The 56,332-nt window shown below is 64.8% G+C and carries 54 protein-coding genes (2 of these 54 running past the window's edge); 30 read left to right on the plus strand and 24 right to left on the minus strand.

Features of this window, described 5'->3' with window-relative positions:
• A protein-coding gene (locus LB536_RS00800; protein ID WP_224589744.1) for a glutamine synthetase family protein crosses the window boundary here: on the plus strand, positions 1 to 290 show its final stretch. Its footprint begins 1,066 nt before the window's first position; only the last 290 of its 1,356 coding nucleotides appear in the window; its start codon lies beyond the left edge, outside the window; it ends in the stop codon at positions 288 to 290.
• A 5-nt stretch (positions 291 to 295) separates the two neighbouring features.
• On the opposite strand, the gene LB536_RS00805 is transcribed toward LB536_RS00800, so the two are convergent.
• Positions 296 to 1,156, minus strand: coding sequence for a MurR/RpiR family transcriptional regulator (locus LB536_RS00805; RefSeq protein WP_224589745.1), 861 nt, complete (start codon positions 1,154 to 1,156; stop codon positions 296 to 298).
• Between the two features lie 171 nt (positions 1,157 to 1,327).
• Here LB536_RS00805 and murA point away from each other — a divergent pair, with 171 nt between their 5' ends.
• From murA to LB536_RS00850, 9 genes are all read left to right on the plus strand, one after another.
• The gene (murA, locus tag LB536_RS00810) at positions 1,328 to 2,584 is read left to right on the plus strand and encodes a UDP-N-acetylglucosamine 1-carboxyvinyltransferase (protein ID WP_224589746.1); all 1,257 of its coding nucleotides are present in this window, start codon (positions 1,328 to 1,330) and stop codon (positions 2,582 to 2,584) included.
• Positions 2,581 to 3,462 carry an N-acetylglucosamine kinase gene (locus tag LB536_RS00815; protein ID WP_224589747.1) on the plus strand — a complete coding sequence of 294 codons (882 nt, stop codon included), beginning with the start codon at positions 2,581 to 2,583 and terminating at the stop codon, positions 3,460 to 3,462. Before murA ends, LB536_RS00815 begins: the two co-directional genes overlap by 4 nt.
• 166 nt (positions 3,463 to 3,628) lie before the next feature.
• The gene (murQ, locus tag LB536_RS00820; RefSeq protein ID WP_224589748.1) at positions 3,629 to 4,552 is read left to right on the plus strand and encodes an N-acetylmuramic acid 6-phosphate etherase; all 924 of its coding nucleotides are present in this window, start codon (positions 3,629 to 3,631) and stop codon (positions 4,550 to 4,552) included.
• A 146-nt stretch (positions 4,553 to 4,698) separates the two neighbouring features.
• Positions 4,699 to 6,213, plus strand: coding sequence for an ABC transporter substrate-binding protein (locus LB536_RS00825; protein WP_224589749.1), 1,515 nt, complete (start codon positions 4,699 to 4,701; stop codon positions 6,211 to 6,213).
• Between the two features lie 37 nt (positions 6,214 to 6,250).
• The gene (locus LB536_RS00830; RefSeq protein ID WP_224589750.1) at positions 6,251 to 7,210 is read left to right on the plus strand and encodes an ABC transporter permease; all 960 of its coding nucleotides are present in this window, start codon (positions 6,251 to 6,253) and stop codon (positions 7,208 to 7,210) included.
• Entirely contained in the window at positions 7,210 to 8,049 is an 840-nt protein-coding gene (locus LB536_RS00835) for an ABC transporter permease (RefSeq protein ID WP_140757699.1), read from the plus strand. Before LB536_RS00830 ends, LB536_RS00835 begins: the two co-directional genes overlap by 1 nt.
• The gene (locus LB536_RS00840; protein ID WP_224589751.1) at positions 8,046 to 9,794 is read left to right on the plus strand and encodes an ABC transporter ATP-binding protein; all 1,749 of its coding nucleotides are present in this window, start codon (positions 8,046 to 8,048) and stop codon (positions 9,792 to 9,794) included. Before LB536_RS00835 ends, LB536_RS00840 begins: the two co-directional genes overlap by 4 nt.
• Positions 9,795 to 10,038: 244 nt before the next feature.
• Entirely contained in the window at positions 10,039 to 11,043 is a 1,005-nt protein-coding gene (locus tag LB536_RS00845) for a serine hydrolase domain-containing protein (protein ID WP_224589752.1), read from the plus strand.
• Positions 11,044 to 11,052: 9 nt separating this feature from the next.
• Positions 11,053 to 12,168: an anhydro-N-acetylmuramic acid kinase gene (locus LB536_RS00850; protein ID WP_224589753.1), complete on the plus strand. Its 1,116-nt coding sequence runs from the start codon at positions 11,053 to 11,055 to the stop codon at positions 12,166 to 12,168.
• Position 12,169: 1 nt separating this feature from the next.
• On the opposite strand, the gene LB536_RS00855 is transcribed toward LB536_RS00850, so the two are convergent.
• The 3 genes from LB536_RS00855 to LB536_RS00865 are packed head-to-tail and all read right to left on the minus strand — an operon-like array spanning position 12,170 to position 15,802.
• Complete coding sequence (locus LB536_RS00855; protein WP_224589754.1) at positions 12,170 to 12,598, minus strand: GNAT family N-acetyltransferase; 429 nt, start codon at positions 12,596 to 12,598, stop codon at positions 12,170 to 12,172.
• A 31-nt stretch (positions 12,599 to 12,629) separates the two neighbouring features.
• Positions 12,630 to 13,985, minus strand: coding sequence for a sigma-54-dependent transcriptional regulator (locus LB536_RS00860; RefSeq protein ID WP_224589755.1), 1,356 nt, complete (start codon positions 13,983 to 13,985; stop codon positions 12,630 to 12,632).
• Positions 13,982 to 15,802 carry a sensor histidine kinase gene (locus tag LB536_RS00865; RefSeq protein WP_224590069.1) on the minus strand — a complete coding sequence of 607 codons (1,821 nt, stop codon included), beginning with the start codon at positions 15,800 to 15,802 and terminating at the stop codon, positions 13,982 to 13,984. Before LB536_RS00865 ends, LB536_RS00860 begins: the two co-directional genes overlap by 4 nt.
• A gap of 303 nt (positions 15,803 to 16,105) precedes the next feature.
• Between LB536_RS00865 and LB536_RS00870 the strand changes: the two genes are divergently transcribed.
• Positions 16,106 to 17,434 carry a dicarboxylate/amino acid:cation symporter gene (locus LB536_RS00870; protein ID WP_224589756.1) on the plus strand — a complete coding sequence of 443 codons (1,329 nt, stop codon included), beginning with the start codon at positions 16,106 to 16,108 and terminating at the stop codon, positions 17,432 to 17,434.
• Between the two features lie 172 nt (positions 17,435 to 17,606).
• Here the strand turns inward: LB536_RS00870 and LB536_RS00875 are convergent, their stop codons facing one another.
• The 12 genes from LB536_RS00875 to LB536_RS00930 all read right to left on the minus strand — a co-directional run bounded on the left by LB536_RS00875 (position 17,607) and on the right by LB536_RS00930 (position 29,189).
• Positions 17,607 to 18,629, minus strand: coding sequence for an ROK family protein (locus tag LB536_RS00875; protein WP_224589757.1), 1,023 nt, complete (start codon positions 18,627 to 18,629; stop codon positions 17,607 to 17,609).
• On the minus strand, positions 18,626 to 19,348 hold the full coding sequence (locus tag LB536_RS00880) for a ribulose-phosphate 3-epimerase (protein ID WP_224589758.1): 723 nt from the start codon (positions 19,346 to 19,348) through the stop codon (positions 18,626 to 18,628). The genes LB536_RS00875 and LB536_RS00880 overlap by 4 nt, the downstream gene beginning before the upstream one ends.
• Positions 19,345 to 20,175 (minus strand): alpha/beta fold hydrolase, encoded by an 831-nt coding sequence (locus LB536_RS00885; protein WP_224589759.1) that lies wholly within the window; start codon positions 20,173 to 20,175, stop codon positions 19,345 to 19,347. Before LB536_RS00885 ends, LB536_RS00880 begins: the two co-directional genes overlap by 4 nt.
• Complete coding sequence (locus tag LB536_RS00890) at positions 20,175 to 20,993, minus strand: sugar phosphate isomerase/epimerase family protein (protein ID WP_224589760.1); 819 nt, start codon at positions 20,991 to 20,993, stop codon at positions 20,175 to 20,177. The genes LB536_RS00885 and LB536_RS00890 overlap by 1 nt, the downstream gene beginning before the upstream one ends.
• Positions 20,993 to 22,069, minus strand: a complete 1,077-nt coding sequence (locus LB536_RS00895; protein WP_224589761.1) for a Gfo/Idh/MocA family protein — start codon at positions 22,067 to 22,069, stop codon at positions 20,993 to 20,995. The genes LB536_RS00890 and LB536_RS00895 overlap by 1 nt, the downstream gene beginning before the upstream one ends.
• A gap of 4 nt (positions 22,070 to 22,073) precedes the next feature.
• A complete protein-coding gene (locus LB536_RS00900) occupies positions 22,074 to 22,895 on the minus strand; it encodes a sugar phosphate isomerase/epimerase family protein (RefSeq protein WP_224589762.1) in 822 nt (273 codons plus the stop codon).
• Between the two features lie 79 nt (positions 22,896 to 22,974).
• Positions 22,975 to 23,817, minus strand: a complete 843-nt coding sequence (locus tag LB536_RS00905) for a carbohydrate ABC transporter permease (RefSeq protein WP_140807901.1) — start codon at positions 23,815 to 23,817, stop codon at positions 22,975 to 22,977.
• Between the two features lie 6 nt (positions 23,818 to 23,823).
• Positions 23,824 to 24,720: a carbohydrate ABC transporter permease gene (locus tag LB536_RS00910; protein WP_140757714.1), complete on the minus strand. Its 897-nt coding sequence runs from the start codon at positions 24,718 to 24,720 to the stop codon at positions 23,824 to 23,826.
• A 120-nt stretch (positions 24,721 to 24,840) separates the two neighbouring features.
• Positions 24,841 to 26,088 (minus strand): ABC transporter substrate-binding protein, encoded by a 1,248-nt coding sequence (locus LB536_RS00915; RefSeq protein WP_140757715.1) that lies wholly within the window; start codon positions 26,086 to 26,088, stop codon positions 24,841 to 24,843.
• Positions 26,089 to 26,199: 111 nt separating this feature from the next.
• Positions 26,200 to 27,345 carry an ABC transporter ATP-binding protein gene (locus LB536_RS00920; protein ID WP_224589763.1) on the minus strand — a complete coding sequence of 382 codons (1,146 nt, stop codon included), beginning with the start codon at positions 27,343 to 27,345 and terminating at the stop codon, positions 26,200 to 26,202.
• An 89-nt stretch (positions 27,346 to 27,434) separates the two neighbouring features.
• Positions 27,435 to 28,385: a PfkB family carbohydrate kinase gene (locus LB536_RS00925; protein WP_224589764.1), complete on the minus strand. Its 951-nt coding sequence runs from the start codon at positions 28,383 to 28,385 to the stop codon at positions 27,435 to 27,437.
• 3 nt (positions 28,386 to 28,388) lie between these two features.
• Complete coding sequence (locus LB536_RS00930) at positions 28,389 to 29,189, minus strand: class I fructose-bisphosphate aldolase (RefSeq protein WP_224590070.1); 801 nt, start codon at positions 29,187 to 29,189, stop codon at positions 28,389 to 28,391.
• 162 nt (positions 29,190 to 29,351) lie between these two features.
• Here LB536_RS00930 and LB536_RS00935 point away from each other — a divergent pair, with 162 nt between their 5' ends.
• The 3 genes from LB536_RS00935 to LB536_RS00945 all read left to right on the plus strand — a co-directional run bounded on the left by LB536_RS00935 (position 29,352) and on the right by LB536_RS00945 (position 32,491).
• On the plus strand, positions 29,352 to 30,113 hold the full coding sequence (locus LB536_RS00935) for a DeoR/GlpR family DNA-binding transcription regulator (protein WP_224589765.1): 762 nt from the start codon (positions 29,352 to 29,354) through the stop codon (positions 30,111 to 30,113).
• Positions 30,114 to 30,374: 261 nt separating this feature from the next.
• A complete protein-coding gene (locus LB536_RS00940) occupies positions 30,375 to 31,523 on the plus strand; it encodes a Gfo/Idh/MocA family protein (RefSeq protein WP_224589766.1) in 1,149 nt (382 codons plus the stop codon).
• Between the two features lie 17 nt (positions 31,524 to 31,540).
• Positions 31,541 to 32,491: an alpha/beta hydrolase gene (locus tag LB536_RS00945; protein WP_224589767.1), complete on the plus strand. Its 951-nt coding sequence runs from the start codon at positions 31,541 to 31,543 to the stop codon at positions 32,489 to 32,491.
• Here LB536_RS00945 and LB536_RS00950 read toward each other — a convergent pair.
• A complete protein-coding gene (locus LB536_RS00950; RefSeq protein WP_224589768.1) occupies positions 32,479 to 33,513 on the minus strand; it encodes a LacI family DNA-binding transcriptional regulator in 1,035 nt (344 codons plus the stop codon). The genes LB536_RS00945 and LB536_RS00950 overlap by 13 nt on opposite strands.
• A 249-nt stretch (positions 33,514 to 33,762) precedes the next feature.
• Here LB536_RS00950 and LB536_RS00955 point away from each other — a divergent pair, with 249 nt between their 5' ends.
• Together LB536_RS00955 and LB536_RS00960 are read left to right on the plus strand one after the other, a co-directional pair.
• Entirely contained in the window at positions 33,763 to 34,716 is a 954-nt protein-coding gene (locus tag LB536_RS00955; protein WP_224589769.1) for a sugar kinase, read from the plus strand.
• On the plus strand, positions 34,713 to 35,996 hold the full coding sequence (locus tag LB536_RS00960) for a D-tagatose-bisphosphate aldolase, class II, non-catalytic subunit (RefSeq protein WP_224589770.1): 1,284 nt from the start codon (positions 34,713 to 34,715) through the stop codon (positions 35,994 to 35,996). The genes LB536_RS00955 and LB536_RS00960 overlap by 4 nt, the downstream gene beginning before the upstream one ends.
• A gap of 66 nt (positions 35,997 to 36,062) precedes the next feature.
• Here the strand turns inward: LB536_RS00960 and pobA are convergent, their stop codons facing one another.
• From pobA to pcaD, 6 genes are read right to left on the minus strand one after another with little or no spacing between them, the layout of a single operon-like run.
• Positions 36,063 to 37,235 (minus strand): 4-hydroxybenzoate 3-monooxygenase, encoded by a 1,173-nt coding sequence (gene pobA / locus LB536_RS00965; RefSeq protein WP_224589771.1) that lies wholly within the window; start codon positions 37,233 to 37,235, stop codon positions 36,063 to 36,065.
• The gene (locus LB536_RS00970; RefSeq protein WP_224589772.1) at positions 37,235 to 38,287 is read right to left on the minus strand and encodes a 3-carboxy-cis,cis-muconate cycloisomerase; all 1,053 of its coding nucleotides are present in this window, start codon (positions 38,285 to 38,287) and stop codon (positions 37,235 to 37,237) included. The genes pobA and LB536_RS00970 overlap by 1 nt, the downstream gene beginning before the upstream one ends.
• Before the next feature lie 19 nt (positions 38,288 to 38,306).
• On the minus strand, positions 38,307 to 38,921 hold the full coding sequence (pcaG, locus tag LB536_RS00975; RefSeq protein WP_140757727.1) for a protocatechuate 3,4-dioxygenase subunit alpha: 615 nt from the start codon (positions 38,919 to 38,921) through the stop codon (positions 38,307 to 38,309).
• Positions 38,921 to 39,673: a protocatechuate 3,4-dioxygenase subunit beta gene (pcaH, locus tag LB536_RS00980; protein WP_224589773.1), complete on the minus strand. Its 753-nt coding sequence runs from the start codon at positions 39,671 to 39,673 to the stop codon at positions 38,921 to 38,923. The genes pcaG and pcaH overlap by 1 nt, the downstream gene beginning before the upstream one ends.
• The gene (pcaC, locus tag LB536_RS00985; protein WP_224589774.1) at positions 39,666 to 40,076 is read right to left on the minus strand and encodes a 4-carboxymuconolactone decarboxylase; all 411 of its coding nucleotides are present in this window, start codon (positions 40,074 to 40,076) and stop codon (positions 39,666 to 39,668) included. Before pcaC ends, pcaH begins: the two co-directional genes overlap by 8 nt.
• Positions 40,069 to 40,881, minus strand: a complete 813-nt coding sequence (gene pcaD, locus LB536_RS00990) for a 3-oxoadipate enol-lactonase (protein WP_224589775.1) — start codon at positions 40,879 to 40,881, stop codon at positions 40,069 to 40,071. The genes pcaC and pcaD overlap by 8 nt, the downstream gene beginning before the upstream one ends.
• 93 nt (positions 40,882 to 40,974) lie before the next feature.
• Here pcaD and pcaQ point away from each other — a divergent pair, with 93 nt between their 5' ends.
• The 8 genes from pcaQ (at position 40,975) to LB536_RS01030 (ending at position 49,068) form a co-directional block, all read left to right on the plus strand.
• A complete protein-coding gene (pcaQ, locus tag LB536_RS00995; RefSeq protein ID WP_224589776.1) occupies positions 40,975 to 41,892 on the plus strand; it encodes a pca operon transcription factor PcaQ in 918 nt (305 codons plus the stop codon).
• A 139-nt stretch (positions 41,893 to 42,031) separates the two neighbouring features.
• Entirely contained in the window at positions 42,032 to 43,348 is a 1,317-nt protein-coding gene (locus LB536_RS01000; RefSeq protein WP_224589777.1) for an ABC transporter substrate-binding protein, read from the plus strand.
• A gap of 21 nt (positions 43,349 to 43,369) precedes the next feature.
• Positions 43,370 to 44,113, plus strand: coding sequence for an ABC transporter ATP-binding protein (locus LB536_RS01005; RefSeq protein WP_224590071.1), 744 nt, complete (start codon positions 43,370 to 43,372; stop codon positions 44,111 to 44,113).
• Positions 44,110 to 44,838 carry an ABC transporter ATP-binding protein gene (locus tag LB536_RS01010; RefSeq protein ID WP_224589778.1) on the plus strand — a complete coding sequence of 243 codons (729 nt, stop codon included), beginning with the start codon at positions 44,110 to 44,112 and terminating at the stop codon, positions 44,836 to 44,838. Before LB536_RS01005 ends, LB536_RS01010 begins: the two co-directional genes overlap by 4 nt.
• Positions 44,835 to 45,731 (plus strand): branched-chain amino acid ABC transporter permease, encoded by an 897-nt coding sequence (locus LB536_RS01015; protein ID WP_224589779.1) that lies wholly within the window; start codon positions 44,835 to 44,837, stop codon positions 45,729 to 45,731. Before LB536_RS01010 ends, LB536_RS01015 begins: the two co-directional genes overlap by 4 nt.
• Positions 45,728 to 46,795, plus strand: coding sequence for a branched-chain amino acid ABC transporter permease (locus LB536_RS01020; RefSeq protein ID WP_224589780.1), 1,068 nt, complete (start codon positions 45,728 to 45,730; stop codon positions 46,793 to 46,795). Before LB536_RS01015 ends, LB536_RS01020 begins: the two co-directional genes overlap by 4 nt.
• Before the next feature lie 2 nt (positions 46,796 to 46,797).
• On the plus strand, positions 46,798 to 47,583 hold the full coding sequence (locus tag LB536_RS01025; RefSeq protein ID WP_224590072.1) for a coniferyl-alcohol dehydrogenase: 786 nt from the start codon (positions 46,798 to 46,800) through the stop codon (positions 47,581 to 47,583).
• Between the two features lie 39 nt (positions 47,584 to 47,622).
• Entirely contained in the window at positions 47,623 to 49,068 is a 1,446-nt protein-coding gene (locus tag LB536_RS01030; RefSeq protein WP_224589781.1) for an aldehyde dehydrogenase, read from the plus strand.
• A 33-nt stretch (positions 49,069 to 49,101) separates the two neighbouring features.
• On the opposite strand, the gene LB536_RS01035 is transcribed toward LB536_RS01030, so the two are convergent.
• A complete protein-coding gene (locus LB536_RS01035) occupies positions 49,102 to 50,031 on the minus strand; it encodes an aldose 1-epimerase (RefSeq protein WP_224589782.1) in 930 nt (309 codons plus the stop codon).
• Between the two features lie 61 nt (positions 50,032 to 50,092).
• Here LB536_RS01035 and LB536_RS01040 point away from each other — a divergent pair, with 61 nt between their 5' ends.
• The 6 genes from LB536_RS01040 to LB536_RS01065 all read left to right on the plus strand — a co-directional run.
• Positions 50,093 to 50,884 (plus strand): FadR/GntR family transcriptional regulator, encoded by a 792-nt coding sequence (locus tag LB536_RS01040; protein WP_224589783.1) that lies wholly within the window; start codon positions 50,093 to 50,095, stop codon positions 50,882 to 50,884.
• On the plus strand, positions 50,881 to 52,608 hold the full coding sequence (locus LB536_RS01045) for an IlvD/Edd family dehydratase (protein WP_224589784.1): 1,728 nt from the start codon (positions 50,881 to 50,883) through the stop codon (positions 52,606 to 52,608). Before LB536_RS01040 ends, LB536_RS01045 begins: the two co-directional genes overlap by 4 nt.
• Positions 52,609 to 52,619: 11 nt before the next feature.
• Positions 52,620 to 53,399, plus strand: a complete 780-nt coding sequence (locus LB536_RS01050; protein ID WP_224589785.1) for an SDR family NAD(P)-dependent oxidoreductase — start codon at positions 52,620 to 52,622, stop codon at positions 53,397 to 53,399.
• 32 nt (positions 53,400 to 53,431) lie between these two features.
• Positions 53,432 to 54,430 carry an AraD1 family protein gene (gene araD1, locus LB536_RS01055; RefSeq protein ID WP_224589786.1) on the plus strand — a complete coding sequence of 333 codons (999 nt, stop codon included), beginning with the start codon at positions 53,432 to 53,434 and terminating at the stop codon, positions 54,428 to 54,430.
• A 53-nt stretch (positions 54,431 to 54,483) separates the two neighbouring features.
• Positions 54,484 to 55,509 carry an ABC transporter substrate-binding protein gene (locus LB536_RS01060; RefSeq protein WP_224589787.1) on the plus strand — a complete coding sequence of 342 codons (1,026 nt, stop codon included), beginning with the start codon at positions 54,484 to 54,486 and terminating at the stop codon, positions 55,507 to 55,509.
• Between the two features lie 76 nt (positions 55,510 to 55,585).
• Positions 55,586 to 56,332 carry the 5' portion of an ABC transporter ATP-binding protein gene (locus LB536_RS01065; protein ID WP_224589788.1) on the plus strand. Its footprint extends 357 nt past the window's final position, so the window shows 747 of its 1,104 coding nt (coding positions 1-747); the start codon lies at positions 55,586 to 55,588; the stop codon falls past the right edge of the window.

Consider the following 56,332-nt stretch of genomic DNA (forward strand, 5'->3'; position numbering starts at 1 on the left):
CCAACCCTTATCTCGTGCTTGCCGCCATACTGGGCGCGGCACTGATCGGCATCGAGAAGCAGATGTCGCCGGGCGACCCGGCGGGGAATGACGGACAAGGCGTTGTGCCTGCCAAGCTGCCGCCGGACTGGGCGTCGGCGATCGCGACCTTCGAAGTCGGGACGCATGTGGCGGAGATCTTCCCGGCAATCCTGCGCGACTCCTTCGTCGCCTGCAAACGCCAGGAATTGAATACGTTTGCCCTCAACGTCAGCGACTTCGAGATCGAAACCTATCTCGAAAGCGTCTGAGACTTTTACGTCGAGCGCTCGGCCTTCAGCACCGTGACCGCCGCTTCGCTGTTGTGAACATAGTCGTTGGCGTCCGGCTGCTTCTGCACCAGCAGGATGAACAGAAGGTCGGTCAGCGTCAGTTGCGCGTCGCGCGCGGTGATGGAGGAGGAGCGCGCGCGTTCCTCGTCGGCGATGGTGTAGAGGCGAATGTCGGCGACCCGGCTCAGCGGATTATCGTGCAGGCCGGTGACGGCGATCACCGTCGTGCCGCGCTTGGCTGCAAGCTCGGCGATGCGCAAGGTTTCGATGCTGGCGCCGGAATAGGAGAGCGCGAACAGCACATCGCCAGGCCCGAGCGTCGAGGCGTTGGCCATCTGGATGTGGCTGTCGCTGTCATGCAGCACATTGCGGCCGAGCTTCATCAGCTTGTAGGAGAAATCGCGCGCCACCAGCGAGGAGGCGCCGACGCCGACCAGATGGATGCGCCGCGCGCCATCCAGCAGCTCCAGCGTCCTGGAGATGACGCGCTCGCTGTTGGCGGCGACGGTCCGCTGCATCGACAGCAGCTTGCTGCCGATCAGCTTCTTCAGGATGACCGGAAAGCCATCGCCGACCTCGATCGAGCCGTGGATGACGCCGGCCGGCACCTGCCAATCCTGCGCCTTGGCCTCGCTGACGGCGAGCTTGAGTTCCTGATAGCTGGCATAGCCGAGTTTCTGGCTGAACTTGACGACGCTCGACTGGCTGCGGCCGATCTCGGCCGCGAGTGCGGCCGTCGACAGCCGCAGCATCTGGTCGGGATTGTCGACGATATAACGGCCGATCTCGCGATCGCTGGGCGCCATGCCGTCGAGCTTGGCATTGATCCTGCTTAAGACGGACACGGAATCCCTCGCTGTTCAGACTTGCCAGACGAGGAATAAATTATTCCAATTTCGATTGACAGCCAAGAACGCAGAATTAATTCTCAAACCTGACCCGGGTCACCGCTCGGGATTTGGAGCAGCTTTCCCAGGCAGGTTGCCGGTGTGAGCCTCATCGTCAAGGTATCAGCCATGGACAGATTGCGGATCGTCGGCGGACAGAGACTGCAAGGCGCGGTCACCATATCGGGCGCCAAGAATGCCGCCTTGCCGCAGATCGCGGCCGCACTGCTCAGCCCCTACCCGCTCGAACTGACCAACCTGCCCGATGTGACCGACGTCGAAAACATGCTCGGCGTGGCAAGGCTTCACGGTGCCGAAGTGACAAGGTCCGCCCATGCCGCGACCATCGACACAAGTGCCGCCGTTTCCAAGGAAACGTCCTACGACACGGTGCGGAAGATGCGGGCGACAGTGCTGGTCCTGGCGCCGTTGCTGGCGCGGTTCGGCCACGCCCGGGTTTCGCTGCCGGGCGGTTGCGCGATCGGCGCGCGGCCGGTCGACATGCATGTCGCCGCACTCGCCGCACTCGGCGCCAGGATCGCCATCGAGAACGGCCTGATCGTCGCTTCGGTGCCGAACGGATTGACCGGCACCCGCATCGTGCTCCCCTCACCATCGGTCGGGGCGACGGAAACCGCCATGATGGCGGCGACCGCGGCCAAGGGCGAAACCGAGATCCTCAACGCCGCGCGCGAACCGGAGGTGGCCGATCTCGCCGCTTGCCTCAACGCCATGGGTGCGCGCATCGAGGGCGCCGGCACGCATCGCATCCTGATCGCGGGCGACACCAACTGGCACGCCGCCAGGCACGACATCATCCCCGACCGCATCGAGGCCGGCACCTATGCCATCGCGGCTGCCATCACCGGCGGCCAGCTCGAACTGACGCACGCCCGGCTCGAACACATGGCTTCGGTGGTGCAACTGTTGGAGGCGACCGGCGTCAGCGTCTGGCCGGGCGACCGTGGCCTCATCGTGTCGCGCGACCGGCCGCTCAAGGCAGCCGACCTCACCACGGAACCCTATCCAGGGTTCCCGACCGACCTGCAGGCGCAGTTCATGGCGCTGATGTGCTGCGCGCAGGGCGCCTCGCTGCTGCGCGAAACCATCTTCGAGAACCGCTTCATGCATGTGCCCGAACTGATGCGGCTCGGCGCCAACATCAAGCTGCAAGGCACCATGGCCCTGGTGCGCGGCGGCGAGAAGCTGCATGGCGCGCAAGTGATGGCCACCGATTTGCGCGCTTCGGTGTCGCTGGTGCTGGCGGCGCTGGTCTGTGAAGGCGAGACCATCATCAACCGCGTCTATCACCTCGACCGCGGCTACGAGCAACTGGACCGCAAGCTGCGCCTCTGCGGCGCCGACATCGAGCGGCTGGGCGCATGAGCGGCGGCGCGATTTATTTTCTCGGCGTCGATGGCGGCGGCACCGGTTGCCGCGCCCGGATCGAGGACGCGCAAGGCATGGTGCTGGGACAAGGCCTGTCGGGTCCGGCGACGACGCGGCTCGGCATCGAGGCAGCCTGGGCCTCCATTGCGAAAGCCTTCGGCGCGGCGATCGAGGAAGCAGGTTTCGCGCCGGCCGAGACCGCCCGGATCCATGCCGGAATCGGTCTTGCCGGCATCGGCCGCAAAGGCGCGCTGGAGGCGTTGCGGGCAATAGCGCACCCCTTTGCCAGCATCGACTTCGTCAGCGACGGCGTCGGCGCCTGCCTTGGCGCACATTCGGGTCAGGACGGCGCCATCGTCATCGCCGGGACAGGCTCGATCGGCCTTGGCTTTGTCGGGGGCCGCGACCTGCGCGCCGGCGGCTATGGATTTCCGATCTCCGACGAGGGCAGTGGCGCAGACCTCGGACTGAAAGCCGTGCAGCTGGCGCTGCGCGCCCATGACGGCCGCCACGAACGGACGGCGCTGCTGGCGGAGGTCATGCAACGCTTCGCGGGCGACCCTATGGAGGCCGTCGCCTGGATGGACCGCGCCAGCGCCACGGACTATGCCGCGCTTGCACCCATGGTGATGCGCCATGCCGACCAGGGCGACCCCGCCGGACGCCGCATCGTCCAAAGTGCCGCCGAGCAGATCGACACGCTGGTTCGGGTGCTGTTCGAAAAAGGCGCGCCGCGCGTGACCTTGCTGGGCGGTCTAGCCAGCCCGCTCGAGCCCTGGCTCTCCCCCGATGTGCGCCGCCGCCTGAAGCCCGCTGACGGCGACGCCGTGTCCGGCGCGATCATTCTTGCGAAGAGGTCGGTCTGCAAGGGATAGCTGGCAGAGCAGGAATAAAATATTCCAAATCTCTGTTGACGATGCGAATATCAAATTCTAAAAAGTTAACAAAGGTAAGCTGCTGTGGCGGACCGAGGGTCCGTTTGCACTGGTTGCCCGTCGGGCCATGCCGAACGCCGTACAGCAGCATTTTGAAAGCACTGGGATGACCGAGCAAGGGTTGATGTCTGAGCTGGACCGACTGGTTTCCGAAGGCCGGAACCCGGGGACCGTCGACATCGACCTGCTGCCGACCATCGACGTGCTGCGCCGGATTAACGACGAGGACAAGCTTGTCCCTGTGGCCGTCGAAAAGGTGCTGCCGGAAATTGCCGCCGCGGTTGACCGCATCGTGCTTGCCTTCCAAAAAGGCGCGCGGCTCGTCTATATCGGCGCCGGCACCAGCGGCCGGCTCGGGGTTCTCGACGCTTCGGAATGTCCGCCGACCTTCGGCGTGCCCGAAGGCATGGTGGTCGGCCTGATCGCCGGTGGGTCCGACGCGCTGGTGCGCTCGCTCGAAGGCGCCGAGGATGACCCGAAGATGGGCGTCAGGGCCTTGCAGGACATCACGCTCACAGCTGACGACGTGGTGGTCGGTATCGCGGTCAGCGGGCGCACGCCCTATGTGATCGGCGGGCTGACCTATGCCAGGCAGATCGGCGCGACGACCGTCGCGCTGTCCTGCAATCCGGCATCGACCATTGCAGGCATCGCCGACATCGCCATCTCACCCGTCGTCGGCCCCGAAGTGCTCACCGGCTCGACGCGGCTGAAATCGGGAACCGCGCAGAAGCTGGTGCTCAACATGCTGACCACGGCTTCGATGATCCGCATCGGCAAGAGCTACCAGAATCTGATGGTCGACCTGAACCCGTCGAACCGGAAGCTGGTCGCCCGCGCGGTCAGGATCGTCATGCAGACGACCGGCTGCACCGCGCCGCAGGCGCGACAGGCGCTCGAGCGGACCGGCAATGACGTCAAGCTGGCGATCCTGGTGACCACCACCGGCCTCGATGTCGAGGCGGCGCGGACGGCACTGGTCAAAGCCCGAGGGTTCCTGCGAAAGGCGATCAGCGACGAAGCGGCCTGAAGCAGGTGGGACATGACGGCTGAAGCCGCTTTAGACAAGACGGGGTGAAGCCGCCTAGACTGGGCCGATACTCCAAAGCATGTGTGCCTTGGAAGCGGTCGACAGAAACTGCAAGGCATCAAGTCAAGTCATAACGGGAGACGAAAATGGTAAGGCACCTCACAAGAACACTGCTGTCGGGCATCACCCTTGCCGCTATGCTCGGCATCGCCTCGGTTTCGGCGCAGGCGGCGACATTGCACATGGCCTGGTCGCAAGACGCCACCGGGCTTGATCCGCACAAGCAGACGGCATTTTCCTCGCTGCGGCTTTTGGAGCTCATCTACGAGCCCCTGGTGCGGCTCGACGCCAGCCTGCAGATCATCCCTGCCGTCGCCACCTCCTGGGAGTTTTCGAAAGACGGCAAGGAGCTGACCTTCAAGCTCGATCCCAAGGCGAAATTCCAGGACGGCACGGCGGTGACCTCCGCCGACGTCAAGGCGTCGTTCGAGCGCATCCTCGACGAGAAGACGGGTGCCGCCGCCCGCGCCAATTTTCTGTCGATCGCCAGCATCGACACGCCGGATGCAGGCACCGTCGTATTCCACCTCTCGCAGCCCGACGCGCCGATCCTGACGGCGATGAGCGACGTCAACGCGGCCATCGTTCCGGCGGCTGAAATCAAGGCAGGCTCGATCGGCACCAAAGCGGTCGGTTCCGGCCCGTTCAAGCTCGACAAGTGGGACCCCAACGCCAAGGAGGTCTTGAGCGCCAACAAGGACTGGGCCGGCGGCGCGACCGGCGTCGATGGCATCGAGATCAGCGTGCTGCCGGACGAGGCGGCGATCCTCGCGGCCATGCGCACCAAACAGATCGATTTCGCCCTGCTCAACGACCCGCTGGTCGCCACGCTCGTGCCGAAGGAAGCCACCCTGCAGCTCAACCGCGTGCCCGTGCTTGCCTACAACGTGCTGCAGCTCAACCCGTCGCGCAAGCCGATGACCGAGCTCAAGGTGCGCCAGGCGATCTCCTGCGCCATCGACCGGCAGGAGGTGCTGGACACTGCTGCGCTGGGCGAAGGCAAGGTCACCGGGCCACTGACCATCCCGGCGTTCGCCACCGATCCGAGCCAGTTGTTCTGCTACAAGCGCGATGTTGAAAAGGCCAAGAAGCTGATGGCCGAGGCCGGCTTTGCCGACGGCTTTTCGGCGACCGTGATCGGCGCCACCGGCGAGCCGCCGACGGCGGCGGCCGAAGCCCAGGTCATCCAGTCGCAACTCGCCGAGATCGGCGTCAAGCTCGACATCAAGATGATGGAGCTCAACGTCTATGTCGACGCCTGGCTGAAAGGCGATTTCGACATGGCGATCGCGCTCAACGGCGGTCGTGCCGACCCCTATACGATGTACAACCGCTACTGGACCAAGGCCGGCAATCTGCAGAAGGTGGCGAACTACATCGACGACACGCTGGACAGCCTGATGCAGCAGGGCCGCGCCGAGACCGACCCGGCCAAACGCAAGGTGATCTTCGCCGCGTTCGAGAAGCATCTCGCCGAGATATCGCCGTGGATCTGGCTCTACACCTCCTACAGCTACACGGCCCAGCAGAAAAACATCGCCGGATTCGTGCCGACGCCGACCGGCACGCTGTTCAGCCTGAGCAAAGTGACGATCCAATAGCGCCGGATTCGGCAACGGGACGAGAGGTCTTCCTGGCGTGAACTATCTCTTGCGACGGCTGGCGACGTTTCCTCTCGTCCTACTTGGCGTATCCATCCTGGTCTTCGTGGCGATCCGGATGGTGCCCGGCGATTCGATCACGGCGATGCTGGGCACGGAGGCCGGCCTGCTAACGCCGGCTCAACGGGATTCGCTTGCCGCCTATTTCGGTATCGACCAGCCCTGGTTCGTCCAGTACTGGCGCTGGATCGGCGGCATCCTGCACGGCAATTTCGGCATCTCCGTCACCTATGGCCGGCCGGTTCTCGACGTCATCCTCGAGCGCTTTCCGCTGACGCTGGAGCTGGCTGTGCTTTCCATGATCATCGCGCTTCTGGTCGGCATGCCGGCCGGCATCTTCGCCGCCACGCGCAGCGAAAAACCGTCCGACCTCGGCGTGCGCATCGTGGCCATGATCGGCCAGTCGACGCCTAGCTTCGTGCTTGGCCTGTTGATCATCTACACGCTGTCGGCCGGCTTCGGCGTGCTGCCGGCGATGGGCGAATTCGCGCCGCTCTGGCAGGATCCCCTGCGCAATCTCAGCCAGCTGATCCTGCCAGCCATCACGCTCGGCTTTGCCTTCGCGGCGTCGGTCACCCGCATAGCGCGCTCGGCGATGCTCGACGTGTTGAGCGACGATTATGTGCGCACGGCCCGCAGCAAGGGCGCTTCGGCGCGCAGCGTCATCTGGCGGCATGCTTTGCCCAACGCGCTGATCCCGGTGGTGACGCTGAGCGGCATCGAGTTCGGCTATCTCTTGGGCGGCGCCGTCATCGTCGAGCAGATCTACGCCCTGCCCGGCCTCGGACGCATGGTGCTCGACGCCATCCTGCAGCGCGACTATGCGCTGGTGCAGGGAAGCGTGCTGTTCATCGCCTTCAACTTCATGATCGTCAATCTCCTGGTCGACCTCGCCTATGTCGCGCTCGATCCCCGCATCCGGCTGGGGGAACAGTGATGCGCATCCTGCGCGCGATCTTCGGGCATGGCAGCGGCCGCATCGGCGGCATCATCGTATGCGTCTATCTGCTGCTCGCCATCCTTGGCCTGCTCGGGCTGACGCCGCACAATCCGATCACGCAATACCGTATCGACCGGCTGCACGCGCCCAGCGCCGCCTACTGGATGGGCACCGACCTGTTCGGCCGCGATGTCGCCAGCCGCCTGATGGCGGGCATCGGCCAGTCCTTTACGGTCGCCTTCTTCTCGGTGGCGTTCGCGTCCCTTGCCGGAACGGTCCTGGGGCTCGCCGCCGCCTGGCTCGGGCGCCGCTGGGACGGCGTCGTGATGCGCATCATGGACGTGCTGCTGGCTTTCCCGGCGATCCTTCTGGCGCTGCTCATCGTCACCGTCGCCGGGCCGGGCACATGGACCAGCGTGGTGGCCATCGGCATCGTCTACACGCCGATCTTTACCCGCGTCGTGCGCGGCCCAGCCCTGTCGCTCAAGGCACGCGAATTCGTCGACGCCGCGCGCACCTTCGGCAGCAGTGCGAGCTATATCGTCACGCGCCACCTGCTGCTCAACCTCGTGGCGCCGCTGACCGTGCAGGTGACGCTGGCGCTCGCCTGGGCGCTGCTGACGGAAGCCGGCTTGAGCTTCCTGGGCCTAGGCACACAGCCGCCGGCCGCATCTCTCGGCCTGATGCTGAGCGACAGCCGCAATTTGATGGAGACCGCGCCCTGGCTGATGATCTTCCCAGGTCTGGCGATCATGATCAGCATCCTCGGCTTCAACCTGCTGGGTGACGCCTTGCGCGACATCCTCGACCCGAGGATGCGGAGAGCGTTCGCATGACCCCGCTGCTGTCGGTCTCGGATCTGCGCGTCGGCTTCGGCCGCAATCCCAAGGCCAATGAAGTGGTGCGCGGCGTCGGTTTCGATATCGCCGACGGCGAGACGCTGGCCATTGTCGGCGAAAGCGGCTCGGGCAAATCGGTGACCGCGCTTTCGATCAACCGGCTCGTCGATTTCGGCGGCGGCCGCATCACCGGCGGTTCGATGAAGCTCAAGCGGGCCGATGGGACCATCTTCGAGTTGGCGGCCGCGACCGAGGCGCAACTCACCGGCATTCGCGGCGCCGAGATCGGCATGATCTTCCAGGAGCCGATGACATCGCTCAACCCGGTGCTGACCATCGGCACCCAGATCGAGGAATCGTTCCGCCTGCATCGCGGGCTGACAGGCTCGCAAGCCACGGCAGCGGCCAGGGACGCGCTCGACCGCGTGCGCATTCCCGATGCCGCGCGACGGCTGAAATACACACCCAACCAGCTGTCCGGCGGCATGCTGCAGCGGGTAATGATCGCCATTGCGCTCGCCTGCAACCCACGTCTGCTGATCGCCGACGAGCCGACGACGGCGCTCGACGTCACCGTGCAGGCGCAGATCATGGCGCTGCTGGCTGAGCTGAAGCGCGAAAGCGGCATGTCGATGATCTTCATCACCCACGATATCGGCCTGGTCGCCGGCATCGCCGACAAGGTGATGGTGATGCAGAACGGGCAGGCAGTTGAACAGGGCGAGCTGAACCAGATCCTCGACAGACCGCGGCACCCCTACACGCAGCATCTGCTGCAAGACGTGCCGCATTTCGCCAGCGGCCGGGCGACACGCGCGGACGGGCAGCGCGACAAGGCCGAGAACACGCAACCGGCCTTGAAGGTCGATGGTCTCGTCGTGCGGTTTCCTCTCAAGAGCAATTTCTTCAGCCGCGCCACCGGCGCGGTGCATGCCGTGGACGGTGTCGATTTCGACCTGATGCAAGGCGAGACGCTGGCCATCGTCGGCGAGAGCGGTTCGGGAAAATCCACCACCGCAAAGGCGGTTCTCGGGCTGGTGCGGTCGACGCGCGGCAGCTTCTCGGTTGGCAGCCGAATGGCGTCGGCGGAGCGGGGCGCCAAGCCCGTGCAGATGGTGTTCCAGAACCCCTACGCTTCGCTCAACCCGAGGCTGACCATCGAAAGCATTCTGGCCGAACCGGTGATCGCCACCGGCGGGCGGATGGATGCCGAAACCCGTGCCACAATGGCGGGCCTGCTCGAACGCGTCGGCCTGCCCAGGAACAGCCTCGAGCGCTATCCGCATGAATTCTCCGGCGGCCAGCGGCAAAGACTGTGCATCGCCCGCGCGCTGATGCTCAACCCGTCCGTCGTGGTTCTCGATGAAGCGGTGTCGGCGCTCGATGTCTCGGTGCAGGCCAAAGTGCTGGAGCTGCTGGTCGACCTGCAGCGCGAGTTTGGGCTGGCCTATCTGTTCATCTCGCACGACATGGCGGTGGTCGAACGGATCGCGCACCGCATCGCCGTCATCTATGCCGGCCAGATCGTCGAGATCGGCGACGCGCAATCCGTGCTATCGAAGCCGAAGCATTCCTACACGAAGAAGCTGATCGCCGCCGTTCCGGCCATCGACCGGCGGCACGAGCATTTCGAAATCGACACGCGCCAGGTGCCGTCGCTGGTCAGGCCGCAAGGGTTTGAACCGGCGCCGGCGAAATGGGAGCGGTTTGGCGGGGATCATATGGCGAGGGTGGAGGCGTGATGGCGCTGGGATATGCAAGGTCGGCGGGACAGCACCCCCCTCTGCCCTGCCGGGCATCTCCCCCGCAAGGGGGGAGATTGGCAGCTTCGGCGTACCGCTCCCTCCAGAGACGTCGGCAATTGGGGAAAGCCGCTATTACGGCCGATCTCCCCCCTTGCGGGGGAGATGTCCGGCAGGACAGAGGGGGGTGTGAAGGATCGCCGACTTTTCCGCTTGACGACATGCCGACATCCGGAGGCCGGCATTGACCGACCTCGCCGAGATCTTCGACAGCGCATTCGCGCCCCTGGCAACGGCAGTAACCGCCAAGCGCATCCCCGGCGGCGTGCTCGGCATTGTCAGCCGTGATGGCGACCGCATCGTCCGGTCCATCGGCTCTGCGCAGCTCGTGCCTGAGCCGCGGCCGATGCGGGAAAACACCTGGTTCGACCTGGCGTCCCTGACCAAGGTGATCTTCACCACGCCACGCATCCTGGCGCTGGTGCAGGACGGCGTCATCGATCTCGACGCGCCGCTGATCTCGGTGCTTCCCGACCTTCGCCAGTATGACGCGAACGCCTGGGAGCGCAAGGTGACGTTCCGCCAGTGCCTCGGCCACCAGACGCCCTTCCCGGCTGTCGAGCCGATCTACACCTATGGACGCGATCCCGAACTGCTGCGCGCCTTCATCCTGCAGCGGGAATGGCGGGCACGCGACCCCGTCTATTCCGACATCAACTTCATCCTGCTCGGCTTTGCGTTGGAGCGGCTGTCGGGCAAGAGCATCCGCGCCATGGAGCCCGGCCCGGGTTTTGCATGGTTCGCGCAGCCCGATGCCGCCGCTGCGACCGAGGACTGCACCTGGCGCCACCGCGTGCTGTCCGGCGAGGTCCACGACGACAATTGCTCGGCGCTGCAAGGCGCTGGGCACGCCGGCCTGTTCGGCACGGCCGCTTCGGTGCTCGATTTCGCGCAGGGACTGCTGGACGGAACCGGCGCATCCGAACAATCGATCGCGCTGATGCGCGCGCCCCTGTCGGCCACCCGAACCCATGGTTGGGAGCGCCCCTATGAGGGCTGGTCCGGCGGTGCGCAATGCAGTCCGGGAACGATCGGCCATACCGGCTTTACGGGCACGGGACTGTGGATAGACTTCGACAAGGGCAAGGCATGGACTTTGCTCACCAACCGCATCCATCCGACACGACATTTCGACAGCGGCATCGTCTCGCTGCGGCAGGCGGTCGGCGATCTCGTCAACAGGGGCTAGGGATAGACCATGGAACCAATCTGGGCCGTCGGCCTGATGACCGGCACCGTGCTTGACGGCAACATCGACGTGGCACTGATCAAGACCGATGGCGAGCGGATCGAGGATTTCGGCACCTACCGGCTGATGCCCTATCCCCCGTCGATCCGCTCCTTGCTGGAGGAGACGCTGACAGCGGCCAGAGCCTGGAATTTTGTCGGACCCGAACCGGCGATCTTTCGCAAGGCGGACGAGGCTCTGACGCGTGCGCAGTCGGCAGCAGTGAAGGAACTCGTCGAAGGATACGGCATGACAATGGCTGATGTCGGCGTCATCGGCTTTCACGGCCAGACCGTGCTGCACCGTGCGCCGCAGGTCGGACGGCTCGGCCAGACCCGCCAGCTTGGCGATGGCGAGCTGATGCACGAGATATTGGGTACCAAGGTCGCCTATGATTTCCGCTCGGCCGACATGCGCGCCGGCGGGCAAGGCGCGCCATTGGCCGCCGCCTATCACACCGCGCTGATGCGCAGCGCCGGTGCCAGTGGCGAGGTGGCCGTGCTCAATCTCGGCGGCGTCGCCAACATCACCTGGTGGGACGGCGCCGACAATGTCATCGCCTTCGATACCGGCCCCGCCAACGCGCCGCTCAACGACTTCATCAAGTCGAAAGGGCTCGGCGAAATGGACCGCGACGGCGCGCTTGGCCGCGCGGGAACGGTCGACGAAGCCCGGCTCGCCAAGCTGTTGCAGCATCCCTATCTGACCAAGGCCTACCCGAAATCGCTCGACCGTTTCGACTTCGGCGCGGCCATGGCCGATGGCCTGAGCGCCGAGGATGGAGCGGCCCTGCTTACCGCCTTCACCGCGTCGGCTGTCGGCAAGGCGCTCGACCTTCTGCCAAGCCGGCCGAAGAAGCTGGTGGTCAGCGGCGGCGGCCGCCACAACCCGACGATGATGGCCATGCTGGCCAGCCGCGCCGGCGTCGAGGTGGTGCTGGCCGAAAGCCTCGGCTGGAGTGGCGACGCGGTGGAGGCGGAGTGCTTTGCCTTCCTCGCGGTGCGCGTGCTGCGCGGCCTGCCGATCAGTTTCCCGAGCACGACCGGCGCACCGCAGCCGATGCGCGGCGGAAAGCTGGCTGGTTAGTTCACGCGGGCGATAGTTTCTTCCGCAGGAAGATGCGGCTGCGGCCGACCGGGAAATCGGCCAGCGTCCCGAAAGGCTGATAGCCCTGCCGCTGATAGACCTTGGCGGCGTTGGGATTGAAGGTGTCGATCCAGGCATTTTGGCAGCCGCGCGCCACGGCTTCGCGTTCAGCCGCGTCGAGCATCTGGCCTGCCATATGCTGGCCGCGCAGCCTTTCATCGACCCACAGCCATTGCACGTAGAGCCAGCCCCAGGCGGTGTAACCCGAAATGCCGGCGACGATCGCGCCGTCCTCATCGCGCACGAACACGGCCAGCGCTTTCCTCTGGGAAGGCCCGACATCGCCGTCGTTGAACGCCGTCAGCCGTTCACTGAGAAAGGCGAGTTCTTCCGTCTGGGGATTTGCCGTCGTTTCGAGCGTGGTGTTCATGGCTTTTCCGGGATTGCATGGCTTGGGAGTATCAAGAGGGGCGGAAGTCGGAAGCGGCGATGCCATGGCGCTTGAGCTTGTCGTAGAACGTCTTGCGCGGCACGCCGAGCGCGTCGATGGCGCCGCGCACATCGCCGCCATGATGGCGCAGTGCGTCGCGGATGAGCTGCGCCTCGTATTGCCCGACCCTTTCGGGCAGCGCGGCGACAGGCTCCGGCAATCGTGCGGGCGAGGACCTGGCTTCGTCCTCAGGCCCAAGGCCGAGCGCGACGCGATCGGCGAAATGCGCGAGCTCGCGCACATTGCCCGGCCAGTCGTGCGACTGGAGATGACGGCTCACGGCGGCGTTCACCCTGGCGAGAGGGCGGCCGAACCGTTCCGCCGCCTTGCCTAGGAAATGGCCGAACAGCATCGCGATATCGCCGCGCCGCTCGCGCAGCGGCGGTATGCGCAGCGTCACCACGTTGAGGCGGAAATAGAGGTCCTCGCGGAAATCGCCGCGCTGGTCGGGCCGGCCGAGGTCGACCTTGGTCGCCGCGACGACCCGGAGATCGAGGCGCCGTGTCTCGTTCGAGCCGAGCGGAGTGAGGCTGCGCGTCTCCAGCACCCGCAAGAGCTTGACCTGCAGGGCCGGTGGCATGGATTCGATCTCGTCGAGAAACAGCGTGCCTCCGCTGGAGTGCTCTATCCGGCCAATCCGCCGCCGCTGCGCCCCGGTAAACGCGCCGGCCTCGTGGCCGAACAGCTCGCTTTCGATGACGGTTTCGGGCAGAGCGCCGCAGTTCAATGCGACGAAGGGCTTTGTGCGACGCCGGCCCCACCGATGCAGGAGGTCGGCGACGACTTCCTTGCCGGTTCCGGTCTCGCCTTCCACCAACACGTCGACATCCATGTCGGCGATCTGGCGCAAGGTCTCGCGCAATCGCCTCATGGCGGGTGCTTCGCCGATCAACGGCATGCCGTCGGCGGCAAGTGCCGCGGCTTCGCGGAGCCGCCGGTTTTCCATGACCAGCCGCCGCTTCTCCGATGCCCGTTTCAGCGCCTCGACCAGACGCTCCCCCGCATAGGGTTTCGGGATGAAATCATAGACGCCGTCCTTGAGCGCGGCGACCGCAAGATCGACATCGCCATGCCCGGTGACCAGGATCACCGGCAAGTCGGCGTCGACAGCCTTGATGCGGTCGAAGAGCTGCAGACCGTTCATGCCAGGCATGCGGATATCGCTGACGACCACACCCTCGAAATCCTTGTCGACGACGCCAAGCGCCGCTTCGGCGGCGTCGAGCGCGATTACCGTGAAGCCGGCAAGTTCGAGCAGTTGCGTGGTGGCATGAAGCAGGTCGGCATCGTCGTCGACGAGCGCCACCAGCTCTGATCCCTGGGTCATTCGATCCGCCTCAAGTCGATGGTGAAGGATGCGCCGCTGGCGGTGTCGGGGTCGAGCCGCAGCGTGCCGCCCAATTCCTGGGCGATCTCCTGCGAGATCACCAGGCCGAGGCCAAGCCCCTTCTCCTTGGTGGTCTGGAACGGCATGAACAGATTGCCGGCGGCTTCCGGCCCGAGGCCGGGCCCATTGTCGCGCACCGAAATCAGCACGTGACCGTCACGTTCGGCGAGGTCGATCTCGATGCGGGGATCGGGGCGGTCCTTCATGGCGTCAAGCGCGTTCTGCAACAGGTTGACCAGGATCTGCTCCAGCCGGATGCGGCTTGCCATCACCAATGGCGATGCGGTGCCGCGCGGCTTGACGATGGTGACGCCGGAATCGCGGATGCGGCCGGACAGAAGCGACAGCGCGCCCTCGATCGCCTCGCGCACCGGCAAGGGCGAGGCAGCAGTGCCGGGCCGGCGGGCAAAGCTGCGCAGCGTGCCGGTGATGGCGCCGATGCGTTCGGTCATCGAGACGATCGAGGTCAGATTGCCGCTCGCCGGTTCGGTCTTGCCGGCGTCAAGGAAGCGGCCGGCGTTCTCGGCATAGGTGCGGATCGCGGCGACCGGCTGATTGATCTCATGCGCCACGCCGGCGGCGATCTGGCCGAGGATGGAGAGCCGGTTGGCCTGGGCGAGATCGTCGCGCAGCCGGCGGACCTTGGCCTCGGCATTTTCGCGCTCGGCGATTTCGCCGGCGAGAGCGCTGTTGGATCGGGTCAGTTCAGCCGTCCTTGTGCTGACCCGGCTCTCGAGTTCGGCATTCATGCGCGCCAGCGCTTCCTGCCGCAGCCGGCGTGCGCGACGGCGCCGGGTGAACACGTAGGCAAGCAGCCCCATCAGCAGCAGCCCGAGCAGCGTCGTCAGGCGCGCGGTGTTGGCGGCGGCAGCCAGGGCGGCATCGGCGGGCGTCAGCAGCCACAGGCGCCAGCCGGGAACGGCATCGGGCAAGTCCTGCACCACCTCGACGAACCGGCGCGATTTTCCGGCTTCGTCGATTGTCGCCAGACCGTCACCGGCGCCACGCCGTATCGGCAGCGGCTCGAAGGCGGCGTCGACCAGTTGAAGCTGGTCATGCGCCGAAGCGGCGTCCGCGGCGGAGAGCGGCGCCAGCGCATGGAAGCGCCAGTCGGGCTGGCTGGTGGCCAGAACGACGCCGCGCCCGTCGGTGACGAAAACGAGAAAGCCGCTGGCGCGCCAATTGGCTTCGACACCGCCGAGTTCGACCTTCAGAACCGCGACGCCAAGCGGTTTGCCCCCGTCGTCGACACGGCTGGCGAGGTAGAGTCCCGGCTTGCCGCTGATCGTGCCGAGGCCATACTGGCTGGCGGCGCCCTTGGCCATCGCATCGGTGAAATAGTGGCGAAAATTATAGTCGATGCCGACAAAGCTGTCCGGCTGGCCGGCATTGCTGGCCGATATCGCCATGCCCGCCGTATCGATGACATAGACGGCGGACGCCGACGCATCGCCGGCGATGGCCTTCAGCTTGGCGTCTAGAGCGGTTTCCTCGACCTTTCCGGCGCGGCGCAGCGCATCGCGCACCGCATCGTCGCGCGCCAGCACCAGCGGCACGAGACGCTGCTTTTCGATTTCGCCGGTCAGCGTTCCCGCCGCCAGCGGCAAGGCGGCCAGTGCCCCGGCGCGCAGGTTGCCGGCGGCCTGCCCCTCGGCGATGCGCCCGGCAATGGCGACCGCGCCGACCAGCACCGCGAGCGCGATTGCTAGAAGCAGCCAACGGCCGCCGCGCAGGCGCGCTACCGCTTCGCGCAACAGGTCGCGACCGGCAAATCCTGGGGCTTCGCTATCGATGCGCTGTCGCGGCGTCGGCCCTCTCCTTCCCTGCAAGGCTTGGCCCCAGTCTAATGCGAAATTCCGCCAGGGCAAACAAGAGCTGTGCGGAAATCCGCACAGGTCTCCGTCGAAAGCAGGGCAGGAACGGCTGAGACCCGGGAATTCCGGTCTTTCCGCCATCTGGCACAGCGCTTGCAAAAGTCCTTGCAGCGGCGGGCGACCGGAACGCCGCGATGGGAGAAGTCACGCAGGGCGGGTTCCGTCCATCCGGCCAGGGAGAGTTCCATGCATATCGCAGACCAATCCGCCGCGCCCGCCGCGCAGCGCAAGCCCCTCTATGCCCAGCTCTACGTCCAGGTGCTGGCGGCAATCACCGTCGGCATCCTGCTCGGCCATTACTATCCGTCGATCGGCGAGAGCATGAAGCCGCTGGGCGACGCCTTCATCAAGCTGGTGAAGATGATCATCGCCCCGGTCATCTTCCTGACGGTGGCAACCGGCATCGCCGGCATGAGCGACCTGCAGAAGGTCGGCCGCGTCGCCGGCAAGGCGATGCTCTACTTCCTCACCTTCTCCACGTTGGCGCTCATCATCGGCCTTGTCATGGCCAATGTCGTGCAGCCGGGCGCCGGCTTCAACATCGACCCGGCGACGCTCGACGCCTCGACGGTCAACACTTACGCCGCCAAGGCACATGACCAGTCGGTCACCGGCTTCCTGATGAACATCATCCCCGGCACGATCGTCGGCGCCTTCGCCGACGGCGACATCCTGCAGGTGCTGTTCTTCTCGGTGCTGTTCGGCATCGCGCTGGCGCTGGTCGGCGACAAGGGAACGCCGGTGCTCAACTTCCTGCAGGCGCTGATGGCGCCGATGTTCAAGCTGGTCGGCGTGCTGATGAAGGCAGCACCGATCGGCGCGTTCGGCGCCATGGCCTTCACCATCGGCAAATACGGCATCGGCTCGGTCATCAACCTCGCCATGCTGGTCGGAACCTTCTACGCGACGTCGTTCCTGTTCGTGTTCGTCGTGCTCGGCGCCGTCTGCCGCTACAACGGCTTCTCGATCCTGTCCCTGATCCGCTACATCAAGGAAGAGCTCCTCCTGGTGCTGGGCACCTCGTCGTCGGAAGCGGCCCTGCCCTCGCTGATGGAAAAGATGGAAAAGGCCGGCGCCAAGCGCTCGGTGGTCGGGCTGGTCATCCCGACCGGCTATTCCTTCAATCTCGACGGCACCAACATCTACATGACGCTTGCCGCCCTGTTCATTGCCCAGGCGACGAACATCCATCTATCGATCGGCGATCAGATTCTGCTGCTGCTGGTCGCCATGCTATCCTCGAAGGGTGCCGCCGGCATTACCGGCGCCGGCTTCATCACCCTGGCCGCGACACTTTCGGTCGTGCCCTCGGTGCCGGTCGCCGGCATGGCGCTGATCCTCGGCGTCGACCGCTTCATGTCGGAATGCCGGGCGTTGACCAATTTCGTCGGCAATGCGGTGGCGACGCTGGTCGTGGCGCGCTGGGAAGGCGAACTCGACGAGGCCAAGCTGGCCAACGCATTGGCTGGCACCGCCGACGACAGCCTGCCGGCGGACATCGTTCCCGCCGAGTAATCCGCCGTTCCGTGAAATGACGACGGCCGCAGGCACGCAGCTTGCGGCCATCGTCTTATGTCCGTGACGTCAGGCGGCTTTGCCCAGCGGCGCCAGCGCCTTGCCATCGGCCGCGAAGAGATGGCAGCGCGTCGGATCGACTTGCAGCGCGATTGGGCCGCGCAGCTCGAGCTCAGCCATTGAAGTCCCTCCTCGTGTCCGGATATGTGCTTGGGCCGACGGGCATGGGAGCCGCCAACGTGCCCAGATCATCGAACAGCACGAGGCTGGCCGCGCCGACCAGCCCGGCGTGGCGGCCGAGCTGGGCCTGGACGACCGGCACGTCGCGATAGGCGCGCATGGCGCGCTGGCGGATGGTCGCCTCGATGACGGGCGCCATCAGGTCGAGGCCATTGCCGATGCCGCCGCCGACGACCAGAACGTCTGGCGAATAGAGATGCAAGAGATTGGTGAAGCCGACGCCGAGCCAGCGTGCCTCCTCCTCGAGCAGGGCCAGAGCGAGATCGTCCTGCAGGCGTGCGGCCTCAACGACGTGGCGGCCCGTCACCTCGGCGTTGGCCGAGAGGCGGCGCAGCGTCGAGCCGTCCAGGGGCGACGTCGCGGCATTGGCGCGGCGGCCGAGCGCGGTGCCCGAGGCGATGGCCTCGAAGCAGCCGACGACGCCGCAGACGCAGCGCTCGCCTTCATTGGTGATGGTCATGTGGCCGATCTCGGCGGCCAACCCGCGGCGGCCATGCAGGATACGTCCGTCGGCGACGACACCGCCGCCGATCCCGGTCGAGACGGTGACGAAGACCAGCGAGCGAGCGCCGTGTCCGGCGCCGAAGCGCCATTCGCCGAGCGCAGCCGCATTGGCGTCGTTCTCCAGCCGCACCGGCAGGCCGAGCCGCCGCTCGAGGATGTCTGCCAATGGCACGTCCTGCCAGCCGGTCAGCGTCGGCGGTCCGACGGCGATGCCAGCCAGCGGATCGAGCGGACCCGGCGCGCCGACGCCGACGCCGAGGATCGACACCCCCGGCGCCTCGGCATGGACGGTTGCCGCCAGCGCCTCGATCTGGCCGATGACCACTTCGGGACCGGCCTGCGCCTGCGTCGGCACAGCTGCGAAAGCCAGGATCTTGCCGTCACGGTCGACCAAAGCGGCACGAAGCTCGGTGCCGCCAAGATCGATCGCAAGGGCGGCTTCGATGCTCATGCCGCGACCTTCAAACCATGCAACCAGCCGATGCGGCCGGCGAGATCCTTGTCGCCAAAAGCGAGCGAGCCGAGCACCACGGTCTCGGCGCCGGCGGCGAGCAGCAGCGGCACGGTTTCGTGGCGGATGCCGCCATCGGCGGCGAGCACCACTGCTGTCTCGCGGCCGGCCTTCCGCAGGATGGCACGGGCCTCGCCCAGCCTGTCGCAGGCTCTCTCCGACAGGCCCTGGCCCTTGACGCCGATCGCGGTGCCGAGAAGCGTGACAAAAGCCACCTCGGAGACGAAAGGCTCCACCGCCTCGACCGGGGTCTCCAGCCTCAGCACGACGCCGGCCTCGGCGCCGAGTTCACGCGCCAGCCGCACGGCGCGCAGACCCGCTTCGCCATTCTCGGCATGGACGCTGATCATGTCGGCGCCGGCCTCGATGAACTGACGCGTCTGTTCTTCGACAATACCCGCATCGACCATCAGATGGACGTGGACGGGCTTGGCCGTCAGTTTGGCGATGCGGGCGACGAGATCGGGGAAAAACAGGAAGGACGGCGCGAAATGGCCGTCCGCCACGTCGATGTGGTGCAGGTCGACATAGGGTTCGATGCGCCTGAGGTCGCTCTCGAAATTGGCGAGATTGGCAGACCAAGATGAGAATTCGGCGATCAGACGGTCGCGCGGCAATGCGGCGATGGCGGCCGGACCTGACAAGGGTTTCGAGATCATGATTGTTCCTGGTTTTTGAAATTTCTATCGAGGAAGCCGCCGATGGCGGCACGGATTTCGGCGAAGTGGCTGTTCTTGTCGGTAGCCTTCGGCGTCACCTCGGCAAAGGCCGCGCCGGGGATGGTGTTGGCGAGTTCGCGGGCGGTCGCCAAGGGATGGACGAGATCGACGCCGCTGCCGATGACGAGCGTGGGCCTTGCAAGATCGGCGGCTTCGGCTCGCGTCACGCCGGGTCCGTCATTCGCGATCGCCTGCATCACCTCGGCGAAGACGGTCGCATTGTCACGCGCGAAGAAGCCGAGTAGCGAAGCGAGATTGTCTGGCGCCTCTCTGCGAAAGCGGGTTGCTGTCGCGGAGGACGCGAAGGCCGCGCGCGCCTCGTCCAGCGGAAGCCGGTCGATGAGTTCCGCCACTTCGACGTAAGGCTGCATGTTCTGAGGCGCCGCGTCGAAGGCCCAGGCAGGGCGCACCAGCACGAGGCCAGAGACGCGATCGGGATGCCGGGCCGCCAGGCGCAGCGCGATCGCCGCCCCCATCGAGATGCCGCCGGCGACGAAGCGCTCCATTCCGGCTGCATCGGCGGCGGCCAGCACATCGTCGGCGAACATCGCGATCGAGAACGGGCGCTGGCTGCCAGCACTCGAACCGCCTTGCGCACGGCATTCGATCGTGAGCCGGCGGCGCGAGGAGCCGTCGGGAAAGTTCTGCGCCACCTGGGCGGCATCGCCGCCGAGACCATGCTGGAAGACGATGGGAAGGCCCTGCCCCGTGTCGAAGACACGGAGCGCTGCATCGCCGCGCAGCATGACCATCGGCGCGGCGTCCATCAGAGCAGCCTTCGCAGGAAGGTGGCGACGCCGGCAGCCTCGTCGGCGGACAAACCGTGCGTGACGAGCGCGCCATCGAAACCCACGCCCTTCAGCCGCGCGACGAAATCCGGGAAGTCGACGATGCCTTGCCCCGCAGTAGCGAAGCGGCCGTCAGCATGCCGATCCTTGGCATGCGCCATGGCGATGTGGCCGGCGGCCTCATCGATCGCGGCGGCGACGATGATGCGCGCCTCATTCGGAGTCCCATGCTCGAAGAGGTTCGCCGGGTCGAGCACGATCTTCAGGTGCCTGGAGCCCATCTCGGCGATCAGGCGCGTCGCATCCGTGGCCGAGGTGACGATGTTGGCCTGCTCGGGCTCGATGCCGAGATCGACGCCGGCCTCCTCGGCCAGCGCCAGCGCCTTTGCCATCTCGGCGGCCATGTCGGACCAGGCGGACGGATCGGCATTGTCGGGGTGGTAGGCCCATTGGTCGGCGGCATCGCGCGAGCCGGTGCAGAGCGTGACCAGCGGGATGCCGAGGGCGGCGGCAGTCTCGATGACGATGCCAAGGCGGCGAAGTCCGTCGTCGCGCATAGCCTTGTCGGGGTGCGCCATGTTGTAGGTGCCCGACAGCGCGGCCAGCGAAACGCCCGACGATCGCACTGCGGTGCGGATGGCGGCGACGGCATCCGCCGGCACGACATCCGGCATCGACGACAGGCCGGCGCAGGCGAGATTGAACTGCGTCGTCTCGTATCCGGCCTGGTTCACCGTCGTCAGCACAGCACCCGGGTCGGTGCCCGAAAAGGTCTTGGCGAAGATGCCGAGACGCATCAGACCGCACCCGAAACCGAGGCGAGCTCAACCCGTTCGCCGGTCTCGACAGAACGGGCAATCGCCACCATGGCGCGGATCGAGGCGATGCCGTCCTCGACATTGGCGCCACGCATCGGTGCGCCGGTGAGCACGGTGTCGGCAAGGCCTTCGAGCTGGCGACGGAAGAAATGGCCGTCGGCGCCGAGCGGTTTTCGCGAGGTCGCGTCCTTCTCATGGAAGATGTCGACCTCGCTGGCGCGGAAGTACCAGGGGTTGAAGGTTTTCGCGATGACGGACCCGTTCTCGCCATAGAGCTGAAAACCCTCGTGCCAGTCCATGCGCACGGCGACGGTCAGATCGAGGTGACCGAGCGCGCCGCTGGCGAATTCGGTCTCGACGAACCAGCAATAGGCGCCGAAGCGCTCGTTGAGGCGAGCACGCACGGCGGTGATCTCGCCGCAGAGGAAGCGGGCGGTGTCGACTAGATGCGAGCCGTGCGCCAGCATGAAATATTGCCTGAGATCGGCCTTGGGATTTCCGCCCGGCTTCTTCGCCAACTTGCTGGTGACGGGTAGCGGCTGCACGGCATCGGTGTTGGTGTAGCGGTGGGTGGAATCGCAATACCAGGCCTTCAGCGCCAGCACCTCGCCGATCTCGTCGCGGACGAAATCGCGCGCGGCCTCCAGCGCCGGGTCGAAACGCTTCATGTGCCCGACCTGCAGCACCTTGCCGGAGCGCTTGACCGCTGCGGCCAGCGCCTCGCCTTCCTCGATCGAGGTGCCGATCGGCTTTTCGCAGAGAACATGCTTGCCTGCATCGAGTGCCTTGATCGACATCGGCACGTGATAGGCATCCGATGTGGCGACGATGACTGCTTCCAGATCCGGATCGGCGAGCATGGCGTCATAGTCGGCATACATCTTCTGCGGTTCATAGGTGGCGCCCATGCGGGCGAGGAGATCGGGTGCCGCGTCGCAGATAGCGTAGAGGTCGGCATTGCCGGCCTTGACGCAGGATTCCAGATGCGCGAACTGCGCGATCGGGCCGCAGCCAAGCACACCGACCCTGAGGCGTCTGTCCTGTTTCTTGATCATCGTCTCAGGCCCCGTAGCCGCGCATCGTCTGGCGGTTGGTCTTGACCGCACCGGCCGGATCGGCGGCAGCGGTGTCGGATTCTTCTTCCAGCACCAGCCAGCCGTTGAAGTTCGGCGCGGTACCGGCGATCTCGATGACTCGAGGCGTGTCGCAGACGCCTTCGCCCAGCATCGCCCATGTGCCCTTGGCGTCGACGTCCTTGAGGTGGATGTAGCGGATGCGGTCACGGTAGGTGGTGAGTGTATCCGCCATGTCCTTGTGGCCGCGCAGGATGTGGCCGGTATCCGGCACCCAGCCAACCAGATCTGGGTCGAGCAAGGCAAAGATCGCGTCGTAATCGGCGCGGTCGAACAGCAGCGTGTTGTGATGCGAGCTCGGATGCAAGGCTATCTGGACACCAGCCTTGCGGCCGAGCTCGCCGGCCTTGTTGTACAGCTCGGCCGCGATAGCGAATTTGCCGTCGCGCGGCCCCTCGGAGACGACGGTCGCCGAGCCCATCGACACCAGCGCATCGGGAAAGTTTGCCACGAAATCGATCCAGCGCCTGGCGGTTTCGAGGTCGGCGCCGATCTCATCCTTGAGCGTGAAGCCGCTCTTCGAGCCGAAGGCGAAGGAAACCAACGCCAAGCCGGACGACTTCAGCGCGGCGGCGAACTCGGCCGGCTTGCCGGCGTAGCGGCCGATCATGGTGTCGGTGATCTCGATGCCGGCATAACCGCCATCCGCGATCGCCTTCAACAGATCGTCGGGGCCACCCGTCCAGTCCTTGCCCAGCATTTCCCAGGTGAAGGTCTGGCAGCCGACTTTGAGGTCTTTCACGTTCATCCTTTCATTCCTTGATTCCGCCTATTCCTTGGGGCCGCCCTGTGTCAGTCCTTCGATGATGTGGCGCTGGAAGAACATCCTACTTGACCGAGCCCGCGGTCATGCCGGCGAGGAAGAACCTCTGGGCAACGAGGTAGATGAGCAAGAGCGGCAGCGAGCCGAGCACGCTCATCGCCATCATCTGGTTCCATTCGAAGGCGTGCTGCCCCATCAACAGCTGTATGCCGATCGGGACGGTGCGCATGGACGTCGACTTCGTCAGCGTCAGCGCAAAGAGAAATTCGTTCCAGCACAACAGGAAGGTGTAGACCGAGGTCGCCACGATACCAGGCAGTGAGATCGGGACGATCACCCGCCAGAGCGCCGTCCAACTCGTGCCGCCGTCAACGGCAACGGCTTCATCGAGATCGCGTGGCAACGTGTTCAAGTACCCTGTCATCAGCAGGATCGCATAGGGCAACGTAAACACCAGGTAGGTCAGGATCAGCGCGGCATAGGTGTCGAAGATGCCGTACGAGACGACAAGCCCGAAGAAGGGGATCAAAAGCGTGATCGGCGGGATCGTCTGCGTGCTGATGATGAGTGTGTTCAGGCTGCCCTTGCCGCGGAAGTTGAAGCGGCTGAACCCATAGGCCGCCAGCAAGGCGATCAGCACCGTCAGCACGGTCACCGCTCCCGCAACGAAGTAGCTGTTGAAGAAGAAACGCAGCTTCACCGGATCGCCAAGGATGGCTGCATACGCTTCCAGCGTGAAGGCCTTCGGCAGGATGGTTGGAGGCAGCGCAAAGATTTCGGTATTCGACTTGAACGAGCTGCTGAGCATCCAGTAGATCGGGAAGGCCGCGAAGAACAGCCCTGCCGCGAGAGCAACATGCAGCGCGACGGTGATCAGTTTATCCTTGCCAGAATTCCGCTTCCTCATGGCGTCCTACCTGGCCCGCTGATAACGAATATAGAACAGTGTCAGGCCGAGAGAGATCAGCAGGATGACCACAGCGCTCGCCGACGCCTGGGACAGGTTGTAGCTCGAAAACGCCAGCTTGTAGGTGTAGGTGCTGAGGACCTCGGTCGCGTAGATCGGACCGCCGCCCGTGGTTATCCAGATCAACGGGAAGACCTGCATGGTCCAGATGAAATCGAGCAGCGAGATGCTGATGATGATCGGCATCAGCTGCGGGATGGTGATGAAGATCAGCTTCTGGTAGGCCTTCGCCCCGTCGATATCGGCGGCCTCGTAGAAATCCTTGGGAATGCCTTGCAGGCCTGCGAGCAGGCTGACCATGAAAAGCGGGTAGCCCGCCCAGATATTGGCGAAAGTGACGGCGTGCAGCGCGGTCTCGGGCGAGGAAAACCACTCGACCTTGGAACCGATGATGCCCATCTGCATGAGAATGCTGTTCACGACACCGTTCGGCTCGAGCAGGAGACGCCAGATCACCGCGATGATCACCGCGGTGAACAGCCAAGGCAGTATGTAGAGCACGCGCAGCACATTGCGCAGCGTTGGATTGATGCGGTCGCTGTTCAGCATGAGTGCGAAGATCATGCCGATGGTCATATGGAAAACGACACTCATGCACGTGAAATAGAGCGTATGCCACAGCGAAGCCCAGAACACGGGATCGTCAAAGATCGCCTGGTAGTGCTTTAGCCCGGCAAAGGATGGATCACGACGCAGTACCGCGCTGTTCTGAAAGGAATAGGCAATCACCGTGACCATCGGCAACAGCATCAGGAGCCCGACTATGAGCAGCGAGGGCGACAGATAGAGATAGGGCGCCACGGCTCGTCTGAGCTTGTGATGGGAGCGCTTCTGCCGGGTCATGGTGGCAACCTCGCGACAAGAGAAAAGAGCTTCAAATACCATTCAGGTTCGTCATTTGCCGGCTGGCCCGCCTAGTGGCGGGCCAGCCGATAAGTGGGCCGCAAGAGCGAAGCATGGCGATCAGAATTTCGCCATCCAGGCCTTTTGCGCGGCAGCGGCCGCCTCTTCCGGCGTTTGCTCACCGGCAAGCATCTTTTGCGCCTGCACGTCGAACTGGGTCATCAGGTCTTCAGCCACCGGCAAGCCCGTGAACTCGTTGGCGAGATAGCCGGTCTTGAAGATCTCGAAAGCCTTGCCGAAAGCCTTGTCGGACGTCACGAAGTCAGGCTTGGCGTTGACGTTGCCCGGGAAGGCGTTTGCAAGCGAAACGAGCTTGGCGTTCACCTTTTCGCTCATCAAATACTGGACGAGTTTCCAGGCCTCCTCCTGGTGTTTCGAGGCCGCGGAGATGCCGATGCCCCAGGAGGCATAGGGAAGGCCGCGCTTTCCCGTATAGTTTTCCACGACCGGAACCGGGATGAGGTCGAAGTTCAGCTTGGGATTGCGCTTGCGGATAAGGTTCACATGCGCGAGCGAGTCGATCATCATCCCGACGCGGTCGTTGACGAATTCCTCGACCTTTTCCTGCTCGGTCTTGGTGGCGATGCCGGGCGAGATGGTGCCGGCGTCGTTGAGTGATTTGACGAAGGTGAGCATGTCCACCACCGGTTTGCCCTCGAGGTCGGGCTTGCCGTTCGCCATCATCGATTGACCCGAAGCCCAGACCCACGACATCATGTCGTTCTGGACACCGGACGGCGTTTGCAGCGACAGGGGCAGCACCCAGCCATACTGGTTCTTGTCGGCGTGCGTCATCTTCTTGGCGGCTTCGAGAAATTCCGCGCGGGTCGACGGCAGCTTGGTCACGCCTGCCTGGGCGGCGAGGTCCATATTCACGAAGACCGGATAGACGAACGAAGCGACCGGGAACATCACCGCCTTGCCATCGACCTTGATGATGTCGGCGATCTGGCTCTTGTCGAATTTGCTCGCATCCATCATCGGGTTCATGTCGGCGAGCGCGTTCTGCGCATTCAGATTGTTCACCCATGCGCCGTCGAGACCGACGACGTCGCTGAGCGTTCCGGTTGCAGCACCAACCGAGATCTGGTCTCGCGTGGTCGCGTAGGGGCCGCTGACCAGCGTCACCTTGATTCCGGGGTTCGCGGCCTCGAAATCGTCCATGATTGCCCTGAGCGAGCCAGCCGGCAATTCGGGCTCCCACCATTGGGTGAATTCCAGCGTCGTGTCCGCCATGGCGCCGGTTGCGCCAAGCAACCACGCGGCCGCGGCTATTTTCAGCATCGCGGGTTTTATACGAAAGGTCATTTTCTCCTCCTTCTTTTATGATCGGCCGCACAATGCTGCCGATCGTCTGGTTATTCAGAAGTCTTCTTACGCAGACGCCTCGCTCTCGCCTGCGGGCCTTGCCGCGGATCTTCAGATCGCCAGATGCGTCTCGGGATCGAAGAAATGGAGCTTGGAGTCATCCAGGGCCAACTGGATTTCCGAGCCGGAGCGGACTGCGCTGACCGGTTCGAATTTCGCCACCGCGTTCGACGCCCGGCCGAAATCATCCACCGCGTCCGGGTCGCCGGAGTCCACCCGGACCGCTTCGATGTTCAGATGGACGATGTGCTCGGACCCGAGTTCTTCGATCGAGGTCACCTTTGCCGGTATCGTCTGATACTTGCGGCCGGATTCGAGGTTGCTGTCATAGAGATGCTCCGGTCGGACCCCGAACACGACCTTGCGTCCCGCATACGATCTCAAGCCCGGCCTGCGCACGAAGGCCTCATCCTGCAGCCGGATGGCGAAGGTGCCGGAAATCAGTTCGCCACCTTTCAGGGTTGCCTCGAAAAGGTTCATCGAAGGAGAACCGATGAAGCCGGCAACGAAGGCGTTCACCGGCGATTCATAGAGCCTCTTGGGGGTGTCGACCTGCTGCAGCACGCCGCCTTTCAACACCGCGACCCTGTCCCCCATCGTCATCGCTTCGGTTTGGTCGTGGGTCACGTATATGGTCGTAACGCCGAGCTGCTTTTGCAGACTGGTGATTTCGGCGCGCATTTGAACACGCAGTTTCGCGTCCAAATTGGAAAGGGGTTCGTCCATGAGAAAGGCGGCCGGCTCGCGCACCATGGCGCGGCCCATGGCAACCCGTTGACGCTGCCCGCCTGAGAGGTTTGCGGGTTTGCTGTCCAGCAGCGACGTCAATTGCAGGGTTTTGGCGATCTCGTCCACGCGCTTCTTGCGCTCGGCCTTCGGTTTGCCTGCCAGCCGCATCGAAAAGCCGATGTTTTCGAACACGGTCATATGCGGGTAGAGCGCATAGCTCTGGAAGACCATCGCGATATCGCGGTCCTTGGGCGGCATGTCGACGACGTCGACCCCGCCGATCCGAAGGCTGCCGCTGGTGATGTCCTCCAACCCTGCGATCATCCGCAACGCGGTGGATTTGCCACAGCCGGACGGCCCGACGAGAATCAAGAACTCACCGTGCTCGACCGACAGGTTCAAGTGGTCGATTGCGCGAAAATTGTTCCCGTAGGTCTTGCAGATATTCTCAAGAATGACTTCTGCCATCTTCCTCCCTCCACAAGTCTAAGCCACTGATTTTTATTGTGCTCCTTGGCTTATTCCGCCTGTGAAATGTTTCCTCGGACAGTTTCAGGCTATGTTCCGGTATCGAGCTGCGTATATTTCAGTTCGACTGCCGACGGCGCGTTTGTCGATGCTAGGAATTCCATGACCTGGCCCTCGGTCGGAAGCGCTTCGCGCCCGCCCCGCCCCGTTATCGAAAGGGCCGCCGCCGCGGCCGCGAATGCGACCCGGCGCGCGGTGTCGGCCCTGCGCGTCAATGCGAGGGCATAGGCGCCGTGAAAGCAGTCACCGGCGCCGGTCGAATCGACGACGGCGACCCGATGCGGAGGCAGGTGCCAGAGCCCGGTCTCGTCGCGTCCGCGATAATAGACGCCCTTGCCGCCATCCGTCAGAACCACGGCGGACCGCGACGGCAACCACAATGCATCGAGCATCTCGGCGGGCGATCGGCACCCCGTGAAAGCCCGCGCAAAGCCGAGGGGAAGAATGAGATGGTCGCAGAGCGCGATCAGTCTCTCGGTGGCCGGGCCGCTGCTCCATTCGATATCGCCGAGGATCGCAAGACCGAGATCGCGAGCCCGAACCACGACATCCAGCGACCGGATCGCGTAACTATCCACGATCAGGACCGTCGCGCGACTGAGGACCTCGTCCGGAAAGTCCGGCGCGGTGCCCAGCATCGCTTCGTCGTCATACGCGATGAACCGCTCCCCATCCGAGCCGACGGTGATCCGCGAGCGCACCGGGCGTGCGTGCGGGTGGCGAGGCGCGAATGCGGTTTCAACGCCGCTCGCAACGAGATCGCACAGCACGGCGTCGTCCGCGGCGCTGCCCAGCCATCCGATGAACCCGGCGGTTCCGCCGAGCCGCGCGACGGCGGCAAGGGCCGTCGCGACATTTCCGCCGAAAGCTCTGGTGCTTTGCAGAACCTTCCCCTTGCCCGCCGACAACGGCTGATCGACATAGACGATGTCGTCGATCGCAATAGCTCCGAAGCCGAGGATTGAAGGGACGGTGGGCATCGTTCAGGTACCTGCCCTTGCCAGGGCGTCTTGCGCCGAAAGACCGTCATGAATGACGCCCCGAAAAGCAATCGCTGCCTTCTGCGGATCGCCATGCCCCCAGAGATTGCGGCCCACCACGGCACCACGCGCGCCGGCACGGATGGCGTCCGCCGTCTGCTGGAGGGCGCCGAGCAGCGTATCTGTCTTCGGGCCACCCGCGATCACAACCGGCACCGGGCAGGTCCGAACGGTCTCTCGGAACGACTCGAAATCGCCGGTGTAACCGATCTTGATCACGTCGACGCCGGACTCGTAGCCGATACGCGCCGCATAGGCGATCTCGTCGGGGGTGAAGACGATCTTTGCCCCTTCGGTGAAATCGCGAGGGTAGATATGCGCGACTACCGGCATGCCGTAGCGGGCCGCCGCATTCACCGAATCGGTCAGCCAGCGTATGTATTTGCCCTCGGTCGCGCCGCGTACCGGAATGGCCACGGCCAACGCATCGGCGCCAGCGCGCACCGCATCCTCGGGCGTTGCAATCAGCTCACTGATGCGATCGTCCGGGGTGAAGCAGCCGGCCTGGATGACCAGGGAAGCCTTGCCCGCGTATTGCGGCCATAGATGGCGCGCGGTGCCGGGCTGGATGCTGACGTAATCGGGTTTGCCCACCATGACGCGAGCCAGCGCGCCCGGCAGATCGGCAAGACCTCCTTTGCGCACGTCGCCATAGCCGACAAAGTGGTCGACCGCGCCGCCAAAAAGATTTCCCGATGGATGCGAAAAGAGGCGCGCAAGGCGCACTTTGGTTCCTAGGCTCATGAGTGCAAAATGTCCCAATCGTTTGGTTTCAAAATCCTGGAACCAGTGTTTGCGAAAGAAACGATAAATGCAATCTTTCGAAATCTTTCGAATTTGCGTATTTTTGGTAAGGTGGGTCGAGGCCGGGGCGATTGCTCGGCGCATGGAGGCAAGGAGAGGGCAATGTTGTCGGAGCAGAGACGCCAATCGATCCTGAGTGAGGTGCAACGCAGCGGACAGGTTCGCACGAAGGACCTGTCCGACGATTTTGGCGTGTCGGAAGTCACGGTGCGCTCCGACCTCGAGATACTGGACCGCAAGGGACTACTGACCAAGACCCGTGGAGGGGCGGTGACCCGGACCACGGATTCGACCACGGCCGCGTTCGCCCGGCGGATGCAAACGAACCTCGATGCGAAGAAACGCATCGCCCGGGCAGCGGTAGAACTGTTCGAGGACAACCAATCGGTCATCTTCGACGGCGGCTCGACATTGATGCAGGTTGCCATGCAGTTACCGCCGCTCAACAATGTCGTGGTCGCGGCCACGGCGATGAATATCGTGCAGCATCTGATGCATCGGCCCGGGCTCGACGTGCACATGATCGGTGGCCGGGTCTATCCAGACACGGTGAGCACGCTGATTACCGATGCCGACACGGCTCTCGGCGGCTTGGTGGCGCATCAGGTCTTCGTGGGAGCGCACGCGATCGACTCCTCACTGGATGTGGTCGACGTGAACGAAGACATGGCGCGAACGAAGCGAAACCTGGTGCGCATGGCCCGGCGCGTTGTCCTCCTTGCGGACTCGAGCAAATGGGGCGTCAGCGGGACCTCCAAGGCATTTTCGTTGTCGGGCGTCCATGTGGTGATCACCGACGATGGCCTGCCCGGTCCAATACGCAGCCAGTTGGATAGAACGGGAGCCATGGTGATCTATGCCTGAACCCGTCGCGGTCCATGGCCGCAACCGAAAGATCCGATGCGGATGGCCCACGGGATTCGTATCGGCCAGCCGTATTTTCCTGCCTCTCATCTTCTCCTCCCAGGGCTGGCAGCCTCCCGATGTCACGCCAGCATTTCCGCATGTTCTATAAAAATTTTACGCGCGTCAATATTTAAAATGTTGTATAGCGATTTCGAACGCGATCCGGCACCATCGCGACGGATCGGGCAGCGTGACCGCATTGGGAGGGTACGACAGAAAATGCAGGCAAAATCACAGGCCAAACTCGGCATCGGCGTCATCGGATGCGGCAACATCTCGATGACTTACCTGCGCAACGCAGGGCTTTTCGGCGGCATCGAATTGCGTGCCTGCGCCGATATTTCGGCCGAGATGGCGGCGTTGCGGGCCAAGGAATACGGCATTCGCGCTCTCGGCGTCGAAGCGTTGCTGGCCGACCCCGAGATCGACCTCGTCCTCAACCTGACCATCCCGGCGGCGCATTTCGACATTTCGTTCTCCGCCCTTTCTGCCGGCAAGCATGTCTTCACCGAAAAGCCACTCGCAACCTCGGCCAGCGACGGCCGCCGCCTGGTGACCGAGGCGGCCAGGCGTGGCCTACTGCTCGGCTCGGCTCCCGATACGTTTCTTGGTGCGGCCGGACGCAAAGCGCGCCGCCTGATGGACGAGGGCGCCATCGGCCGCCCTGTCGCCGGCACCGCCTTCATGATGGGGCGCGGCATGGAACACTGGCATCCCAACCCGCAATTCTACTACCAGCCTGGCGGCGGCCCGGTGTTCGACATGGGCCCCTACTATCTCACCATGCTGGTCAACCTGCTCGGTCCTGTCGCGCGCGTCATGGCGATGGCGACGCGTGGCCAGGAAGAACGGCTGATATCGGCCGAAGGGCCGTTCAAGAACACCAAATTCAAGGTCGGCACGCCGACCAATGTGCTGTCGCTGCTTGAATTCCGCTCCGGCGCCACCGTCACCTTCGGCGCCTCATGGGACGTCTTCAAACATTCCAACCATCCGATCGAGTTGCACGGCACCGAGGGCTCGCTGCGCCTGCCTGACCCCGACACGTTCGGCGGCACGGTGTCGCTCTCCGAACGCGGCGCCGACTGGAAGGATTTCGCCAGCGAAGGCGAACTCTACGGCGCCCGCAACTGGCCTTACGCGGCGCCCGACCGCGCCAATTACCGGATGCTCGGCGTCGCCGACCTGGTGCGATCGCTGCAGATTGGGGCAACGCCTCGCGCTTCCGGCACTCTGGCGCTGCATGTGCTGGAGATCATGGAAGCGATCCTTCATTCAGGCGAGACGAAAAGCTCGGTCGCCATTGCCGGTGACGTCGTCCAGCCGACCCTGCTGAGCGAAGACGAGGCACGCGGCCTGCTCGCCTGATCCGCACGGAGATGACGATGACACTCGATCCTGATGCGCTGCGTGCGCTCGAAATCGGCCGTGCCGCCGGTGGCGAACCGTTCGAGAATGGCAGCGTGGCGGCGGCGCGGGCCGCGTATATCGCTTCGTTCCCGACCCAGCAGGGCGAGCACGAGCCGGTCGCGGCAACCGAGCAACGGCAGATCGACGGGCCGAACGGCCCGGTCGCGATCCGCATCCATCGCGGTATAGGCGCTTCGCGTACCGGGGCGCGCGCCGTACTTTACCTGCATGGGGGCGGCTGGGTGATCGGCAATCTCGATTCGCATGACGAGATCTGCCGCTTGCTGGCCAATCTCGGCAACGCCGTCGTCGTCTGTCCCGATTACCGGCTGGCACCGGAGCACAAGTTTCCCGCCGGGCTGGAGGATTGCGCGGCAGCGCTGCGCTTCATGGCCGGGAACGCCGGCGAACTCGGCATCGACTCAGGCCGCATTGCCGTTGCCGGCGACAGCGCCGGCGGCAACCTTGCCGCCGTGCTGGCGTTGCTTGCCCGCGACGGGCTGGCGCCGCCGCTTGCCGCCCAGATCCTGATCTATCCCAACACCGATGCCCGCCAGACGGCGGACAGCTACCGGCGTTTCGGCGACGGCTTCGGGCTCACCGCCGCCACCATGGCCTGGTTCCGCGACCACTATGTGCGAACGCCTGACGATATCGCGGACTGGCGCGTCTCACCGCTGCTGGCCTCCAGCCTTGCCGGCGCACCGCCCGCCTTCGTCGTGATCGCCGGCCACGACATCCTTGTCGACGAAGGCACGGCCTATGCCGGGCGCCTGCAGGCCGAAGGAGTGCCGCTGGCGTTGCGGCACTGGCCGGGTCAGATCCACGGCTTCGTCTCGATGGGCCGCCACATCCTGGCCGCGCGGCAAGCGGTGAGCGAGGCGGCGGCCTGGCTTCAGCGGCAGACGCGTGCTCAGGCCGACTGACGCATCACCAGGGTCGCGCCAAGCTTGACGTTGCGCACCAGATCCTGGCCGGGCGGGTCAGCCTCGTCCAGCAAGGCCAGCAGGATCTCGACGCTGCGGCCGGCCATGGCGGCGAAGTCCTGCGCCATGGTGGTCAACGCGGGACAGGTGTAGCGGCTCAGCGGATGATCGTCGTGAGCGGCGACACGGAAATCGCAATCGGCGCGGCGACCGATCTTCAGCCCGCGCGAGAAGGCAGCCGACATCACGCCGAAGGCGAGGCGGTCATTGGCGCAGAGCAGTGTGCGGGCCGGCAGGCCGCCTTTCTCGAGCGTCCTGTCCATCCATTCGTGACCGATGCGCTCGAAGTCCCAGCTGTAGTCGCCCGCCGCCTTGAGAACGACGGACTCCAGGCCGGCGGCGTGCATCGTGTCGATATAGCTCTGCAGCCGTTCGCTCGAATTGTGGTTGACGTGCGGAATGTCGACATAGACCGGCGGTTCGCCGGACCGGCAGAGATAATCGACGATCGTCGAGGTGCTCTGGTGGTTGTCATTGCCGACGAACGGCGTGTCGCCCTCGATGTAGGTGTCGAAATAGACGATCGGAATGTCCTCGCTCATCCGCTCGAAGACGCCGGGTTCGGAGACTATTCCCAAAGGAGCGACGATGGCGCCGGCGACCTTCAGTGACATCAGCGTCCTCACCGACTCCGCCTCCAGCTTCGGCGAACCGTGCGAGGAAATGACGATCGGCCAAAACCCTTCGTCGCGGCAGCGCAGTTCGATGCGGCTGACCATTTCGGCATAGAACGGATCGGTGATCGTCGGCACGACGATGCCGACATTGCGGGTGCGCTTGCGGTTGAGATTGCGCGCGAAAACGTTCGGCTGATAGTCCGAGGAACGAAGCGCCGCCTCGATGCGCGCCCGTGTCGCCGGCTTCACGCTGGCCGGATCGTCGAAATACTTCGACAGGGTTGGCCGCGACACGCCGGACGCCCTGGCGAAATCATCCATCGTGCGGTGGGTCTTCTCCGCCATCGATATTTCAGCCCCTTACTCTCAATGCTAGCCTTCGCGCCCTAGCCAGAATCAGTCTTGCGACCGTCGCGGTGAGGCAGCATTGCTTGACCGAACTTATTCAGTCAAATTTCCACGTTTCCAGTACAACGCAAAAGAATTGCGCACGTCAAATTATTTATTGACGCTCTGAAAACGACGACTTAGGTTTTGAACCGCACGGACATAGGGGAGCACGCGGCAGCCGACCGTCCGGCAGATGGTGAGGACATGAAGAAACTGGTTTGCGCCGGCGAGATCCTGGTCGAGATCATGGCCGAGCGGATCGGCCAGAGTTTTCGCGCTCCCGGCCCGCTGATCGGTCCGTTTCCGTCAGGCGCTCCCGCCATCTTCATCGACCAGGCGGCGCGGCTCGGTCAGCCTGCAGGGCTGATCGCGGCAGTGGGCGACGACGATTTCGGACACTTGAACATAGAGCGCCTGCGCGCCGACGGCGCCGACATCTCGGCCATCACCATCCATCGGGGTGCCGCGACCGGAACCGCCTTCGTCACCTATGAGAGCGATGGCAGCCGGCACTTCGTCTACAACATCAAGCAGAGTGCGGCCGGGCTGATCGAGATCGGCACGGAAGCGCGCGCGCTGCTGGCCGGCGCCGACCATTTCCACGTCATGGGTACATCGCTGTTCTCGCCCGAGGTGATCGATGTCGCCCGCAAAGGGATCGAAGCCGTCAAGACGCGCGGCGGCACGGTCTCCTTCGACCCCAACATCCGCAAGGAGATGCTCGATCTGCCAGGCATGCGCGACGCCTTGCATTTCGTGCTGTCGAAGACCGATGTATTCCTGCCGAGCGGGCCGGAACTGTTCACCTTCGCCAAGGCAAGCGACGAGGAGAGCGCGGCGCGCGAAATGCTGGACCGCGGCATCTCCGCCGTGGTCGTCAAGAAGGGCGCGCAGGGCGCCGTCCACTACGACCGGTCAGGGCGCATCGCGTCACCCGGCTTCGTCGTCGAGGAAATCGACCCGACCGGCGCCGGAGACTGTTTTGCGGCAGCCTTCGTCTCCTTCTGGCTGCGTGGAGAAGTCCCCGAAAGGGCGCTCGAGATCGCCAATGGCTGCGGCGCGCTGGCGGTGACGAAGAAGGGGCCGATGGAAGGCATCGCCTCGCTGGCCGCTGTCGAGGCGTTCATCGCGACCGCCAGGACCGGAACACCGGCATGAGCCAGGCGACCGACAGGCTGGCCGCCATAGCGTCGCGCCGTGCGGCTGGCGAACGCGCCGGCATCGCCTCGATCTGCTCGGCCCATCCGCTGGTCATCGAAGCGGCGCTGCGCCACGGCAAGGCGCGCGGCGCCGATGTGCTGATCGAGGCCACCTGCAACCAGGTCAATCACGAAGGCGGCTACACCGGCATGACACCAGGCGATTTCCGCCGCTTCGTCGAGACGATCGCCGGCAAGGCCGGCTTTCCCTTGGACAGGCTGGTGCTCGGCGGCGATCATCTGGGCCCCAACCCCTGGAAGCACCTGGCGGCGCCCGAGGCCATGGAAAAGGCATCGCGCATGGTGGATGCCTATGCCGAGGCCGGCTTCACCAAGATCCACCTGGACGCCAGCATGGGCTGCGCCGGCGAAGGCGCTGCACCGCCCGACGCCACGATCGCCGCGCGCGCCGCCGTACTGGCCGAGGTGGCGGAGGCCGCGGTCGAACGAACAGGCGACACCAGGCCTGTCTATGTCATCGGCACGGAAGTGCCGGTGCCGGGCGGCGCCCTGGAAGCGATGGACCATCTGGCGGTGACGACACCGGAGGCAGCGGGTGAGACGGTGCGCATTCATCGCGCTGCCTTCAGCCGGCGTGGCCTCGACCATGCCTTCTCGCGGGTGATCGGCGTCGTTGTGCAGCCGGGTGTCGAATTCGGCAATGCCGAGGTGATCGCCTACCGCCCGGAACGCGCCCGGGCGCTCGCCGGCACGCTGCGGGACCTGCCGCAATTCGTCTTCGAGGCCCACTCGACCGACTACCAGCCGGTCGAAGCGCTGAGCGCACTTGTCGACGATGGCTTCGCCATCCTGAAAGTCGGACCATGGCTGACCTTCGCGCTGCGTGAAGCGCTCTATGGCCTGAGCCATATTGCCGACATTCTGGTTCCTGACCCGGCGCGCGAAAACCTGCCGGCGGCGATGGAGCGCGTCATGCTGGCGGCGCCGGGCAACTGGAAGAACTACTATCATGGCAGCGAGGCCGAGCAGCGGATCGAGCGGCATTTCTCCTACAGCGACCGTATCCGCTACTACTGGCCGGCGGAGGCGGCTCGGCAGGCCGTGAACGCGCTGATGCAGGCGCTGGGCGAGCGCGACATCCCCTCTCCCCTGATCAGCCAGTATCTCGGCCGTCTCGACGGCGTGGTGGCGAGCGGATCCGTCGCGCCAAAAGCCAGCGAACTCCTGATCGCAAGCGTGACTGAGGTTCTCGACATTTACGCCAGCGCAACGGACTAGGCCCCAATGATCGGCGCCGATGCCCGGCCAGCGATCTTCGCCGCGCAGCGCCATGGATAGCCGCCTTCAGAAAGGCAGGCCGACATAGTTTTCCGCCAATGCGGTCGAGGCCGCGCGCGAGTGCACGAGGTAATCGAGCTCGGCCTCCTGGATACGCTGACCGAAATCGCCGGTGTCGGGAAAACGGTGCAGCATGGTCGTCATCCACCAGGAAAAGCGGACCGCCTTCCACACCCGCGCCAGCGCCCTTTGCGAATAGGCGTCGATGCCGGCCATGGATTTTTCGCGATAGAAGTCGCGCAAACCGGCAAAGAGATAGCACACGTCGCTGGCGGCGAGATTGAGCCCCTTGGCGCCCGTCGGCGGCACGATATGGGCGGCGTCGCCGACCAGGAACAGCCGGCCGAAACGCATCGGCTCGGCGACGAAGGAGCGTAGCGGCGCGATCGACTTTTCGAAGGACGGCCCGGTGGTGACGCCTGCTGCCGTCCGCTCCGGCAAGCGGCGGCGCAATTCGTCCCAGAACCGATCGTCGGACCATGCCTCGACCCGATCGCCCTGCGGGCATTGCACGTAGTAGCGGCTGCGATGCGTCGAGCGCATCGAGCACAGCGCAAAGCCTCGCTCGTGATTGGCGTAGACCAGTTCAGGATCGGCCGGCGGCACTTCCGCCAGCACGCCCAGCCAGCCGAACGGATATTGCCGCTCGAAGGTTTTCAGCGCGCGCTCCGGCGCCGATTTGCGGCTGACGCCGTGATAGCCATCACAGCCGGCGATGAAGTCGCAATCGATGCGATGAGTGATGCCGTCCTTCTCATAGGTGACGAACGGCGCCGCGCCATCGAAATCGTGCAGCGCGACATCGGCTGCCTCATAGACGGTGACGAGCCCCATCGCGTCGCGCTTGTCCATCAGATCATGCGTCACCTCGGTCTGGCCATAGACGGTGACATGCTTGCCGCCTGTGAGTGCCGTGAGATCGATGCGGTGCAGGCGCCCGTCGAAGGCGAGCGAGATGCCGGAATGGGGCAAGCCTTCGGCATGCAGCCTTGCTGCCGCACCAGCCTCTTCCAGCAATTCGACGGTACCTTGCTCCAAGACACCGGCACGCACGCGGCCGAGCACATGCTCGCGGCTGGAGCGCTCGAGGATAACCGTCTCGACACCGATGCCGGCCAGAAGCTGCCCAAGCAGCAGGCCGGACGGTCCCGAGCCAACAATCAGAACCTGGGTGCGCATCAGTGGCCGAGACTTTCGATCCGCGCGGCCAGTTCGGCGGCAAGGCGCAAGGATGCGGCGGTGGCGACGATCATCTGCGGCAGCAGCAGCCATTCCAGCGTCCAGGCCGCGCCCGAGCGCTCCTGCTCATGCACCAGCGCTTGATGCATGCCGGAAAGCTGCGTGGCGTTGAAACGCGCAAGCGCCACCAGCGCCTCGGCCCTCACCGGGTTCTGCTTGTGCGGCATGGCCGACGAGCCGCCACCGCCCGATAGCTCGATATCGGTGCCGCCTTGCGCCATCAGCGCGATGTCCTGGCCGAACTTGCCGAGGCTTCCCGTTATCAGCGACATCAGGCCGGCAAGATCGGCGAGCGCATCGCGCTGGCTGTGCCATTGCGGCGCGTCGCCGAGGCCGAGCCTGCCCGCTAGCGCCGCGCGCACCGCCGGCCCCTTGTCGCCAAGCTTTTCCAGCGTTCCGGCGGCGCCGCCGAACTGCACGACCAGCAGGCGCGCCGACTGTTGCGACAGCCTCTCCTGATGCCGCTGCAGCGGCGCCCGCCACGCGGTCACGCGATCCGCCGCCGTGATCGGGACTGCTGGTTGCATGCGGGTCATCCCGGTCAGCGCCCTACCCCCGAAGCGCTCCTCGAGCGAGGCGAGCCTTATGATGGTCTCGGTCAGCAGCAGGCCAAGATGCTCGACGACGGATTTCAGCCGAAGCACGAGACTGGTATCGATGACGTCCTGGCTGGTCGCGGCGAAATGGACGGAACCGCCATGCGGTTCGCCGACGGCCAGTTTGATCTGGCGCACCAGTTCGGGCACCACGACGCCGTCCCTGGTGACGCCGGCGCGCAGCTTGCCGGTATCGGGCCGGAACGAGGCAAGCGCCTTGACGATCGCCGCTGCGGCCTCCCTGGGAATGATGCCGCAGTCGGCCTCGGCCTCGGCCAGCGCGCGTTCGAAGGCGAGCATCGCGGCAATGTCGGCTTCCACCGAAAAATGCCGCGCCGCTTCCTCGTCGCCGAGCAGGCCGGAAAGCAGCGGATGGTCGAAGGGCGATACGGTCATGTCCTGCTCCTTGCGTCCATCAGCTGTCGAAGAAGACCGTTTCCTTCTCCCCCTGGAGATGGACATCGAAGACGTAAGCGTTGTCCTTGCGCTCGGCGATCAGCGTCGGCACGCGGATGCGGTGCTCGATGCGGGCCAGGATCGGATCCTCGGCATTCGCCTCTTCCTCGTCGGAAAAATAGAGCCGTGTGTGCAGACCGAGGTTGATGCCCCGCGCGACGATCCAGAGCGTGATGTGCGGCGCCATCAGGCGGCCGTCGCGGAACGGCACGCGACCGGGTTTGACGGTCTCGAAGGCGCAGAGACCGGTTTCCATGTCGGTCGCGCAACGGCCCCAGCCGTGGAAATTCGGATCGGCGGCACCGCGCATCTCCGCAGGCGAATTGTAGAGCCCGTCGCCATCCGCCTGCCAGATCTCGATCAGCGCGTCCTTCAGGGGCGTGCCGGTACCGTCGAGCACGCGAATGCGCAGCTCGATGCGCTCGCCCTTGGTCCGTTCATTGACCATTGTTGCGCCAAGGTCGCTCTCATAAACGCCGCCGATGCCGCAAAAATTCGGCGTCAGCCCGATATGGACATAAGGTCCGGCGGTCTGCGAAGGGCTCTCCTTCGGCCGGTCGAGCGACTGCGCCATCAATTGCCCTCCGGTCTGTTCTCGAACAGCGTCGAGCGGCGCCCGCGCAGCACGATGTCGAATTTGTAGGCAAGCGCGTCCATCGGGATGGTCGACTGCATGTCGAGCGCGGCGATCAGCGCTTCGACGGCCGCCTTGTCGCGAATGCCGCCGACGATCGGACAGCGCCAGATCAGCGGATCGCCCTCGAAATACATCTGCGTGATCAGCCGCTGCGCGAAGCCGTGGCCGAAAAGCGAAAAGTGGATATGTGCCGGCCGCCAATCGTTTGGGCCATTCGGCCAGGGGTAAGGACCGGGCCTGACGGTCCGGAAGGCATAGGAGCCGTCCTCGCCGGTGATGGTGCGGCCGCATCCGCCGAAATTCGGATCGAGCGGGGCGAGATAACCGTCCTTCTTGTGGCGGTAGCGGCCGCCGGCATTGGCCTGCCAGAATTCGAGCAAGGCGCCGGGCACGCCAACGCCGCGTTCGTCGAGCACCCGTCCATGGACGATGATGCGCTCGCCGATGGCGCTCTCGCCTGGCCTGGCGAAATTGTGGATCAGGTCGTTGTCGCGTTCGCCGATCATGGCATGGCCGAACACAGGGCCCGTCAGTTCCGACAGCGTGTTGTCGAACGACAGCAATGCCTTCTGCGGAGAACGCAGCACAGAACTCTTGTAGGCCGGCGTGAACGCCGGCGGATGCCATTGGCGGTCGCGCTGGAAGAAGGCGCCGGTTTCCGGCGTCCGGTTGGAGCCCGGCTCAGCCATGAGCAGCCTTGTCCCCGTCCATTTCCGAAAACACCTCCTTGGCAATCTTGAAGGCACGGTTGGCCGCCGGCACGCCGGCATAGATGGCGACATGCAGGAACGTTTCGCAGATATCTTCGCGCGTCGCTCCGGTGTTGGCGGTGGCGCGCACATGCAAGGCGACCTCCTCATCATGGCCGAGTGCCGCCAGCAACGCCAGCGTGACGATCGAGCGCTCGCGCTTCGAAAAGCCTGGTCTGGCCCACACCGTTCCCCAGGCGGCCTCGGTGATCAGGTCCTGGAAAGGCTGGTCGAAATCGGTGGCAGCGACCTCGGCCCGATCGACATGCGGATCGCCGAGCACGGCGCGGCGGACTTCGACCCCGGTCCGGTATCGGTTGGGGGGTTTGGAGACATCATCCATGAGCGGGCTTTCCCCTGGGAAGCGAGGCGACAAAGTCGCGGATCAAGGTGGTGAGCGCTTCGGGCCGTTCGACACAAGGGATATGTCCCGCGTCGCGGATCACCTCGAAGCGCGCGCCAGGGATCAGCCCAGCCAGCGAGCGGACAAGATCGGGAGGCGTCGAGCCATCCTGGTCGCCGACGATGCAGAGCGTCGGCACCGCGATGCGGCGCGCGGCCTCGGTCAAGTCGGCATCGCGGACCGCCATGCAGGTTCCGACATAGCCAGGCAGCGCCTGCCTGGTCAGCATGTTGCGGCAGCCGGCAAGGTCGGCGGCGCGCGCGGCATGGAAATCCGGCGTGAACCACACTTTCATCACGCCGTCGGCTATCGCCTCGATGCCGTCGCGCTCGACGGTCGCAATGCGACCGTTCCAGCTCTCGGCAGTGCCGATCTTGTGGGCCGTATCGCTGAGGACCAGGCCCTGGACGATCTCCGGCCGGCGGGCGTAGAGGCGTTGCGCGACCATGCCGCCAACCGACAGGCCGACCAGAACAATCCTGTCGAAACCGAAATGGTCGATGAGGGCGCTCAAATCGTCGGCATGGTCGTCAATGGAGCGCACGCCGCCGCCATTGTCGGAAAGGCCGTGACCACGCTTGTCATAGACGAGCAGAGGCATCTCGCCGGCCAGCAGCGCAACGACCTCGTCCCAGATGCGGAAGTCGGTGCCGAGCGAATTGATAAACACCACCGGTGGCGTCCTGCCGTTCGCCTCGACATATCGGTGATGCAGCGTGATGCCGCCAAGGGTGACGAATGGCACGATTTCGATCCTCCATCTCCACATTGCACAAGGCATTTGGTTCGGTAAAATGATATTTTGCGCCGTTTCATTAACTCAGGGGTTATCAAATCCATGTCCGAGAACCGCATCCGGTTCCGTCACCTGCAGGCATTCCTGGAAGTCGCACGACAGGGCAGCGTGGCTCGCGCCGCCGACTTCCTGCATGTCAGCGCTCCGGCGGTGACCAAGACGCTGCGTGAACTGGAAGAAGCGCTCGGTATCGCCGTCGTCGAGCGTGACGGGCGCGGCATCCGCGTCACGAGGCTTGGCGAGATTTTCCTCAGCCATGCCGGTTCGGCGATCACGGCCCTGAAGCGCGGCGTCGATTCCGTTCGCCAGGACGGCGCCGTCAATCGCCATCCGATCCGCATCGGCGCGCTGCCGACGGTGTCGGCGAAGGTCATGCCGCGGGCCATGAGCCTGTTCCTGGTGGAAAACACGGGCGCCGCGCTCAAGATCGTCACCGGCGAGAACGCCGTGCTGCTCGAACAACTGCGCACCGGCGCGCTCGATCTCGTCGTCGGGCGGCTGGCGGCACCCGAGAACATGACCGGTTTCTTCTTCGAGCATCTCTACTCCGAACAGGTGCTGTTCGTGGTGCGGGCCGGACATCCGCTGCTGGAGCCGGGGGCCGACATCTTCGCCAGCCTCGACGAATTTCCGGTGCTGATGCCGACCCGGGAATCCGTCATCCGGCCCTTTGTCGATCGCCTGTTCATAACCAACGGCATGACCGCGCCGGCCACCGAGATCGAGACGGTCTCGGATTCGTTCGGCCGCGCCTTCGTGCGGCAGAGCAATGCGGTGTGGATCATTTCGGCCGGTGTGGTCGCCAACGAGATCGCGAGCGGCGCTTTCGTCGCCTTGCCGGTCGACACCGAGGAAACCAAGGGGCCGGTCGGGCTGACGATGCGCACCGACACCGCCCTCTCGCCCGCCTTCTCCATCCTGTTGCAAACCATCCGCGAGGCGGCAAGGCCGGGCAACTGAGCCGCCGAACGGCCAACTGCCCTTCGTCTCATCGAAACTCTGCTAACCCAGAGGTTAATGAAACGCCGCAAAATATCATTTTACCGAACCAAAACGCTGGTGCACTGTGGCGATGGAGGAGCCACAGAGGGAGGAACATATGGCCCATTCTATCGGCAGCAAACCCGGCATTTCCGGCATTTCGCGACGCCAGTTCATCGCCACCTCGATTGCCGGCGGCACTGCCCTGGCACTTGGCGGCAACAAGGCCTTCGCCCAGGCCGCCGACACGCTGAAGGTCGGCTTCGTCAGCCCGCGCACCGGACCGCTCGGCGGCTTCGGCGAGACCGACGGTTACGTGCTCGATCTTGCCCGCAAGGCGCTGGCCGGCGGCATCGAGCTCGGCGGCAAGAAATACAGTGTGGAAATCCTCGATCAGGATACGCAATCGGATCCCTCCCGCGCGGGCCAGCTCGCCAAGGACCTGATCAACAATCAGGCCATCGACCTGATGCTCGCGACATCGACGCCCGAAGTGATCAATCCGGTGGCCGATGCCTGCGAAGCCGCCGGCGTGCCATGCCTGTCGACGGTCATGCCGTGGGAGGCCTGGTATTTCGGCCGTGGCGCCAAGCCCGGCGCGCCCTCGCCGTTCAAATGGACCTATCATTTCGGCTTCGGGGTCGACGAATTCTTCAGGGCCTACGTCTCGCAGTGGAACCTGATCGAGACCAACAAGAAGGTCGGCGTCATGTATCCGAACGACGCCGACGGCAACGCCATCCGCGCTCATCTCGCACCGCTGCTGGCCAAGCAGGGTTTCACCATCGTCGATCCCGGCGCCTATGAAACCGGCACCACCGACTATTCCTCGCAGATCGCGCTGTTCAAGCAGGAGGGCGTCGAGATCTTCAATTCCTTCCCGATCCCGCCTGACTTCGCCGCCTTCTGGCGCCAGGCGGCACAGCAAGGGCTGATCAAGCAGATCAAGATCTGCCAGGTCGCCAAGACCGGGCTGTTCCCGTCCGACATCGAGGCGCTCGGCGACCTCGGCATGAAGATTTCGAGCGCCGCCTACTGGCACAAGGCCTTCCCCTACAAGTCGCCGCTGACCGGCGTTTCGGGAACCGAACTGGCCGACGGCTACGAAGCGACGAGCGGCAAGCAGTGGACGCAGCAGCTCGGCGCCTCGATGTCGCTGCTCGACGCCGGCTTCGAGGCGATGAAGGCAAGCACCGACCCCAAGGACAAGGCCGCTGTGGCGAAGGCGCTGAGCACGCTCAACACCGAGACCATGATCGGCAAGGTCGACTTCACCAGCGGCCCCGTGGCCAATGTCTCGCCCGGCCCGATCATCGGCACGCAGTGGATCGCCGCCAAGGAAGGAGCCAAGTTCCCGCTCGACTACGTCGTGACCGAGAACGCCACCGATCCGAAAGTGCCTGTCGAAGCAAAGCTTCTGCCTTACAACGGCTGACGGACCGCTGACGAGGAACGCCTGGTGACCCATCCGCAACAACAGGCTGTTCTCGCCGCCGCCGGCATCCACAAGCGCTTCGGCGCGCTCGTGGTGCTGGATGCCGTCGACTTCACCATGGCAGCGGACGAGGCGGTCGGCATTGTCGGCCCGAACGGCGCCGGCAAGACGACGCTGCTCAGCGTGCTTGGCGGCGCCTTTCCGCCAAGCTCGGGCACGGTCAGTTTCAAGGGGGATGATGTGACGTCCCTGCCGGCGACGCAGCGCTGCCGGCTCGGCCTGGTGCGCACGCACCAGGTGCCGAAACCGTTCAGCGAGATGACCACCTTCGAGAACGTCTTCGTCGCCGCGTCGCATGGTGCCGGTCTCGGCCGCGACGAGGCTTATGAGGAAGCGCTGAACTCGTTGAAACTGTGCGGCATGATTGGCGTCGCCAACCGGCGCGCCGAGACGTTAGGGCTGCTCGATCGCAAGCGGCTGGAATTGGCGCGCGCATTGGCGGCCAGACCGACGCTGCTGCTGCTGGACGAGATCGGCGGCGGCCTGACCGACGGCGAGGCCGGCGAACTGGTCGACACGATCAAGGAGTTGCGCCGCCGCAAGATCGGCATCGTCTGGATCGAGCACATCGTGCATATCCTGCTGCAGGTGGCCGAGCGGCTGATCTGCATGGATGCGGGGAAAATCATCGCCGATGGCGAACCCCAAGCGGTGATGGCCGACCCCGAGGTCGTGCGCGCCTATCTCGGCGGAGGCCCGAAATGAGCCTGCTTTCGGTCGAAAACCTGGTTGTCCGGCACGGCCTGCTGCAGGCGGTGCGCGGCGTCAGCTTCAGCATCGAACGCGGCGAGACGCTGGCGCTGGTTGGCGCCAACGGCGCCGGCAAGACGACACTGCTCAGGGCCATCGCCGGCGCGCATCGGCCGGCGGCCGGCCGCGTGCTTCTCGACGGCGCCGATATCACCGGCGTGCCGTCGCACAAACGGGTCGGCATGGGCGTCGCGCTGGTGCCGGAGGGGCGAAAGCTGTTCGTGCGGATGACGGTCGAGGAGAACCTTTTGCTCGGCAGGACCGCTGGGCGGCCAGGCGACTGGAACGTCGCCAAGGTGCTCGAGATGTTTCCCAATCTGAAGCCGCGCCGTCATGCCAAGACCGGCCATCTGTCGGGCGGCGAGCAGCAGGCGACCGCGATCGGCCGGGCGCTGATGAGCAATCCGGACGTGCTGCTGCTCGACGAGGTTTCGCTTGGCCTGTCGCCGCTGATCGTCGACCGTGTCTACGCGGCACTCCAGGGCCTGATCAGTTCGGGTACGACGATCATCCTGGTCGAACAGGACCTCAACCGGGCGCTTTCGGTCTCGAACAAGGTCATCTGCATGCTGGAGGGGCGAATTGCGCTCGAGGGCGACAGCAAGAGCGTGTCGCGTGAGGATGTGACGAAAGCCTATTTCGGCCTGCACCGGAAAAGCACCGGGAGCGTTCCGGCATGAGCAACCAGATCATCCAGGGCATCCTGCTCGGCGGCTATTACGCGCTGATCGCCTGCGGCCTGTCCTTCATGTTTTCGGTGATGCGTATCATCAACCTCGCCCATGGCAGTCTTGCCGTATTCGCCGCCTATGCGCTGTGGCTGCTGGCCTCGCGGTTTCACGTCTCGCCGTTTCTCGGCTTGCTCATCGTATTGCCGGTGATGGCCGTGATCGGCTGGGCGCTGCAGCGCTTCCTGCTCGAGCGCAGCGCGCGTGGCGGCGCCCTGCTGCCGATCCTGACGACGTTCGGCCTCGCCATCGTCATCGATAACATGCTCTTCCAGCAGTTCGGCGCGAACACGCGTTCGCTGGCGCCCTATATCGGCAGCCTGTCCTACGATTCCTGGGAATGGCCTGGCAGCATCTATGTCGGCAAGCTCGCGGTGATCATGTTCGCCGCCGCCGTGGTCCTGCTTGGCGGTCTGCAGCTGTTCCTGACCCGCACCGGGCTTGGGCGCTCGATCCGCGCCACTTCGGAAGACCCAGACACCGCCGGGCTGGTCGGCGTCGATGCACGGCGCGCCAATGCCATTGCGGCTGCCATCGCCTTGGTCACGGTCGGCCTTGCCGGCGCGTTCCTCGGCATGCGCGCCACATTCGATCCCTATGCCGGCGCGCCGCAATTGCTGTTCGCCTTCGAGGCTGCGGTGATCGGCGGTGCCGGGTCGCTGTGGGGAACGCTGATCGGCGGCATTGTGCTCGCGCTGGCCCAGACACTCGGCGCGCAAGTGCATCCGCAGGGATTTCTGATCGGTGGCCACGCGATCTTCCTCGTCGTGCTGTTCGTGCGGCTTTCGGCGTCCGGCCTTGGCCTGCGTGGGCTATTGCGCCTGCCTTCCCGGATCGCGTCATGAGCGCGGCCTCGTCCTCACCAGTCATCGAACGTGGTACGGCGGCGTCGCGTATCGCGGCGATCGCGGTCGCGATCATCATCGCGCTGCTTGCAATTGCCCCGCAATTCCTGTCGGCCGGCGCGGTCGACCGCATGACGGCGCTGTTCATCTACGTGATCCTGGCTACGATGTGGAACGCGCTGGCCGGTTTCGGCGGGCTGGTCTCTGTCGGCCAGCAGGTGTTCTTCGGGCTTGGCGCCTATTTCGCCATCCGGCTGGCCGATGTCGGCCTCAATCCTTTCCTAGCGCTGTTTGCATCGGGAATTATCGTCGGCGCGGTTTCCTGGCCGCTGTCGCTGTTCATGCTGCGGCTGAGGAACGGCGAGTTCGCCATCGGCATGTGGGTGATCGCGGCCCTCACCCATCTGCTGGTCAATCTCGACCGGCTGGTACAAGGCGAAACCGGCACCTCGCTGATCTCGCTCAATGTCTACGATGGCTCGATAAGGCGGGTGACGATCTACTGGCTGGCGCTGGCCTCGATGACGGCGCTGCTCGCCGTCCTCTTCGGCCTGCTGCGCGGCAGCACGGGCGCCGCCATCCGCGCGATCCGCGATAACGAAGATGCCGCCGCCTCGGTTGGCGTGCGCGTCACCGGCACCAAGCGTCTGCTGTTCGTGCTTGCCGCCTTCGGCATCGGCATCGCCGGCGCGCTGTGGCTGGCGACGTCCATCACCTTCCAGCCGAAGACCTACTTCAATGTGCAATGGACCGCCTACATGATCTTCATGGTGCTGGTCGGCGGCATCGGCACTTTCGAAGGCGCCATTCTCGGCGCTGTGGTGTTCTTCCTCATCGAGACATGGTTCGGCGGCGCCGGCGTCTGGTACCTCGTCGGCCTCGGCGCCACTGCCGTGCTGTTCTCGCTGTTCCTGCCGCGCGGCCTTTGGGGGACGATCGAGGAGCGCTTCGGGCTGCGCCTGCTGCCGGTCGGCTACCGCGTCAAGCTTCCCGGAAATCCGGCCGCGCCAGCCGACGACGCGCCCGCGGCGCGGCAAACCACACCGCATCAGGAGAAGGCATGACCATGCTTTTCGGCAAGACCATCCTCATCACCGGCGTCGCCTCCGGCATCGGTGCGCGCACGGCGGAACTCGCCGGCCAGCTTGGTGCCGATGTGATCGGCGTCGATGTGCGTGAGCCGGCCGCACCGATAGGCAGTTTCGTCAAGGCCGACATCTCGTCGAAGGCGGGCGTCGATGAGCTCATCACGCGCCTGCCGCAACGCATCGACGCGCTCTGCAATGTCGCCGGCCTCTCCGGCAACACCGGCGCGGCATCGACGCTGGCCGTCAACTTCTTCGGTCTCAGGGCACTCTCGGAAGGGCTTGCGCCAAGACTTCGCGAAGGCGGCGCCATCGTCAACGTTGCTTCGATCGCAGGCTATGGCTGGCGCGCCAATCTCAACCGCGCCGCCTCGATGGTCGCCATCGAGGGTTTCCCCGATGTCGCCAAAGTGGTCGCCGACCACGCTGTGAAGAACGAGGAAGGCTATCCCGTTTCCAAGGAGCTGCTGCTCTTGTGGACCTTCCGCGCTGCGCATCAGGATCTGTTCAAACACCGAGGCATCCGCGTCAATGCGGTCAGCCCCGGCCCGGTCGAAACGCCGATCCTGAAACAATTCCGCACCGTGCTTGGTGACGCCCGCGTCGACAGCGACATCGCCCGGGTCGGACGTGCCGGTACATCGGGTGACATCGCGCCGGTCGTGCTGTTCCTGTGCTCGGATGGCGCACGCTGGGTCAACGGCGCCAATGTGCCGGTTGACGGTGGCCTCGAAGCATCGATCAATGCCGAAGTGCTCGGCTTCTAAAACCATCAAGGCGCTCGGGATGGAGCGAAGGAGACAGCCATGGATATCGGACTTCTGATCGACGGCGACAAAAGGGATGCGTCCGGTTCGGCCTCCTACGACCGTATCGACCCGTTCACCGGCAAGCTGGCGACGCGTGCAGCCGCGGCAAGCGTGGCCGACGCCAACGCAGCCGCCGAAGCCGCGGCCGCCGCCTTCCCGGCATGGTCGAAGACCGGTCCCGGCGAACGCCGCGCCTTGCTGTCAAAGGCAGCCGACGTGATGGCGTCCAAGGTCGGCGAATTCACCAAGCTGATGATGGAAGAGACGGGCGCCACCGGCCCGTGGGCTGGTTTCAACGTCATGCTGGCGGCCAACATGTTGCGCGAGGCAGCGGCAATGACGACTCAGATTTCAGGCGAGATCATCCCGTCCGACAAGCCGGGCACGCTCGCCATGGCGGTCCGCCAGCCGGCCGGTGTGTGCCTCGGCATCGCACCCTGGAACGCGCCGATCATTCTCGGCACGCGTGCCGTAGCCATGCCGATCGCCTGCGGCAACACCGTGGTGCTGAAAGCCTCGGAAATGTGCCCGGGCACGCACCGGCTGATCGGCCAGGTGCTGGTCGAGGCGGGCCTGCCCAAGGGTGTCATCAATGTCGTCACCAACGATCCCAGGGATGCCGCGGCAATCGTCGAAGCACTGGTCGCGCATTCCTCCGTGAAACGCGTTAATTTCACCGGCTCGACCAAGGTCGGCCGGATCATCGCCGAGCTCGCCGGCCGGCATCTGAAGCCGGCGCTGCTCGAACTCGGCGGCAAGGCGCCGCTCTTGGTGCTGGACGATGCCGACATCGACGCCGCGGTGAACGCGGCCACCTTCGGCGCCTTCATGCATCAGGGCCAGATCTGCATGTCGACAGAGCGGCTGATCGTCGATGAGAAGATCGCAGACGAATTCGTCGCCAAGCTCGCCGCCCGTGCGTCCCAGCTCCCAGCCGGCGACCCGCGCGGCCATGTCGTGCTCGGCTCGCTGATCAGCAGCCAGGCGGCTGACAAGATGGAGGAACTCGTTGCCGATGCGGCGGCCAAAGGCGCGAAGCTTGTCGCCGGCGGCAAGCGCACGGGCACCGTGGTCGAGGCGACACTTCTCGATCACGTCACCCCGGCGATGCGTGTCTACGCCGAAGAATCCTTCGGCCCGGTCAAGCCGGTGATCCGGGTGAAGGGCGAGGACGAGGCGGTGCGGGTCGCCAACGACACCGAATACGGCCTGTCGTCAGCGGTGTTCAGCCGCGACATCAAACGTGCCATGGCGGTCGCCGCCCGCATCCAGGCAGGCATCTGCCATATCAACGGACCGACGGTCGGTGACGAGGCACAGATGCCGTTCGGCGGCGTCAAGGGCTCGGGCTACGGTCGTTTTGGCGGCAAGGCCTCCATCGCCGAATTCACAGACCTGCGCTGGGTGACGATCGAGGATCCGGGGCAGCACTATCCGTTCTGACCTGGCTTCGTTTCAAACGGCTGGCAGCGAAGGTCAAATGACCAGCGACGGCGTGAAACGAACGCTGGCGGATTGCTTCTGGCCAGGCGCCAGCACGATGCCGCCGGCGTCGATCTCCTCGTCGTCCATCCGGTTGAAAGCATCGGTGATGTTGCTGACCGGCTCGGCGCAAAAGAACGGCTCGCCCGGCGGCGTGTAGAGGACGAGGAAATCGAGCGGCGCCTCGGCCTCGATGTCCAGCTGCCGTCCGTGTTCGGGCCAAGAAATCCGGGCGCGGCGCGCCCATCCGGTGAAGACCGTGTCGAAGTCCACTTCCGAGACGTCAAAGCCGATGGATGGATCGGCCCCAACGGGCGGCGGGACATGCCGGACGGGCAGGACCTCCGTATCGGTTTCCCACATGCCTGATACCCGTGCCTGGACATGCGTCCACGGTGTCGACGGGAAATAGGGATGGAGGCCGAAGCCAGCCGGCATCGGCGCGTCCGACAGGTTGCGCACCGCAATGGTCATGAAAAGCCTGCCTTCGGCCAGGGAGATCACTTGCTCGGCTTCATAGCTCCACGGCCAGGAATCGGCGGCGTGGCGATAGCGCAGGACGATCGTGCTCGCTTCATGGCTCACGACCGTCCACGGACGACGACAGCCATGGCCGTGCTCATGATGTGGATCGTCCGGCCCTGTCGGCAGTTGAATGGAACGCCCCGCGAATTCGAAGCGGCCATCCCTGATGCGGTTGGAATAGGGCACGAGCGGGAAGCTAGCCATGGCGCCGGCATCGCGACGGCTGATCGCCGCTGGGCCCGCCGGGCGCAGCCAATCCACGGCCGAGCCATCCCGCCACCACCGATACGACGCCAGAGCTCCACCAGCGGCGGGCGCAATTTCGACCGTCGCGACGCCGTCACTGATCGAGACCAGTTCCGTGCGTTGCACGGCAACGGCAGCGTAATTCTTTGCCATCGGCACTCCCCCATCCCTTGACTCCAATCGCCACGGCTATAAGACATATCATATGAATAGTATGAAGAATAGAAAATCGTTCAGCACCGCGCGCACGTCACGGGTTGCCGTGGCGGTTTCCAGCGGTTCCACCGCGCTGCACGCGACCGTCGTCGAGCAGATCGGCCTGCGCATCGTGCAAGGTGACTTCGTGCCCGGCGAGGCCCTGCCCAGTGCCGACGATTCCAGCGAGATGCTGGGGGTCAGCCGCACGGTGCTGCGCGAGGCGATCAAGGTGCTGGCCGGCAAGGGGCTGGTCGAATCGCGGCCAAAGACCGGCACACGGGTGCGTCCGCGCGCCGATTGGAATTTCCTCGATCCGGACGTGCTGTCATGGCGCTATGCCGGCGGTGTCAGCGCCGAGGATGTCCGGGCGCTGTTCGAATTGCGGCGGGCCATCGAACCGATGTCGGCGGCCCTTGCCGCCCAGCGCGCCACGCCGGCGCAGATCGCCGAGATCCATGCGGCACTGGCCGAAATGGAAGCAGTCAGCGATGACGGCGACCGCTTCGCAAAGCCCGATTTGGTGTTCCACCAGACCATCCTGCGCATGACCGGCAACGAGCTGATCGGTTCGCTGGCGGCACTGGTCGAAACCGCGTTGGTGATGAGCTTTCGCCTCTCCAACGACAATCCGGAAGGCCAGCGCCACTCCTTGCCGCTGCACCGGGAAGTCGCCGAGAAGATCGCCGCCGGTGACGCTGCCGGCGCGCAAAAGGCGCTGCTGGTGCTCATCGACAATGCCGAGGACGACGTGCGCCGCAGCGTCGAGAACCGCAACAAACGCCGCAACGGCCGGGGCCAGCAATCGTGACCGAGACCAAACGCAAACTGCGGTCCGAAGCCTGGTTCGGCGGTGAAGGCAAGAACGCCTTCATGCACCGCAGCTGGATGAAGAACCAGGGCATTCCGGCAGATGCTTTCGACGGCCGCCCGGTGATCGGCATCTGCAACACCTGGTCGGAACTGACCCCGTGCAATGCGCATCTGCGGGCACTGGCAGACCACGTCAAGCGTGGCGTCTACGAAGCCGGCGGCCTGCCGCTGGAATTCCCCGTGATGTCGCTGGGCGAAAGCAACATGCGCCCCACCGCCATGCTGTTTCGTAACCTGGCCAGCATGGATGTCGAGGAATCCATCCGCGGCAATCCGATCGACGGCGTCATCCTGCTGGTCGGCTGCGACAAGACCACGCCGGCGCTGCTGATGGGGGCTGCCTCCTGCAACCTGCCGACCATCGCCGTTTCGGGCGGGCCGATGCTCAACGGCAAGTTCCGCGGACAGGATATCGGCTCGGGGACGCATGTCTGGAAATTCGCCGAGGAGGTCAAGGCCGGCCGCATGCCGATCGCCGACTTCCTCGCCGCCGAACAAGGCCAGAGCCGGTCGGCGGGCAGCTGCATGACGATGGGCACCGCTTCGACCATGGCCAGCATGGTGGAAGCGCTCGGCATCGGCATGCCGGACAATGCAGCGATCCCGGCGGTGGATTCGCGCCGCGGCGTGCTTGCCCAGCTGGCCGGACGGCAGATCGTCGATCTTGTCCGCCGCGACGTGACGATTTCGCAGATCCTGACCAAGCAAGCCTTCGAGAATGCCATCCGCGTCAATGGCGCGATCGGCGGCTCGACCAATGCGGTGCTGCATCTGATCGCCATCGCCAACCGGGTCGGCGTCGATCTCAGCCTCGATGACTGGGACCGCCTTGGCCGCGACGTTCCAACCATTGTCGACCTGATGCCGTCGGGGCGGTTCCTGATGGAAGATTTCTACTATGCCGGGGGGCTAGCTGCGGTCATGGCGTCGCTTGATGAAGTGGGGCTTCTTCATCGCGACGCCATGACCGTCAGCGCCAAGACCATCGGTGAACTGATCGACGGCGCGCCCAACTACAACAGCGAGGTCATCAGGCCGCTGAGCGAGCCCTTGACCAAGGAAGGCGGCATTTCGATCCTGCGCGGCAATCTGGCGCCCAACGGCGCGGTCATCAAGCCGTCGGCGGCAACGCCCGAGCTGATGCAGCATCGCGGCAAGGCCGTCGTCTTCGAGAACATCGAGCACTACTATGCCCGCATCGACGATCCGGAACTGGATATCGATGCGTCCTCGGTGATGGTGCTGAAGAACTGCGGACCGCGCGGTTATCCCGGGATGGCCGAGGTCGGCAACATGCCGCTGCCGGCCAAGCTGCTCAGGGAAGGTGTTTCCGACATGGTGCGCATTTCGGACGCGCGCATGAGCGGCACCGCCTACGGCACGGTGGTGCTGCATGTGGCGCCCGAGGCCGCGGCTGGCGGCACGCTCGCCCTGGTGCGTGACGGCGATCTCATCGAGCTCGACGTCGCCGGCCGCCGGCTGGAGCTTTTGGTCTCGGACGAGGAACTGGCGATCCGCCGCCGCGACTGGAAGCCGCCGACGCCGCCGCAAGGCGGCTACCAGAGCCTCTATGTCGAGCGCGTGCTGCAGGCCGACAAGGGTTGCGACTTCGACTTTCTCGTCGGCCGGCGCGATGCCGGCATACCCCGGCATTCCCACTAGAGAGGCGCGCGATGACGGATCAGATCGGCAGCTACGCGACCTACCCCAGCCTCCAGGGCCGCAGCGTGTTCATAACCGGTGGCGGCAGCGGCATCGGCGAGAGCCTGGTGCGCCATTTCTGCACGCAAGGCAGCCGCGTCGCCTTCGTCGATCTGGCCGAAGAGCCTTCACGGCGCCTGGTCGATGCGATCGCGGCCGAAGGGCATCCCGCCCCGCTGTTCGTTCCCTGCGACCTGCGCAATGTCGAAGATCTGCAGGCGGCGACCGTGGAGACGATGCGGCACAACGGTCCGATCCAGGTGCTGTGCAACAATGCCGGCAACGACGACCGCCATCAGACCAAGGACGTGACGGTGGCCTATTGGGACGACCGCATGGCGGTCAATCTGCGCCACCAGTTCTTCGCCGCCCAGGCGGTGCGCCCTCAGATGAGCGCGCATGGCGGCGGCTCGATCATCAATTTCGGTTCCATCACCTGGATGGTCGGCGATCCCGATTGTCCCGCCTATGTCACCGCGAAAGCCGCTGTCTATGGCATGACGCGGGCGCTGGCCCGCGAACTCGGCCCCGAGCGCATCCGCGTCAACTGCATGGTGCCTGGCTGGGTCATGACAGAGCGCCAGATGCGGCTGTGGCTGAACCCGGCCGGCGAACGCCAGATCGCGGAGCGGCAGTGCCTGCCCGACCGGTTGCAGCCTTCCGATGTCGCGCGCATGGCGCTGTTCCTGGCCGCCGACGACAGCCGCATGTGCACGAGCCAGCAGTTCATCGTCGATGCGGGCTGGGTGTGACCGGTACGGCCTCAAGGGAAAAAGGGTATTTCATGCGTCTTGTTCAGTACACAACGCTCGATGGCGGCAGGCGGGTCGGCCGCGTCTCCGATGACGGCAATCGCCTGCATCCGCTCGACAAGACCGGCACCGTGCTGGAACTCGCCGAGGCGGCAATCGCGCAGGGCGTGTCCATCGCGGCGCTGGTCGAGAAGCGAACGGGTGCGGCCACTATCGACTATGGCGAACTGTTGCGCGATGGCCGCGTGCTTGCTCCCGTCGACCATCCGGAACCGGCGCGCTTCCTGGTCACCGGTACCGGCCTCACCCACACCGGAAGTGCCGCCGCCCGCGACAAGATGCATGTGCTGACCCATGGCGAGGACGCCGAGGAATCGGATTCGCTGAAGATCTTCCGCATGGGCCTGGAAGGCGGCAAGCCCGGTGCTGGCAAGATCGGTATCCAGCCGGAATGGTTCTTCAAGGGTGTCGGCACCTGTGTCGTGCCACCTGGCGCCGATCTGCCCATGCCGGCCTTCGCACGCGCCGGCGCCGAAGAGGCCGAGATCGTCGGGCTTTACCTCAATGGGCCGGATGGCCGCCCCTATCGCATCGGCTATGCGCTGGGCAATGAATATTCCGACCATGTGACGGAGGCCGAGAACTACCTCTATCTCGCTCACTCGAAACTCCGTTCCTGCTCAATCGGACCCGAGATTTTGATCGGCGACCTGCCCGACGAAGTGCGCGGCCACTCCCGCATCCTGCGCGACGGCAGGGTCATCTGGGAACAAGAATTCCTGTCGGGCGAGGCGCACATGTCGCACTCGATCGCCAATCTCGAACATTTCCATTTCCGCTATCCGATGCACCGCAGGGCGGGCGACCTGCACGCCTATTTCTTCGGCGCGGCGGTGATGAGCTACGCCTCCGGCGTCAAGACGGCTTCCGGCGACGAGTATGAAATCCAGGCACAGACATTCGGCAAGCCGCTGCGCAACCGGATGGTGTCGGTGCCGGACGAGGGACTGGTCGCCGTCATCCAGCTGTGATGGCAAAAGCCCCGGAAATTACCGTCCACCAGAACGACAATGGGAGATTGAAAATGGGACTGAAGAAAGCGTTTCTGAGACTAGCGACGATCGGGCTCGGTATCGGCCTGATGACATCGGCGGCGCTGGCCGCGAACCTGCGCGTGCTGGCCTGGGACGGCTATGCCGACCCGGACTGGGTGAAGGACTTCACCGCCGCCACCGGCATCGGCGTCGATGTAGTCTTCATCGGCAGCGATGACGAAATCTGGGCCAAGATCAAGGGCAGCGAAGGGCAAGACTTCGACGTCTTCGCCGTCAACACCGCCCAGCTGCAGCGCTACATCAAGGCCGATCTGGTATCGCCGATCGACATCACCAAGCTGGCGAACCAGAAGGATGTGCTGCCGCGCTTCCGCGATCTGTCCCAGGTCAGCGGCGACACCAAGGACGGCAAGGTCTACGGCATTCCGTTCTGCTTCGATTCCATCGGGCTGATCTACGACACCGACAAGGTCAAGCCGGCGCCGACCTCGATGTCGGTCCTGTGGGATCCGGCCTACAAGGGCAAGATCCTCGCCTACGACAATGGCGAGCACAATTTCTCGTTCACCGCGCTGACGCTCGGCTACAAGGATCCGTTCAACCTCAATGAGGAGCAGATGGCGGCGGTCAAGGCCAAGCTGGTCGAACTCAAGCGCAATGTGCTGAGCTTCTACACCACCGCCGACGAAGCGCAGCAGATATACCAGAACAATGACGTTGCGCTGATCTGGGCCAATTACGGCCAGCAGCAGCTCAAGGCGCTGCAGAAAATCGGCGCCCATGTCGCCTACGTCAACCCGAGCGAAGGCGCGCTTGCCTGGCTCGACAACTGGGTGATCTCCAAGGGCGTCCGCGACAATGCGGCGGCCGAGAAGTGGATCGACTTCATGCTGAGCAAGAAGATCGGTGGCGAGCTTTCCGAGCGCACCGGCTTCGGCAACACCGTGGTCGAGTCGGGCAGCGCCGGCGGCAACGACAAGCTGGTCTGGCTCAACAATGTCGAAGACCCGCTCAAGCGTTCGGACATGTGGAACGAGGTCAAGGCGACGCCCTGATCCCTTCCGCGCCTGACCTCGAAGGACCTGGCGGTCCGGACGTTCCGGACCGCCGAAGCGTATGCGAGAATATTCCATGAGCCAGAACACCGACCTCTTGACGCTGCGGTCCGTCTCGAAATCCTACGGCACGGTTCCCGTGCTGCACGACATCGACCTGTCGATCCGGGACGGTGAGTTCCTCACCGTTCTTGGACCGTCAGGCTCGGGCAAGACCACGGTCCTGCGGCTGATCGGCGGGCTGGAGCCGTTGAGCTCGGGCGAAATCCGGCTGGACGGCCAGGACATCAGCCGCATGCCGATCAACCGGCGGCCGTTCAACACCGTGTTCCAGGACTATGCGCTGTTCCCACATATGACCGTTTCCGGCAATGTCGGCTATGGGCTTTCGGTGCGCCATCTCAAGCGCAAGGAGATCGCGCGCCGTGTCGGAGAAGCCCTCGATCTTGTGCAGCTCGGGCGTTTCGCCGAGCGCTTCCCGGCGCAGCTTTCGGGCGGCCAGCGCCAGCGCGTCGCGCTCGCCCGGGCGCTAATCTGCCAGCCGCGCCTGATCCTGCTCGACGAGCCGCTCGCCGCGCTCGATCTCGAATTGCGTCGGCAGATGCAGGAGTTCCTGAAATCCATCCAGCGCGAGATCAAGACCACCTTCCTGTTCGTCACCCACGACCAGGAAGAAGCCATCGGCATGGCCGATCGGATCTGCGTCATGCAGGCCGGCCATATCCGCCAGCTCGGCACGCCGCACGAACTCTACTACAAGCCGAACTGCGAGTTCGTGGCGCGGTTCTTCGGCGAGAACAATCTGGTGGCTGGAAGGCTCGGG

This window comes from Mesorhizobium sp. ES1-3, assembly GCF_020164795.1.
In the GTDB taxonomy this organism is placed as follows: domain Bacteria; phylum Pseudomonadota; class Alphaproteobacteria; order Rhizobiales; family Rhizobiaceae; genus Mesorhizobium.

Excerpts from the sequence above, each read along its gene's own strand:
- murA (WP_224589746.1), top strand. The coding sequence starts at position 1,328 with ATGGACAGATTGCGGATCGTCGGCGGACAGAGACTGCAAGGCGCGGTC.
- LB536_RS00815 (WP_224589747.1), top strand. The coding sequence starts at position 2,581 with ATGAGCGGCGGCGCGATTTATTTTCTCGGCGTCGATGGCGGCGGCACC.
- murQ (WP_224589748.1), top strand. The coding sequence starts at position 3,629 with ATGACCGAGCAAGGGTTGATGTCTGAGCTGGACCGACTGGTTTCCGAA.
- LB536_RS00825 (WP_224589749.1), top strand. The coding sequence starts at position 4,699 with ATGGTAAGGCACCTCACAAGAACACTGCTGTCGGGCATCACCCTTGCC.
- LB536_RS00835 (WP_140757699.1), top strand. The coding sequence starts at position 7,210 with ATGCGCATCCTGCGCGCGATCTTCGGGCATGGCAGCGGCCGCATCGGC.
- LB536_RS00840 (WP_224589751.1), top strand. The coding sequence starts at position 8,046 with ATGACCCCGCTGCTGTCGGTCTCGGATCTGCGCGTCGGCTTCGGCCGC.
- LB536_RS00850 (WP_224589753.1), top strand. The coding sequence starts at position 11,053 with ATGGAACCAATCTGGGCCGTCGGCCTGATGACCGGCACCGTGCTTGAC.
- LB536_RS00855 (WP_224589754.1), bottom strand. The coding sequence starts at position 12,598 with ATGAACACCACGCTCGAAACGACGGCAAATCCCCAGACGGAAGAACTC.
- LB536_RS00860 (WP_224589755.1), bottom strand. The coding sequence starts at position 13,985 with ATGACCCAGGGATCAGAGCTGGTGGCGCTCGTCGACGACGATGCCGAC.
- LB536_RS00870 (WP_224589756.1), top strand. The coding sequence starts at position 16,106 with ATGCATATCGCAGACCAATCCGCCGCGCCCGCCGCGCAGCGCAAGCCC.
- LB536_RS00875 (WP_224589757.1), bottom strand. The coding sequence starts at position 18,629 with ATGAGCATCGAAGCCGCCCTTGCGATCGATCTTGGCGGCACCGAGCTT.
- LB536_RS00880 (WP_224589758.1), bottom strand. The coding sequence starts at position 19,348 with ATGATCTCGAAACCCTTGTCAGGTCCGGCCGCCATCGCCGCATTGCCG.
- LB536_RS00885 (WP_224589759.1), bottom strand. The coding sequence starts at position 20,175 with ATGGACGCCGCGCCGATGGTCATGCTGCGCGGCGATGCAGCGCTCCGT.
- LB536_RS00890 (WP_224589760.1), bottom strand. The coding sequence starts at position 20,993 with ATGCGTCTCGGCATCTTCGCCAAGACCTTTTCGGGCACCGACCCGGGT.
- LB536_RS00895 (WP_224589761.1), bottom strand. The coding sequence starts at position 22,069 with ATGATCAAGAAACAGGACAGACGCCTCAGGGTCGGTGTGCTTGGCTGC.
- LB536_RS00900 (WP_224589762.1), bottom strand. The coding sequence starts at position 22,895 with ATGAACGTGAAAGACCTCAAAGTCGGCTGCCAGACCTTCACCTGGGAA.
- LB536_RS00905 (WP_140807901.1), bottom strand. The coding sequence starts at position 23,817 with ATGAGGAAGCGGAATTCTGGCAAGGATAAACTGATCACCGTCGCGCTG.
- LB536_RS00910 (WP_140757714.1), bottom strand. The coding sequence starts at position 24,720 with ATGACCCGGCAGAAGCGCTCCCATCACAAGCTCAGACGAGCCGTGGCG.
- LB536_RS00915 (WP_140757715.1), bottom strand. The coding sequence starts at position 26,088 with ATGACCTTTCGTATAAAACCCGCGATGCTGAAAATAGCCGCGGCCGCG.
- LB536_RS00920 (WP_224589763.1), bottom strand. The coding sequence starts at position 27,345 with ATGGCAGAAGTCATTCTTGAGAATATCTGCAAGACCTACGGGAACAAT.
- LB536_RS00925 (WP_224589764.1), bottom strand. The coding sequence starts at position 28,385 with ATGCCCACCGTCCCTTCAATCCTCGGCTTCGGAGCTATTGCGATCGAC.
- LB536_RS00930 (WP_224590070.1), bottom strand. The coding sequence starts at position 29,189 with ATGAGCCTAGGAACCAAAGTGCGCCTTGCGCGCCTCTTTTCGCATCCA.
- LB536_RS00935 (WP_224589765.1), top strand. The coding sequence starts at position 29,352 with ATGTTGTCGGAGCAGAGACGCCAATCGATCCTGAGTGAGGTGCAACGC.
- LB536_RS00940 (WP_224589766.1), top strand. The coding sequence starts at position 30,375 with ATGCAGGCAAAATCACAGGCCAAACTCGGCATCGGCGTCATCGGATGC.
- LB536_RS00945 (WP_224589767.1), top strand. The coding sequence starts at position 31,541 with ATGACACTCGATCCTGATGCGCTGCGTGCGCTCGAAATCGGCCGTGCC.
- LB536_RS00950 (WP_224589768.1), bottom strand. The coding sequence starts at position 33,513 with ATGGCGGAGAAGACCCACCGCACGATGGATGATTTCGCCAGGGCGTCC.
- LB536_RS00955 (WP_224589769.1), top strand. The coding sequence starts at position 33,763 with ATGAAGAAACTGGTTTGCGCCGGCGAGATCCTGGTCGAGATCATGGCC.
- LB536_RS00960 (WP_224589770.1), top strand. The coding sequence starts at position 34,713 with ATGAGCCAGGCGACCGACAGGCTGGCCGCCATAGCGTCGCGCCGTGCG.
- pobA (WP_224589771.1), bottom strand. The coding sequence starts at position 37,235 with ATGCGCACCCAGGTTCTGATTGTTGGCTCGGGACCGTCCGGCCTGCTG.
- LB536_RS00970 (WP_224589772.1), bottom strand. The coding sequence starts at position 38,287 with ATGACCGTATCGCCCTTCGACCATCCGCTGCTTTCCGGCCTGCTCGGC.
- pcaG (WP_140757727.1), bottom strand. The coding sequence starts at position 38,921 with ATGGCGCAGTCGCTCGACCGGCCGAAGGAGAGCCCTTCGCAGACCGCC.
- pcaH (WP_224589773.1), bottom strand. The coding sequence starts at position 39,673 with ATGGCTGAGCCGGGCTCCAACCGGACGCCGGAAACCGGCGCCTTCTTC.
- pcaC (WP_224589774.1), bottom strand. The coding sequence starts at position 40,076 with ATGGATGATGTCTCCAAACCCCCCAACCGATACCGGACCGGGGTCGAA.
- pcaQ (WP_224589776.1), top strand. The coding sequence starts at position 40,975 with ATGTCCGAGAACCGCATCCGGTTCCGTCACCTGCAGGCATTCCTGGAA.
- LB536_RS01000 (WP_224589777.1), top strand. The coding sequence starts at position 42,032 with ATGGCCCATTCTATCGGCAGCAAACCCGGCATTTCCGGCATTTCGCGA.
- LB536_RS01010 (WP_224589778.1), top strand. The coding sequence starts at position 44,110 with ATGAGCCTGCTTTCGGTCGAAAACCTGGTTGTCCGGCACGGCCTGCTG.
- LB536_RS01015 (WP_224589779.1), top strand. The coding sequence starts at position 44,835 with ATGAGCAACCAGATCATCCAGGGCATCCTGCTCGGCGGCTATTACGCG.
- LB536_RS01020 (WP_224589780.1), top strand. The coding sequence starts at position 45,728 with ATGAGCGCGGCCTCGTCCTCACCAGTCATCGAACGTGGTACGGCGGCG.
- LB536_RS01025 (WP_224590072.1), top strand. The coding sequence starts at position 46,798 with ATGCTTTTCGGCAAGACCATCCTCATCACCGGCGTCGCCTCCGGCATC.
- LB536_RS01030 (WP_224589781.1), top strand. The coding sequence starts at position 47,623 with ATGGATATCGGACTTCTGATCGACGGCGACAAAAGGGATGCGTCCGGT.
- LB536_RS01035 (WP_224589782.1), bottom strand. The coding sequence starts at position 50,031 with ATGGCAAAGAATTACGCTGCCGTTGCCGTGCAACGCACGGAACTGGTC.
- LB536_RS01040 (WP_224589783.1), top strand. The coding sequence starts at position 50,093 with ATGAAGAATAGAAAATCGTTCAGCACCGCGCGCACGTCACGGGTTGCC.
- LB536_RS01050 (WP_224589785.1), top strand. The coding sequence starts at position 52,620 with ATGACGGATCAGATCGGCAGCTACGCGACCTACCCCAGCCTCCAGGGC.
- araD1 (WP_224589786.1), top strand. The coding sequence starts at position 53,432 with ATGCGTCTTGTTCAGTACACAACGCTCGATGGCGGCAGGCGGGTCGGC.
- LB536_RS01060 (WP_224589787.1), top strand. The coding sequence starts at position 54,484 with ATGGGACTGAAGAAAGCGTTTCTGAGACTAGCGACGATCGGGCTCGGT.